Below are 53,842 nucleotides of genomic sequence, written 5' to 3'. Positions count from 1 at the left end.
TGATGCCGACGGTCGCGGCGAGCAGCGCCAGACAAACAGACAGATACCGGCTCAGATCCGTGAACTCCATCGGATCGATCCGCGGCTCCGTCGCCAATAGCGGCCGCAGCGACACGTTGTGCGCGTAGAACAGTGAGGCGACCGCGAGGATGAAGATGATGAACGGCCCATGGATCATGATCCGCAGCATCGTGACGTTTTGATCGTCGATCTCGCGACCGCGATTTGCATTGAACAGGAAATGCGAGGCAGCACCGAGATAGCCGAAGAAGGTCGGCAGCACGATATCGATCAGCTGCAGGTTCTCCTGCTTGCCGTAGTCGAAGCGCATCCCCAAGGGCTGGGCGAGGATCAGGAAGACGATCAGGAAACCTGAAATACCCAGGCTGTAAAGAATGATCGCGGCGCGGGCCGACTGGGACGGCGTCGACATGATGGCCCCCAGCGCAAAATAATCGCTGGGTTCATGAAACCAGAGAATCGGAGTGCGTGCAATACCTTAGATTGTATTAAAATTCGGTGCATCATTTTACGGGTAGAGAGCGGAGCATCGCGATATCCGTGTTTCCCGTACCCAGGCGCCTATCGGACGCGCAAGAGGCCGCCTCGTCAGGCGGCCTCTGGTTTAGTTGGCCCCAGCAACTCTGGAAGGGGGGCTGTGTGGGGTGGTTGCTGGGACCATCTACCGGCCCGTTGGAAGCGTCCGGGCCGAGGTCCTGGAAATTGACTGGCAGGCGCGCGTTCACATGAACGTCGCTACTGCTGCAATGCTATTGGGCAAATTCCGAAGCCTAAGCGGACAGGGATTTCAGCCATGATGCCAACCCTCCCGGAACCAACATATGTTAAGCTTGGAACCTCGCTCGCGCCTAGGGCAGTTTGTGCCAGCCGTGCATATTTTTTGCACCGGCCGGTGCGTCGAATTCTTCGACGGCTGTCTTGGGATCGGTTGCGATCTGCAATATCCCTGCCGGGATACCGGAAGCGGACCGGTCGCATGGACTGGCTGACGCGATTGGGCTAATCCGGCGACGAAACATTGTGGCTCCGGGCAAACTCCTCGACATGGCAAAAGACACCACCGGGCGGCTTCACGTCACGGTCAAGAGCGGCGGCAAGCGCAAGCTGTCGTCAAAACTCTGGCTGGAGCGTCAGCTCAACGATCCCTATGTCGCCAAGGCCAAGGCGATGGGCTACCGCTCGCGCGCCGCTTTCAAGCTTCTCGAGATCGACGACAAATATCGCATGCTCAAGCCCGGCATGACGGTGGTTGATCTCGGTGCCGCGCCCGGCGGCTGGAGCCAGATCGCGGCCAAGCGCACCGGCGCCGCCGACGGCAAGGGCAAGGTGGTCGCGATCGATCTGCTGGAGATGGGCGAGATCCCCGGCGTCACCTTCGCGCAGTTCGATTTCCTCGATGCTGACGCGCCTGCGAGGCTGATCGCGATGATGGGCGGCGGCGCCGACATCGTGATGTCCGACATGGCCGCCAACACCACCGGCCACCGCAAGACCGACCAGCTCCGCATCATCGGCCTCGTCGAAACCGCCGCCCATTTCGCCTGCGAGGTGCTGAACCCGGGAGGGGCGTTTCTGGCCAAGGTATTCCAGAGCGGCGCGGATGCCGACCTGCTGGCGCAGCTGAAGCGCGATTTCGCCACCGTCCGCCATGTCAAGCCGGCCGCGAGCCGCCAGGATTCGTCCGAGCGCTACGTGCTGGCGACGGGGTTTCGCGGGATTCGCGCGCAATGACGGGAAGAGGATCTTTCACCCCAATCTCTGATCCCGCGCGTCCTGGGTATCCTCCACCGCGACCTTGACGGCGGCGGTGGCGGCGCCCCTCGCGGCGCCCTTGCGGCTGGATATCTCGATCGCCTTGCGGCCGGAGATTTCGTGACCGGCGTCGCTGGGCATCTGCCGGAAGAACCAGGCCGAGGCCGCCGAGATCAGCGAGACCACGACGAAGGCCGGAGCGAATACGCCGGCGGCCAGTTCGGTCTGGTGTTGCAGCGCCAGCGTGGTTTCGACCGAGAAGGCGCCGACCGCAACGCCGGCGGAGACCGCGAGCTGCTGGTTGACGCTGACCAGCGTGGTGGCGCGGCTCATCTGCTCGGCCTCGATCTCGGCATAGGCCACGGTGTTGATCGCGGTGAATTGCAGTGAGCGGAAGAAACCGCCGACCACCAGGATGATGAAGATCAAAAGCAGCGGCGTCGTCACCGTGAACAGGGCGCAAGCGGCCAGGAATGCCGAGGAGACCACCGCGTTGACGGTCATCATGTTGCGGAAGCCGAAGGTGCGGATGATGCGCGCGGCCAGCGTCTTCATGCCCATGGCGCCAACCGCGGAGGCGAAGGTCACGAGACCGGACTGGAATGGCGACAGGCCAAAGCCGACCTGCATCAACAGCGGGAGCAGGAATGGCAACGCGCCGATGCCGAGCCGGAACATGAAGCCGCCGATGATGGACGCGCGCATCGTCGGTAGCCGCAACAGCGAGAAATCCAGCACCGGCGAGCCGGTTCGCCGCGCATGGATGACGTAGAGCGTCATCGAGACGGTGCCGATCCCGACCAGTGCGGCGACGATCGGCCATGGCAGCAGATTGAGGCCTGCGACCGAAAGGCCGAAGGCGATGCCGGCAAGGCCGATGCCGGCCAGCACGAGGCCGTAAAGATCGAAGCGCTCCGGATCGACGCTCTTGATCGGGTCGATGTATTTCAGCGCCATGAAGATGCCGAGCAGCCCGATCGGGATGTTGATCAGGAAGATCCAGTGCCAGGAGAAATAGGTGGTGATGAAGCCACCGAGCGGCGGCCCGATCACCGGGCCCACCAGCGCGGGCACCGTCACCCAGGCCATCGCGTTGACCAGCGCGCTCTTGTCGACCGATCGCAACAGCACCAGCCGCCCGACCGGTGTCATCATCGCCCCGCCGAGGCCCTGCAGGATGCGGGCGAACACGAAATCGGTCACCGAGCCCGACAGCGCGCAACCGATCGAGCCCAGAATGAAGACGCCGACGGCGCCGGCAAACACGATGCGCGGGCCAAAGCGATCGGCGGTCCAGCCGCTCGCCGGGATGAACACGGCGAGCGACAGCAGGTACGAAGTGATCGCCAGCTTCAGGGTCAGGGGGCTGGTCCCGATGTCGGCGGCAATCGCCGGCAGCGACGTCGCGATCACCGTGGAGTCCATGTTCTCCATGAAGAGGGCGGTGGCCACGATGAGCGGGATCAGGCGTTCTTTGTTCATCAAAATGAGACGGCCGGGAGAGCTGAAAACGGCGGGCGAGGGCGCTGTATCATCCTGCGGCAGGGGGCGCTATTGCGGAACCGGCCAAACCACCTAAATCCAGCGTGACGCTGGTATGCATCCGCCATCGTCTGGAAGGTCCACCGTGATCTACGTCCTTGCCGCGCTGTTGCCGCCGGTCGGGCTGCTCCTGAACGGACAGCCCTTTTCGGCCATCTTCAATCTGGTCCTGATCGTGTTTTGCGCGGTTTTCGGGCTTTTTTTCCACATGTTGCTGCTGGTGCCTTCGGCCCATGCCGTGATCGCCGTACACATGAAGCGGGAAGACCGGCGCCACCGGGAAATGGTCGAGGCGATCCGGTGGCACGGGCCGCCGCAGGGTTACCGGGCGCCGTAAGCGGGCTCTCCGGCGCCGTAAAATCCCTGTGCATGGCTGGCAACCACTTTGATTCGTCATCCCGCCATGCTATCGACCGCCGTCAACCCCATCGATGGGCGCCGATTCGACGGTGACGCAGCCAGCGTCGCCGCAGGCGGCGTTCATCCGTAAGACCGCAGCGGCGGATGCCGCCGAAAGGAGTTGGCAATGGCCACGGGACGTCCGTCTATCCGCGAAGCCTTCACGTTCGACGATGTGCTGCTGAGGCCGGGCCTGTCGGACGTGCTTCCCTCGGAAGTCGATATCCGCTCGCGCGTCACCCGCGCGATCCCGCTCAACATCCCGATCATCGCCTCCGCAATGGACACCGTCACCGAGGCGCGGATGGCGATCGCGATGGCGCAGGCCGGGGGCCTTGGCGTCATCCACCGCAATTTCGATCCCGACGGCCAGGCCGCCCAGGTGCGGCAGGTCAAGAAGTTCGAATCCGGCATGGTGGTCAATCCGCTGACCATCGGCCCCGACGCCACGCTGTCGGACGCGCTGGCGCTGATGAAGGACCACGGCATCTCGGGCATCCCGGTCGTCACCGGCGGCGGCAAGAACGTCCCGGGCAAGCTGGTCGGCATCCTGACCAACCGCGACGTGCGCTTTGCCAGCGATCCCAGGCAGAAGGTCTCGGAGCTCATGACCCACGAGAACCTGGTCACGGTGCGCGAGGGCGTCGGCCAGGACGAGGCCAAGCGGATGCTCCACAAGCACCGCATCGAGAAGCTGCTCGTCGTCGACGAGCAGTATCGCTGCGTCGGCCTGATCACCGTCAAGGACATCGAGAAAGCGGTGGCACATCCGCTGGCCTGCAAGGATGAGCACGGCCGCCTGCGCGTTGCCGCCGCCACCACCGTCGGCGAGACCGGCTATGAGCGCACCGAGCGGCTGATCGATGCCGGCGTCGACGTCGTCGTGGTCGATACCGCTCACGGCCATTCCCGGCACGTGCTCAACGCCGTCAACCGGATCAAGCGGCTGTCGAACGCCGTGCAGGTCGTGGCCGGCAACGTCGCGACCGAAGGCGGCGCCCAGGCGTTGATCGACGCCGGCGCCGATTGCATCAAGGTCGGCATCGGCCCGGGCTCGATCTGTACCACCCGCATCGTCGCCGGCGTCGGCGTGCCGCAGCTCACCGCGATCATGGAAGCGGTGGAGGCGGCGAAGAAGGCCGACGTGCCCGTGATCGCCGACGGCGGCATCAAATATTCCGGCGATCTCGCCAAGGCGCTCGCCGCCGGCGCCGACATCGCGATGGTCGGCTCGCTGCTTGCCGGCACCGACGAGACGCCGGGCGAAGTCTTCCTGTGGCAGGGCCGCTCCTACAAGGCCTATCGCGGCATGGGCTCGGTCGGCGCGATGGCGCGCGGCTCGGCCGACCGCTACTTCCAGCAGGACATCAAGGACACGCTGAAGCTGGTGCCCGAAGGCATCGAGGGCCAGGTGCCCTACAAGGGGCCGGTCGGCAATGTCATGCACCAGCTCGCCGGCGGCCTGCGTGCCGCGATGGGGTACGTCGGGGCGCGCAACATCGCCGATTTCCACGACAAGGCCGAGTTCGTCCGCATCACCGGCGCGGGCCTGCGCGAGAGCCATGTCCACGACGTGACGATCACGCGCGAAGCCCCGAACTATCCGGGCGGGGTTTAGGGTTCCTTGCACGTCATTCCGGGTTCGATGCTGTCGCATCGCCCCGGAATGATGGTGCGGGATGTGACGCTGCCACCGCGCTCGCGGAATGACGGCCGTCATTTCAAACAACATTTCAAACAACTCGCGTGCGAAACAGCAAATCCGCCTCCTTGCGGGGAGGTGGATTGCGTGACTACGTGTCCGCCACGAAACCAACCAGTCGAGGAAGCAACATGTCCCAAGGAAAGCGCGTCGTACTCGCCTCCCGTCCTCACGGCGAGCCCAAGCCCTCCGACTTCCGGATCGAAGACTACACGCCGCCGGCACCAGGCGCGGGCGAGGTGCTGCTCCGCACCATCTGGCTGTCGCTCGATCCCTATATGCGCGGCCGTATGGCCGACGGTCCGTCCTATGCCGCACCGGTGCCGGTCGGCGGCGTCATGGAGGGGGGCACCGTCAGCGAGGTGATCGCCTCGAACAATCCCGCTTTTGCCAAGGGCGACATCGTGCTGTCGCGCGCGGGCTGGCAGACGCATGCGCTGTCCAATGGCCAGGGCCTCGCCAAGATCGATCCGAAGATCGCGCCGATCTCCACGGCCGTTGGCGTGCTCGGCATGCCCGGCATGACCGCCTATACCGGCCTGCTCGACATCGGCAAGCCGCAAGCGGGCGAGACCGTGGTGGTGGCCGCGGCATCAGGTGCGGTCGGCTCGGCGGTCGGGCAGATCGCGAAGATCAAGGGCGCGCGTGCGGTCGGCATCGCCGGCGGCAAGGACAAATGCGACTTCGTCAGGAACGAACTCGGCTTCGACGAGTGTCTCGACCATCGCGATCCCAACCTTGCGGCGAAGCTCAAGGACGCCTGCCCGAAGGGCATCGACGTTTATTTCGAGAATGTCGGCGGCGCGGTGTTCGAGGCCGTGTTCCCGCTGCTGAATGCGTTTGCGCGCATCCCGGTCTGCGGCCTGATCGCGCACTACAACGACACCGAAGCCCACGCGCCGAAATGGGCCGCCGCCATGATGCGCAACGTCCTGACCAAGCGGCTGACCATCCGCGGCTTCATCGTCAGCGATTTCGCCGCCCGCCAAGGCGACTTCCTCCGCGACATGTCGCAGTGGGTGCGCGAGGGCAAGGTCAAGTACAAGGAGTTCGTGACCGAGGGGCTGGACAGCGCCCCCGAGGCCTTCATGGGCCTGCTCAAGGGCGCCAATTTCGGCAAGCAGCTGGTCCGGGTCGGGCCCGACCGGGCCTGAGAGGACACGTATACGCGCCACCGCGCGCAGAAACGGCGTCAAAAGCGTCACCACGTCAGACTTTCGGGGGCTTTTTGCCCCCGTTTGCCTGACCGGGCATGGCTTCAGGCCGGCTCCTTGCCGAACAGCATGTCGAGGTCGACGTTGACCTGGTCAGGCGCGCGGACGTGACGCACCTCGAAACTGTCGGGCTGGAAGCGATATTCGACCAGGCCGGTCTCCTTGATGCCGATCAACTCCTGTTTGGCGTCGTCGATGATGAAGCCGGTGGACGGTGCCCAGACATGGCGGACACGCGCGAACGTGTAGTCGCGGCGCTGGTGGACATGGCCGCTGGCGACGAGGCGCCAGTCGACCTTGCCGAACATCTCGATCAGGCGCCGCCGCGCCGGCTGCGGCACGTAGCGGAACGAGGTCGCCTCCTGCTCGGGATCGTAGGGCACGTCGAGGAAGAGTGGCTTGTGCAGGAACAGGGCGACCGGCCTGCCGTCCGCCCTGCCGAGCTGCGAGGCGAGCCAGTCGAGCTGCTCGGCTTCGCTGTCGAGACCGGTGTTCATGATCAGCGAATTCAGCCCGATGAAGCACCAGCCGGCGGCGTCGAAATGCCAGCGATCCTCGCCGAGTTCGGCGACAAACGCGGCGCGGGTCTCCTCGGTGGGCAGCTGCTTCGGCGGCGCAGCGACGGCGGTCGGATTGTCGCCGATATCGTGATTGCCGGGCAGATAGAGGCAGTCGACCGGCAGCGCGCCGTGCAGCTCCTTGGCGAAGAGGAGATCGTCGCGGCTGGTCGGCCCGTCGAACGAGACGTCGCCGGTGTTGATCACGAGATCCGGCCGCGTCGCGTCAATGTGCTCGCTCACGCGGTTAAAGTTCTCGGTGAGCAGCTTGAGGCGACGGGCGAGATGGGTGTCGGAGATCTGCGTCAGTCGGAATTGGGCCATACGGCGGTCCTTTCGCGGACATCATAGGCTACCGCGAAGTCGGAACGATGACGAAGCCGGTTCCGATATGGCGGGGAACGGCATCAGGCCACGGGAAACCGCCATGGTTCCTGCGAGTTGGTCATCAGTGCCGGGTGATGCTTTAGCCGGCTCCCGGGCGCCTTCATTGTCAGGGGCGGGGGCGCGCGGCAAAGAGCGGCGGCACCGTCAGCGGCTGAGGGAGATTCTCGTGTCTATTCAAATGGTTTTGCTACCGGTCTTCATCCAGATTGCTCTCACCTTCGCGCTTCTGTTCGCGATGGCCACGGCGCGCACGACCACGCTTGCGAGCGGGGAGACGAAGATGAAGGACATCGCGCTGCGCCAGCCGAACTGGCCGGTCCGCGCCACCCAGTTCGCCAACTGCTTCGCCAACCAGTTCGAGCTGCCGGTGCTGTTCTACGTGCTGATTGCGCTGGCGCTTCCGTTGCGCCATGCCGATCTGTTCATCGTGCTGCTGTCCTGGGTGTTCGTGGTGACGCGTTTTGCCCATGCCGGCGTCTTCGTCACCTCCAACGACGTGCGGACGCGCTCGCTGGCCTGGTTTGCCGGCGTGCTGGTGTTGGCGGCGATGTGGCTGTATTTCGCGCTCAAGATCCTGCTCTTGATCTGAGCGTTCAACGAAAGAGTTCCATGACCCCCGCTGCCCGGCTTTCCGCCGCCATCGACCTGATCGACATCATCGACGCACAACGCATTCCGGCTGCCAAGGCGCTGAAGGAGTGGGGCACCGCGCACCGCTATGCCGGCTCCGGCGACCGTGCCGCGATCTCCGGCCTGATCTGGGACGTGCTGCGTCGGCAATCCTCCGCGGCCTGGCTGATGGAGGACGACAGCGCGCGGGCGCGCCTGCTCGGCATGCTCAGGCTCGAGCGCGACATGGATGTCGCGACCATCGCCGCCCTGTGCGACGGCGGCCGTTTTGCGCCTGACACCCTGACCGACGGCGAGCGCGCGGCGCTGACCTCGCGCACGCTCGACGCCGCGCCCGCCCATGTCGCCGGCGACTATCCCGAATGGCTCGACCCGTATCTGGCAAAAGCGTTCGGCGATGACCGCGCGGCGGAGGCGACCGCGATGGCGAGCCGCGCCCCGCTCGACCTGCGGGTCAACACGCTGAAGGGCAAGCGCGAGAAGATCCTGCCGCGGCTTTCGCATCTCGGTGCTGTGGAGACGCCATGGTCGCCGCTCGGCCTGCGCATCGCGCTTGGTGCCGATGCCCGCAATCCCGGCGTCCATTCCGAGGAGGATTTCATCAAGGGCGCGATCGAGGTGCAGGACGAGGGCTCGCAGCTAGCGGCGCTGTTCTCCGCCGCCAAGCCCGGCGAGCAGGTGATCGATCTCTGCGCCGGGGCCGGCGGCAAGACGCTGGCGCTGGCGGCGATGATGGGCGGCAAGGGCCGGCTGATCGCCACCGATCACGACAAGCGCCAGCTGGCGCCGATCCATGAGCGGCTGTCGCGCGCCGGCGTGCACAATTGCGAGGTCCGCACCCCGCGCGGCGAGGCGGACGCGTTGTCAGACATCAAGGCCTCCGCCGACCTCGTGCTGATCGACGCGCCCTGCACGGGCACCGGCACCTGGCGCCGCAATCCCGACGCCAAATGGCGCATGCGCCCCGGTGCGCTCGAGGTGCGGCTGAAGGACCAGGCCGAGGTGCTTGACCGCGCCGCGCCGCTGGTGAAGCCGGGTGGGCGGATCGCCTACATCACCTGCTCGGTGCTGCCGGACGAGAATGGCGACCAGGTGCGCGCCTTCGTCGCGCGCCATCCGGAGTTTTCCGTGCAGCCGCCGGAGCAGACGGCATCGGTGCTGTGGGACAAGGCCGAGGATTTTGCCAAGGCCGCGCTGCAATCCGACGAAGGCTGGCTGATGACGCCGCGCCGCACGGGCACGGACGGGTTTTTCGTATCGGTGTTGAGGAAGCTGTAAGAGGACGTCGTCATTCCGGGGCGTCCGAACGACGAACCCGGAATCTCGAGATTCCGGGGTCGATGCTTACGCATCGCCCCGGAATCGACGTCGCTATCTCAATCCACAATGAAAAGCGTCGCACCGACAGCCGTCGACGAACGATGCGCAGCATCGCCGAAGTCCGAGACCTGGTAGCTCATGCCCGGCTTGAGCGTGAATTTGCGGCCGTCGCGCAGCTCGGTATCGAGCTCGCCCGCGACGACGAACAGCACATGGCCGCGATCGCACCAGTGATCGGCGAGATAGCCGGGCGAATACTCGACCATCCGCACCCTGACATCACCAATATTGAACGTGCGCCACAGCGCTTGGCCGGTCTCGCCGGGATGAACGGTCGGCTCGACCTTGCTCCAGTCGGTGACGGTGAAGGGCAATGCGGGAATCTTCATTTCACGGTCCTGGCCAAATTAGGTCAATGATACTGACGCATATCCGTTTGTCCATGCCCAAAGAAGAATGTGGGCGCGGCGCGGCTCGCGGTTGCGGGGGCGGGCGGTGTCGCGTATCTGCTTGCCATGACAGCCCAGCAAACAGCCCGCGAAACGTCGACGCCCTCGGTGGCCTCGGCGCATGACAAGATTCTGATTGTCGATTTCGGCAGTCAGGTGACGCAACTGATCGCCCGCCGCGTCCGCGAGATGGGCGTCTATTCCGAGATCGTCCCGTTCCAGAAGGCGGAAGCCGCCTTCAACGAGATGAAGCCGAAGGCGGTGATCCTCTCCGGCGGCCCGGAATCGGTGCACGAAGCGGGCTCGCCGCGCGCGCCGCAGCTGATCTTCGAATCCGGCGTGCCCGTGCTCGGCATCTGCTACGGCCAGATGACCCTGGCCGCCCAGCTCGGCGGCGAGGTCGAGGGCGGGCATCATCGCGAATTCGGCCGCGCCGACGTCGAGGTGAAGACCGAGAGCGGCCTGTTCGACGGCATCTGGGGCCTCGGCGAAAAGCACCAGGTGTGGATGAGCCATGGCGACCGTATCACCAGGATGCCGCCGGGCTTCACGGTGGCCGGCACCTCGCCGAATGCTCCGTTCGCGATCATCCAGGACGAGAAACGCAAATATTACGGGTTGATGTTCCACCCCGAGGTCGTGCACACGCCGGATGGTGCAAAACTGATCCGCAATTTCGTCCGCAAGGTCGCAGGCCTCACTGGCGACTGGACCATGCGCGCCTTCCGCGAGGAGGCGATCGAGAAGATCCGCGCCCAGGTGGGCAAGGGCAAGGTGATCTGCGGCCTCTCCGGCGGCGTCGATTCCGCCGTCGCCGCGGTGCTGATCCACGAGGCGATCGGCGACCAGCTCACCTGCGTGTTCGTCGATCACGGCCTGCTCAGGCTTGACGAGGCCAAGACCGTCGTCGACCTGTTCCGCCACCACTACAACATCCCGCTGGTGCATGTGGATGCGTCGAAGCAGTTCCTCGGCGAGCTCGCCGGCGTCACCGACCCCGAGCAAAAGCGCAAGACCATCGGACGGCTCTTCATCGACGTGTTCGACGCGGAGGCCAGGAAGATCGGCGGCGCCGAATTTCTGGCTCAGGGCACGCTCTATCCCGACGTGATCGAGAGTGTCTCCTTCACCGGTGGTCCCTCGGTCACCATCAAGTCGCACCACAATGTCGGCGGGCTGCCTGCGCGGATGAACATGAAGCTCGTCGAGCCCCTGCGCGAATTGTTCAAGGACGAGGTGCGCGTGCTCGGCCGCGAGCTCGGCCTGCCCGAGATATTCGTCGGCCGCCACCCGTTCCCGGGCCCCGGCCTCGCCATCCGCTGCCCCGGCGACATCACCAAGGAAAAGCTCGACATCCTCCGCAACGCCGATGCCGTCTACATCGACCAGATCCGCAAGCACGGCCTCTACGATGCGATCTGGCAGGCGTTTGCAGTGCTGCTGCCGGTGAAGACCGTCGGTGTGATGGGCGACGGCCGCACGTATGATTACGTCGTGGGCCTGCGCGCAGTGACCTCGACCGACGGCATGACTGCGGACTTCTATCCGTTCGAGATGAAGTTCCTGGGCGAGACCGCGACGCGCATCATCAACGAGGTGAAGGGCGTGAACAGGGTGGTGTACGACGTGACGAGCAAGCCGCCTGGGACGATCGAGTGGGAGTAGGCGGCCGGCAGTAGTTGGAGCGACGCGGACATCCGGGCCAAACGTCAGCCACGGCCAGAAGCAGACGTTTGCTTCAGCAACCATCATGCGAGTCTGTGCAGATCCAGATAGCTCTGCTCTCCGTAATGAATGGTGTTCCGGGAAAAGTACGGCGGCACGACCATCTCGAACTGTTCATGGCCATGAGCCGGATCGCTGCGCAGCAGATCAGTACGGCTGGCAACGTCGAGCCGCAATTTTTCACCCTTCTTCAAACGCACTGGCCGCGGCGTCAAACTAAAGAGCAAGGTGATTGGCTCTCCGGGTGTCAGCGGCTCGGGCTTGTCCATGTTGATCGCGATTTCAACCGATGTACTGCGCTCGCGATCGATCCGCCGAAGTGCCGGCCGGATGGACCCCAGCGACAGAGAATGAAGATTGCCCGCAACGTCGATGCGGCTGAGCCGCGCGATCACATGGGAATCGATGTCCGAACAACTGAATTGCAAGGAAACGGTGATCGCGCCCGCGTACTCCACATCTTCTTCGCCCTGCGCTTCGAACGTCAGGATCGGGTTCGCGGCTTCATCGAGACCAGGCGGCACAATGGCGCCAAATGGAACAGCTGCCCAGGAATTCTTGCCCTGGCCTGGATCGGCCGAGAAGCCATGGCGCTGCCGATCGTCGCCGTTTGACGTGAGATAATAGCGGACCCTGCTGCCTTCCGGCGCGGGGAACGCGGCGACGCCCCGATACTCCTCCTCCTTCATTCCGTCCGCGTGATAACGAACCGGAGACTGCTGGGCGTAGCCGTTGTCAGCGCCATGCACGATGTGATCGAAGAAGGCAAGCGCCTCGGTCTGCCATCGGTACACCGGGAGAGCGTACTCGGGCGGCGCCATGATCAACCACCTGCGATTTGCGGGCGTGCCAGCGTTCTCGACCAGGTCATAGGCGCCGAACTGGTGCAGATTGAACGCGCTCATGTCCTCGACGACCACGAAGGGCACCTGGATTTTTTCGAGCTCCTGATGCGGTCCCGGCGGGATCGAATGGGCCGCTCGCGTTTTCCCATCGAACACCCAGTCGGCAAACAGCTTGCGGTATTTGAGGTCCGGCGTCTTCCTCTTGAAGCTCTCCTGAATTTCGGTCATGCGCTTCTGGATCGCGGGGGCCCACAGATGCTTGAGGGGGGAATTGACCACGTGGCTGATCGCGGCCCGCACGATCGGCGGCACGTGGAGCTTTTCCTGCGCGAGCGTGAAGTTCGCGCCCATCCACAGCGTCAGGAAATCGACCTGGGGCGCGCCTCCGAACATGGCGATATGGCGAAAATAGTCCGTATCGAGCCCGTTTCCGAAAAATCCGCGAAGCGCGGGCGGCTGGCGTACCGCGACCAGCGGCTGCACCACCGCATAATAGGAGGTGCCGAACAACACGACATTGCCGTCGCACCAGGGCTGGCGGGCGCACCACTCGATGACGGCGACATGGTCGTCGACATCGGTGTCGTTGAAGAAGATGACGCTGTCGCCCTGCGAACGGCCCATGCCGCGACGGGAGACCATGACGTGGTTATAGCCGCGGTCGGTGAAGACAGTCGGTTCGCCGGTCTCGTTGGTGCCGGTCGGAAGACCGCTCGCCTGTAACTGATGGCTATAGGCAGAGAAGACGACGACCGCGGGATAGCGGCCCGCGACCTTGGGGGTGCAGATATCGGCGGCCAGCGAAATCCCGTCGGTAACGGGGATCATCTGCTCGGCATGAACTGTGCAACCGAGACTCGAGTGCACGGGAGCGCCCGGGGTCCAGCCGGCGGTCTGCACCTGATCGAGCTTGCCCCTGAGCGGAATGAGATTGTCGAGAAAGGATGGATGATCGAATTCGTCGGTCATGATGGCCTCGATGAGACTTGGCAAATGAAATGGTGAATATTCGTCCGCAAACGTCGTTCAGACCGGGGTCGGATCCTGCCGGAAATAGGGCTTCGATTTGATCAGCAGCATTCCGATCGGAAATGCGAGGATGAGAGCGCCAAGAACAAGTCCGGTAACCACCGTCCAGGCATCGGCGAGCCCGCTCTCGATGGCAAACCGATACGTAGCAATGCCGAGTGGCAGGAAGAACACGACGGCCGTAATCACACCCGGCGAAAATCGCCCCCGCGTCCGGATGACCGGCATCACGTGCATGAAGAAGCCGTTGATCAGCATGAGGCCGGTGTAGGCCAGCACCGCGATCGGCAAGGTGCGGGCGAGCATGGCCTGGGCTATGCCGAGCACGACGACCACCGCGTTGGTGACGTAGAAATCGCTCCATTCCACGGGCAGGCCCAGAATGGCGCGTGACCAGTTGCGCCAGTCGAGCGTGTATTCTTCCAGGGCGTGAGCGGCGTAGGCCGCCATGCCGAGCCATGCAAACGCTTCGAGGGTCATGATTGCCTTCTCCCTAGGTTGGTAGACCTACCAATAATTCGCTTTCCGGAAGTGAGTCAAGCCTTGACCGGGCTGGACGGTCGGCGTTATTGGTTGGTGAACATACCAAATACGCATGGAACGAAGAATCCGATGGAAGACAGACGCCAGCAAATCCTCGATGCAGGGCTCGCGATCCTGCGTGAGGAAGGGCTCCCCGGCTTTACCCAGCCGCGCATCGCCGCTCGTAGCGGCCTGCGGCAGAGCCATCTCACCTACTATTTCCCGACAAGAACGGCGCTACTGGCGGCGGTCGCCCGTCAGGCCGTCGATGTCCAGCTCGCCGCCGCAGGGAACATGATTGGAAGGATCGCATCTCCGCGGTCGGCGCCCGCGACCATCGCTTCTGTCGTGATCCGGCACGAGAACACGCGTGTGCTGGTGGCGCTTAACCAGGCCGCCGATCAGGAGCCCGCACTGCGGGAACTCTTCAACGAACTCACCGACCGCTTCATCGAACAATTGAGAGCGATGCTGGAGAAGTTCAGCATGAAGCCCGATCAAGCGACGGTCGATCTGGTTCACGCGCTGTTTGTGGGGCTCTCGGTCATCGACCTCGCCACCAGCCGTGATCGCGGCGAGGCGCGGGCCAAGGCTGTCATGAAGAAGGCGTTTGATCTGCTTGCCACCGACTGAGGCTAGAAGCCCCAAGAATGTCCGGCTCGGGTCAAACGCTTCAGTTTGGCCCGGTGTCAGTCAGGTGCGGTCTACACCTCACAGCCGGACAGGTGGGTGGGTGCATTGGTCGCGACGCAAACGTAGCCTGGAGCCATGGGCGCAATCCACCAAGTTCGCTCACCGAGCCATGGAAGGCTTGCTCAGCCACGCCACGTTGACATCGGCGGGGGTCCGGACCTGCCGTCTCACCGCGTCCGGAAGGTCGTCATAGATCGGGCGAGCGTGGTGCTGCGTAGACGGCGCTCAGGGGCGCTTGACCGGAACGATCACGAGCTGGACGATCGCATCACCCGCGAGCGTGAAATAGAAGCGGAGCTCCAGCGGATCGGGCAGACCGGTCTTGTCGTAGTCACCGGTCACCTTGGCGAGAACGGCGACGCCGCCCTGGTGATGCAGGATTTCCGTAACGAACATCGTCACTCGGTCACCGGCGATCTCCTTCGCCAGCCACGTGCGGATTGCATCGCGGCTCTCGTAGTGACGCATCTGATCATTTGCGATAGCGTCCGGAGCGAAGCGCGAGACCATGCCGTCGAGATCGTACATGTTCATGGCCTGCACGAAGCCGAGGACGGGCGCCGGCAGGTTCGGTTTTTTTTCGACCATGCGAAGGCGAGCGATACGGTCGCCGGCAAGATCGATGTGCCAGTCGAGTTGGAACGGCTCTGTCACGCCGAGCGCTGCGTAGTCGCCATCGACGGCAACGGTCAGAACCGTATGCCCGTCACGCTGTTCGGTGTGCAGCGGATGCACACGGACGTTCGAGCCGAGATAGAGGTTGTCGGCCCAGTGAGCGATTTCATCGCCGCGATGCTCCTTGCCGAAGTCGATAAGCACGGCGTCGTCCGCGAAGGACGAGAGCACACCGGCGCGGTCGCGGTTGGCTGTTGCCTGCAGGAAGGCTTTGATCGGTTGCGGAAGCGTGGAAAGCGACATGGCATCACCTCATCTGTTGTCGGTGATGCAGATCTATCAATTCCCTCCTGAGGGGCATTAGCCATCGAATTCGGATAGTTTCGATCCCTAAGGGGAATAGATCACCCGTGCTCGGCCAGCAATTCAGCGAGAAAATCAACGAACACGGCGACTTTGCTGGGCTGGCGGCGCGCTGCCGGGCGAACAGCGCTGATCGTGAGTTTTCCCGGCTCATGGTCGCGCAGAATGCGCCGCACGGTTCCAGAGCGTATGTCGGCAGCGAAAAGCCAGTGGGGCGCCTGCGTGACCCCAAGGCCGGCAAGCACAGCCGCGCGCAATTGTTCGCCGTCATTGCTGCGGAAAGACGCTTTGGCCTGATAAGAAACCTGGCCGGCACGGCTGCCAAAGGTCCACGGTCGTGGACCATCCTGTGAGACGAAGATCACCCCGTCATGGTCGTCGAGATCGCTCGGCCGCCTCGGCTCGCCTTTGCGTTCCAGGTACTCCGTCGATGCCACGGCGACGATCGCGGAAACACCGATCTTTCGCGCGATCAGGCTCGAATCCGAGAGCGAGCCATTGCGGATGGCAAGATCGATGCCTTCTTCGACGAGATTGCTGGTGCGCTCCGACACCAGCATCTCGACTACAACCTTCGGATAGCGCTCGCGGAAGAGAGGAAGTTTCGGCACGACGAAGAGGCGAGAAAATGCGTGCGCCGAAGTGACCCGTACCACGCCGGACGGTGAAGCCTGGCCGGAGCCTATTCGGGATTCGGCTGCCTCTAGATCGCTGAGTAGCCGCACGGCGGATTCGTAGAAGTCGCGCCCGCCTTCGGTCAGGCTCAAGCTGCGCGAGGTGCGCATGAGAAGTTGTGCGCCGAGATGTTCTTCGAGCGCCGCCACCTGTTTGCTGATCGCTGGCTGGCCTGTTCCGAGCTCGCGCGCCACAGCGGAAAAGCTCCCGCTTTCGACGACGCGCACGAATATCTTAATCCCTTCAAGCCGATCCATTTGACCCTTCCGAGGCCGGGAGGCTAGCATATTAATGGAATGGATCGCGCATGAATCAGGGCTGGTCTATTCCAGAACCTTGATAGCCGCCGCCAGTCTGGTGGCCGGCGGCGCGCTTCGGTTCACATGCCCACAGACATCCATTTGGGGTCGCGGACCACAGATCGTGGCGCTGCCTACGCCGGCAACAAACCCGCCGTGCGATAGCCTTCGATCAACGAATCATACAACCCAACATCGGAGCGGCTTCTTGCCATCAGCTGCGCGCCGGCGACGGCGGCGAAGATGGCGCGGGCGCGCTGCTCGGTCTTCCTCGCATTGGCACGCGTCCCTGCCGACAGCAGCTTGCTCAGCCACGCCACGTTGACGTCGGCAAAGGTCTGCACCTCCCGTTTCACTGCGTCCGGCAGGTCGTCATATTCGGCGGCCATGAAGCTGCACATGCACATGCGATTGCCGTTGGTGAGCGCCTTGCGGAACACTTCGGGATAGCGGCGCAGGCAGCGGACTGGATCGTGGGTCTCCGTCAACATCGCCTCGAGTTGCGCCGCGGTGTCCTCCCAATAGCGCCGCGCGACCGCGGCTCCGAGATCGGCCTTGCTCGGAAAATGGTGGTAGATGCTGGCGGCCTTGATGCCGACTTCGTCGGCGAGATCGCGGAAATTCAGGCCGTTGTAGCCGCGCGCCTGCGCGGTCCGCCTGGCGGCCGCCAGGATCGCTTCCCTGGAGCTGGAACTCATTTCACCGCCTCACTGCCTCGTTACCTACCAACTGATAGATAGGCGTTGACGGAGACAATTTGAAGCTCTTTATTCATCCTACCAAGTGTTAGGTAGAGAAGGGATCAGCCATGATGAAGATCTACGATTGGCCAACCGGCCCATATCCGGCTCGCGTCCGCATCGCGCTGGCAGAGAAGAACCTGCGGTCGCGCGTCGAGTTCGTCACGGTCGATCTCTACAAGGGCGAGCACAAGGAGCCCGAGTTTCTCGCAAAGAACTATTCGGGCACGTTGCCGGTGCTGGAGCTCGACGACGGCACCTTGATCGGCGAATGCACGGCGATTACCGAATATCTCGACGCGCTCGATGGCGCGCCTGTCCTCACCGGCAGGACGCCGCGCGAAAAGGGCGTGATCCACATGATGAGCAAGCGCGCCGAGCTGGAACTGCTCGACGCCATCAGCGTCTATTTCCATCACGCCACGCCGGGGCTCGGGCCCCATGTCGAGATCTACCAGAACGCCGAGTGGGGCTTCCGCCAGCGCGACAAGGCGCTCAGGGGGATGCAGTATTTCGACCGCGTCCTGAAGGCACAGCCTTTCGTCGCCGGCGAATTCTTCTCGATGGCCGACATCACGGTCATCGGCGGCCTGATTTTTGCGGGGCTGCTGAAGGTGGCGGTGCCGGCGGAGTGCGATTCTCTGCTCGCCTGGTACGCGAGGATGCAGCAGCGTCCCAGCGTCAGGAACAGGATCGCGATGTCAGAGCCCACCGCGGCGTCTGCCTGAAATCGTTGTCGGTGAACGAGGGATCAGGCCGTCGGAGCCTTGCCGGTGTTGACCGCAAGTTGAGCCTCGAAAGCCCGCCTGTAGGCGGGCCGGGCCTCGCCGCGTGCGACATAGGCGGCGAGGTCGGGGAATTCGTCCAGAATACCCGACGCTCTCAGCCTCAGCAGCACCGACACCATCATGAGGTCGCCCGCGCTGAACGCGCCGTCGAGCCAGTCGGCATCACCGAGGCGCGCGGAGAGTTGCCCCAGGCGGTCGCGGATGCGATCGATGACCAGGGGCAGACGCTGCCTGGCCCAGGGCTTGTCTGCTTCCAGAATTCGCGCGGTCACGAGGTCGAGGATCGGCGGCTCCACGGTGTTGAGTGCGGCAAACATCCATGTGATCGCGCGGGCGCGGGCACTGGCATCGTCGGGCAGCAGGCCCGCATGGCGTGCAGCGATGTGTAAAACGATCGCTCCCGTCTCGAACAGCGCCAGATCGCCTTCCTCGTAGGTCGGGATCTGGCCGAACGGATGCAGCGCCAGATGCGTCGGCTGTTTCATTGCCGCAAATGAAACCAGCCGGACCTCGTAAGGCTGGCCGGCTTCCTCGAGTGCCCAGCGAACGCGCGTATCGCGCGCCAGCCCCTTGCCGCCATCGGGTGACCGTTCGAAGGCGGTAATGGTGATAGTCATTGTTTCGCTCCACATCCTTGGCCGGGACATCTCGAGGACGAACGATCGGCGTGCGTTCCGACAACCTGGATTGGATAACCGCGGCCCTTCGCATGGCCCAAGGAGCGGCACGGCGACCAGAGCCGTTGACCGAAAGAAGCTATCGGCCTGCCTCCTTGTCCGGCATGATCTGCAGCAACGGTGTCGGCGCAATCGAGATCTGGCCGGTGAATGGCCGATCATGCGCGGCAATCAGCAAGGCCGAGGTTGCCACGCTGCTCGCGAACAGTCCCATCGCGATGGCTGAACCCAGCCGATTCTCGCAGTGTATGAGCGCGATCGCCAGCAGCTCGCAAACGGCCTGCAGGTAAATGCACCACCATTTGACCGCACCGACTTCCGACTGGCTGATGATGATCCGCTGCCGTCGCGCATCCAGTGCCGCATCCAGCGCCGTGATGATCTCGCGCTGCGCGATCTGCTGGCCGGGGTTTTGCGTCGACATCGAAACGACAAGCTCGAGCGCTTCGACGAGCGTGGGAGGGGCCGACCGGAGCGAGGCGGCTTGCTTCGCCATCATCGGCCATTCGACCCCGACCGCTTGCTCGACATAGTCGTGAACCAGGCTGCGAAGGCGGCCCTGCTGCTCGGGCGGCAACCCGACCGCGAGCAGGATAACGGTCCGCAGCGAACTGGCCTCGCGGCTCACCGCCGCGGTCGCATGTTCATTGTCGCTCCAGACCTGGGCCGCAGTGAAAGCAACGAACAGGCCGAAGATGGTCCCGAGCACCGGTAGCATGCCCGCAGAGACCGACTTGAATGATGCCGTTCGCTGCTTGCTGGATATGATTGCAACGCCAGCGAAAACCAGGACGGCGAGAAGATAGGTGAAACCGAAGATGATCAATGCCATCCAATGGACGGGCAAATCGTGCAACCAGTCGCTCATGGGCGTCTCCCCTGCCGATTGTCCTCAGCCTGTCTTTGTCGCGCCTGCTCGCTTGTTCGCACCCGGACCTTTCGATTTGCCGCCCGCAGCCGCGCGGCTCTTGATGTGATCGATGAAGGCCCGCAGCTTCGGCATGATCTGATGCCGGCTCGGATAGTAGAGGAACATGCCGGGCACCGTCGGCGCGAAGGCGTCGAGAACGCGTACGAGCCTGCCTGCCTTCACCAGCTCAGCCGTGATCGGCCCGGGCACTTGCGCCAGCCCCATATGGTCGGTGGCGGCCTCCAGCATCGTCGGATAGTCGTGGGCGATCAGCGGTCCCGCAACGATCGCCTCGACCTGCTTGTTGCCGCTGACGAAAGACCAGGGTGCGATCGATCCATCAGAGCGGCGCATGCGCAGGCAGGCGTGCTGGCGCAGATCGTCGATCCGCTCGGGCTTTCCCCGCCGGTGCAGATAGTCGGGGCTGCCGACGACGACGAAAGGGAAGGGCGGCGAGAGCCGGAGCGCGATCATGTCGGCGGCGATGAACTGGCCCATCCGGATGCCGGCATCGAATCCTCCGGCCGCGACGTCGACCAGCTCCTTGCTCGCGGCGATCTCGACCTCGACCTCGGGATAGGCCTGGCAGAACGATGCGATCAAGGGCTCCAGCAGGATCGGCACCACCGCGCGCGGCACCGTGAGCCTGAGCAGGCCGGCGGGCCGTTGGCCAAGGTCGCGTGCGACGTCGCTTGCCGCGACCAGCTCCTCGAAGGCAGGCTTGGCACGGGCGAGAAACCGTTCGCCGGCTTCGCTCAGCCCGACGCTCCGCGTGGTGCGGATGAAGAGCGCGGCGCCGACGCGCGCCTCGAGGGCGCGGACCGCCTGGCTGATCGCTGACGGCGTGACGCCGAGCTCGGCGGCGGCTTTTCGAAAGCTGCGGTGCGCGGCAACGCTCAGGAACGCCTCGACGCCATCGAGCGCGCCCTGCCGGACTGTGAAGTTCTGCTTCATAACCCATCGACATTATCGCAAATAGCCGATCGCGGGAAGCGGCCCTAAATCGGGTGGACCATCAAGAGCATTGCCCATGTCGAGACAAGACAGTCGCGACATTCCGGCTCGCTCGCAGAACAGGGGTGACCGCGGTGATTGGCGAAACGAGACACCTGCGAACAATCCGCGTCGTCATGCTGGCTTTCACCCTTACCCTCACAGGAGCAATATCCATGACCCAATCATCCCTTGCCCAAGCCCAAGCCCAAGCCCAAGCCCAAGCCCAAGCAATGTCGCCCATGACCACCGCTGTCATGGTCATTCTGACCGTGAAGGCGGGCGTCACGCGCGAACAGGTGATGAGCGTGATGCCGGCGGAAATCCGGCAGACGGCAGCGCTCTATCTCAACGGCAAGATCCGCGAGTGGTATTCGCGCAGCGATGGTCGCGGAGTGGTTTTCCTGCTCGACACCAGGGACGTTGCGGAGGCGCACACGATCATGGAAGGCCTTCCATTGGCCAAGCAGGATCTGATGGACCACGACTACATTCCGGTTGGTCCGCTGTTGCCGCTCCGCTTGCTGATGGGCAATCCGTGAACGCCGGCGATCCCGTCTCCGGGGCGCAGCCTCAAGTCAACCCAGCATCAATCAACGTCCGAAAGGACCGCAAATGCCGACGACAATCATCTTCCCGCTCCAGCTCGTGCTCGGTTACGTCCCGTGGTTGCTCTGCCTGAGTGCCTATGTCTGGCCGAGGCTGAGGTCCATGGATCCGATCGAGGCGCAGCGCGCCATCGCGACGCTGCACAGCTTCCGCATCTTCGGGCTCGTATTCCTGGTCCCCGGCGTGGTCGGCTCCCATCTGCCCGCCGATTTCGCGAACTTCGCGGCCTATGGCGACTTCGCGACCGGACTGCTGGCCATCCTCGCGCTTCTCACCGTCAGGACGCCTCCGTTGTTCCGGCTGTTCGTCGTCGCCTTCAATCTCGCGGGAGCGATCGACATCCTCGTCGACTACTATCACGGCATCCAGGTCAACCTCGGGGCGATAGCAGGGGAGCTGGGCGCGACCTATGCGATCCCGATCATCTACGTGCCGATCCTGATGATCACGCACGTCGTCGCATTCTATCTGCTGCTGCGTCCGCAGTTCCAGACGGGCGGAGCGACGGTTGCCGCATCGTAGCGGAGGCCATGCGTTCAGAGTGCGGTGCGAGAGCGGTCATTCCGCTCTCGCGCCACGCGATGGTCACCCCGGCGCAAATGCGGGATGTCCGGCATGCGCTCACGTGATACCACGGCTGCATCGTCTTCATCGGAGCCAGCCTTGATGTCTGTTGCGACCTCGTCCAGCCAAACGTCCCCGACCGCCGCCGAGTCCGATCCGAATACGCTTGGCTGGATGCAGGGCCTGCCGCCGCCGCAGGACAGGACCGTCGCATTCGCGGACTCATCCTTCCGCAACTTCCCCGAGCTGCGCTGGGCATGGAGCAATATCCGCCAACTGGTGCCGACCGTGAACGTCTGGCGCGGCGCAGGGCCGGCGTCGGTGCTGCCGCGCGAGGATCATGATATCGGCGCGTCCGCGTCGGTCACGATGGACGGCCGTCCGATGACCTTCGCGCGCATGCTCGAGGAGACTTATTCCGACGGCATCGCCGTGCTGCACCGGGGCAGACTGATCTTTGAGCGCTATTTCGGCGCGCTGAAGCCGCACAAGCCGCATATCGCGATGTCCGTGACGAAATCGTTCACCGGCACGCTGGCCGGCATCCTGATCTCGGAGGGCAGGATCGATCCGCAGGCTCCGGTCACCGACTATCTGCCGGAAATGAAGAGCAGTGCATTCGGCGATGCGCGCGTGCGCGAGGTCATGGATATGACCACGGGCCTCGAATATACCGAGGTCTACACCGACAGGAACTCGCATGTCTGGGCACTGCGGCGCGCCAACGGCATGGCGCCGCTCGAGCCGGGCTATGACGGCCCGACCACCAATTTCGACTTCCTCTGCGTGCAGAAGAAGCAGGGCGAGCACGGCAGGGCCTTCGCCTACAAGACCGTCAATACCGACGTGCTGGCCTGGATCTGCCGCCGCGCCAGCGGCCTGACGCTGGCCGAACTCTTGTCGGAGCGCATCTGGCAGCCGATCGGTGCGGAGGAGGACGCGCACTATCACGTCGACCGAGTCGGGACCGAAAGTGGCGGCGGCGGCTTGTCGACGACGCTGCGCGATCTCGCCCGCTTCGGCGAGACCATGCGCAATCACGGCCGCTTCAACGGCCGCCAGATCGTGCCGGGCTCGGTGGTCGAGGACATCGCGCGCGGCGGCGATCCCGAGAAGTTCAAACCCGCCGGCTACACGACCTTGCCCGGTGCCTCCTATCGCAACCAGTGGTGGGTGACGCACAATGCGCATGGCGCCTACATGGCGCGCGGCATTCACGGCCAGGGCATCTATGTCGACCCGAAGGCCGAGATGGTGATCGCGCGCTATGCCTCGCATCCGGCCGCAGGCAACGTCGCCAACGATCCCGTGACCTTGCCGGCCTACATGGCGCTGGCGAAGGATCTGATGGCGGGTGGCTGAAGTCCGGTCATGCCCGCGACAACTTCTCGAACCGCTTGACCAGGCGCTCCCGCTTCAGGCGGGACAGCCGCCTGATCCAGAACACGCCGTTCAGCTGATCGATCTCGTGCTGATGGCAGACCGCGCGCAGGCCGTCGGACTCCTCGGTCTGCGCGTTGCCGTCGAGGTCCTGATAGCGGATCCGGATGCGGGCGTGACGTTCGACATCGTCATTGACCCCGGGCATCGAGACGCTGCCTTCCTTGTGCAGGATCATCTCGGGCGAGGTCCAGACGATCTCCGGATTTACATAGCTGCGCGCGCCGTCGCCGAGATCGAGCACGATGACGCGCTGGGAGATGCCGACATGTGGTGCGGTGATTCCGATGCCCGGCGCCGCGTGCATGGTCTCCAGCAGGTCCTGCGCAAGCTCGCGCAGCACGTCGTCGAACAAGAGGACGGGCTGCGCCGGCAGCGCAAGCCGGGGATCGGGATAGCGGACGAGGGGGCGGACGGTCATGCGATGGTCTTAGGCCGGCGCATCGCACCGGGCAACACGTTCGCGTGGCGCCGCTCAGAGACGCTTTTCGAAAAACAGATCGGGGTAGGGGTCGTCGTTGAAGCGCGGGATTTCGCTCCAGCCGGTCCTGCGGTAGAGCTGGCCGGCTTCCGCCAGCGCGCTGTTGGTGTCGAGCCGCAACACTTTGATGCCGAGTTCGCGCGCGGCGCTCTCGGCCGCGTCCATCAGGCGCCGGCCGAGGCCGAGCCCGCGCGCGGCCGGTGCGACCCAGAGCCGCTTGATCTCCGCCTGCTCGCCGCCGCTGCCTTTCAGGCCGACACAGCCGAGCGGCAGGCCGTCCGACATCGCCACGATGAACGTGCCGCGCGGGCGGATCATGTCCCTGGCTTCGGGGTCGCGCGACAGCTTGACGTCGAAGCCCTGCTTGAAGCGTTGCGCGAGTTCGGCGTAATACGCGCCCAGGCAGTAGCGCGCCGCGTCGCTGCGCGGGTCGGTGTCATGCAAGACCGTACCGTCGCGCCCGAGCGCCGAGGCGATCAGGTCCATCGCCGCCAGCAGCGCATCGCGCTGCGCGTGGCGGGCGAGGAAGTCTTCGGCCTGGCGATTGGAGATCGCTTCATAGGCGTTAAATTCGCGCCGGCCGGCCGGCGTCAACCGTGCGATGCGACGGCGCGCGTCGTTCGCATGCACCGTCGTCTCGATCACCCCTTCGTCTTCGAGGCTGCGCAACAGACGGCTCATCAGGCCGGAATCGAGGCCGAGATAGTCCCTGATGTCGCCGACTTCAGAGCGGCCATGCCCGACCGCGTTCAGCACGCGCGCCGCCCCAAGCGGCCGCCCGCGCCCGAGAAACGACGTGTCCAGCGCGCCGACGGCAGAGGTGACGGCACGGTTGAAGCGGCGAACGCGGGAAACGGGATCGAGCATATATCTGACTTTAGTCAGATAATGCGCCATCGTCAATGGCCGCGGGTGATTGGAGTTCGTCGCGCAGGCGATCGATCACGCTGTCCCAATCGCCGAAGGCAGGCTGCCGCAGCAGTCTTGCCGTCGGATACCAGGGGGTATCCGCGCGATCGCGCATCCAGCGGAAATCCGCGGCGTAGGGCAGCAGGATCATCACCGGCTTGCCGAGCGCGCCCGCCAGATGCACCACCGCGGTGTCGACGGAGATCACGACATCGAGCAGCGAGATGATGGCGGCCGTGTCGGCGAAATCGCCGATCTCGTCGCCGAGGTGAACGAGGCTCGGCAGATCGCCCAACACGTCGCGATCAGGACCGCGCAACTCGGTCTGAAGGCTGACGCAGTGCAGCGCCGGAGTCTCGAACAACCGTGCCAGACGCGCCAGTGGAATCGAGCGGTTGGCGTCGTTCTTGTGGGTCGACGAGCCGGACCAGACGAAGCCGGCGCGCCGCCCCTACGGCAAGCGCGTTTGCCAGTGATCGCGGCGCGCCGCGGGTGCGGCGAGATACGGGATCGACGCCGGAATGCTCCCGACCTCGGTCTTGAAGGCCAGCGGGAGGCTGAGCAACGGGCAGTGCAGGTCGAACACGGGCAACGTCTCGCCGGCCGCGATCACGCTGATGCCGTCGAGATGCGACAGCAGTGGCTGCAGCTCGGCCTGCACCTCGCAGATGACGCTGGCGCCGAGGTTCGCGAGCAGCGGCGCATAGCGGATGAACTGGATGGTGTCGCCAAATCCCTGTTCGGCGTGGAGCAGCATGGTCTTGCCGGCGACAGGCGCGTCGCCCAGCCACAGGGGGGCCGGAAATGACCGGCGCTGCCGGGCGAATGTCCGCGTTTTCCAGCGCCATTCATAGGCCTTCCAGCCCGCGTCGAAATCGCCGAGCGTCAGATGCGCCATCGCAGCTTCGAAATGGGCTTCGGCGAAGTCGGGCGCAGCCGCCAGCGCTGCCTCGAGATCCGCGAGCGCCTTCGCGGGCTGATCGAGGCGGCGAAGGGTGTGACCGCGATTGGTCAGGATCTGCGGATGGCGAGGCATCACGGCCTGCGCGGCATCGTAGCTTGACAGCGCCTCGAGCGGCTCGTTCAGCCGCAGCAGCGCGTTGCCGCGGTTGACCAGCGCGCCGGCGTGATCCGGCTTGCGCGCGAGTGCGGCCTGATAGCTCGACACCGCGTCGGTGAAGCGACCGAGCTCGAGATAGGTGTTGCCGAGATTGTAGAGAAACTCCGGATGGTCGGGCGCCAGTTGCAGCGCGTTGCGATAGCTTGCGATCGCCTGGTCGTAGTGCCCTGCGGTGTGCAGCGCGAGCCCCAGATTCGACATCGCATCGGGCGAGCCGGGATTGGCCTTCAGCGCGGCAGCGAGGCAGCGCAGCGCCTCCGCCAGGCGATGCCGCTGGAAATGCAGCATTCCAAGCATATGCAGCGCATCGAAATTGTCGGGCCAGTGCTCGAGGATCCCGGCGCAAAGCCGTTCAGCCTTGTCGAGTTCGCCTTTGTAGAAGGAGGCGTAGGCCTTCCGCTGCATGCGCGACAGGTTCAGCATCGGCTTCGGGGTGTTTTGCAATGGGCCGGCAAGCAGGCGCCTTCGAATCGACTCGCGCCTCGAGGGTAGCATTTTCGCCGGCGACGGGTCTGTTTCGCCAGATGTCGGCGCGGCAGCAGAGGTATCGCGCGCCGGCGAGGGCGCCCCCCGGCAGCGCCCATGCGCTGAAATCCCGACACACTTGTCACTCCCGCCATGACTGCCGCCGCGCCAGATTGCGGCATGACCAATGACGCGCGACGGAACGGCAGTTCGTTCCGGGCGTTCGTCTGATCAGGAGGTACCCGTCATGACTGCAAACCCCGGAAAAGACAGTAGCGGAAGGAGCACGATGCAGACGCCGCCCGTCGTGTCGAGCGAGGCGTGGGACGCCGCACGCCTGGAACTGCTGGTGAAGGAGAAGGAACTGATGCGCGCCCGCGATGCGCTTTCCGCCGCGCGCCGGCGCATGCCCTGGATGGCGGTCGAGAAGGCCTATGCCTTCGAGGGGCCGAAGGGCAAGGTCAGCCTGCACGACCTGTTCGAGGGCCGTCGACAACTCATCGTCTATCGCGCCTTCTTCGAGCCCGGCGTGTTCGGCTGGCCGGACCATGCCTGCCGCGGTTGCTCGCTCGGCGCCGACCAGGTCAGCCATCTCTCCCACCTGAACCAGCGCGACACCACGCTGGTCTACGCCTCGCGTGCGCCGCAGGCGGACATTGCGCGGCTGAAGGCGCGGATGGGCTGGGAGATGCCCTGGTACACCATCACGGACAGCTTCGACGCGGATTTCGGCGTCGGCGAATGGCACGGCCACAACGTGTTCTTCCGCGACGGCGAGAAGATCTTCCGCACCTACCTCGTCAACAGCCGCGGCGACGAGGCGATGGGCACGGTCTGGAGCTATCTCGACATCACGCCGCTCGGTCGCCAGGAGGTCTGGGAGGATTCGCCCAAGGGCTATCCGCAGACCCCGCCCTACAAATGGTGGAACTGGCACGACAATTACGAGGCCGAGGCCGCGACGAACACGAAGTGGGACGCGGTCACCGACGCCGGCGTGAAGGCGTTCCGCAAGATCGCCGAGGACGAGCGCAAGGCCGTGACATAGGGGTGGAACCGGGAGGACGCTCAGCGTCCTCCCTTCTTCCCGTTCTGCTCGGTCGCGATCGCCTTCAGCGCGGCCAGGGTTTTCCGCAAACCAAGATCGAGCCGCTTGTCGCGGCGGATCACGACTGCGAGCCTGCGATAAAGCCTCGGCGACAGCGAGCGCACCACGAGGTCGCGCTGCTTCGGCCTCGCGGAGACGGCCATACCCGGCAGGATGGCGCAGCCGAGCCCGGCGCGCACCATCTCCTTGATGGCCTCGACGCTGCCAAGCGACATCAGGGGCTTCGGCGAGACGCCGCCCCGGGCCAGCCATTCGTCCGCGGTGCGCCGCGTATTGCCGCCGGGCTCGAACAGCACCATCGGCCTGGTCGACAGCACGGCAGGCGTGATCCGCGCCGGAAGCGCCATGTCGCGCGGCGCGATCAGGACAAACTCGTCGTCCAGCACCGGCGTAACCTCGAAGCTTCGCCCCGACACCGGAAGGGTGACGAGGCCGATGTCGATCGTGTTGTCCTCGACCGCCCTGGCGATCTCGGCGGTATTGCCGGTCGTGACGGTTATCTCGAGCGAGGGAAGCGCGGCGCGCAGCTCCTTCAGGATCGGCGGCAACAGGAAGATGCAGGCGGTGGCGCCGGTGCCGAGCCGGACGCGGCCGGCGGTTCCCGTCGTGTGGTGCGCGACAGCCTCCATGGCGGAGGCAACGGCGCCGTTGATCTGCCGAGCATGCCCGAGCAGCGCGACCCCTGCGGCCGTTGGCCTCGCCCTGCGTCCGACCCGCTCGATCAGTGTGGCATTGAGACTGCGTTCGAGCTGGCGCACCTGCAAGCTCACCGCCGGCTGCGACAGTTGCAGTCGCTCGGCCGCAGCCGAGAAGCTGCCGCGCTCGATCACGACCATGAAGGTCTGGAGATAATCCAGGTTGGGATTCTTCATCGAAGCATCTCTTATGCTACGCATAAGCAGTCAAAGCTTCCCTTATATAACGCCAGGCGGCATGATCGGGCAACGCCGACGGATGAGGCCGGAGCGGGAGAGCCGCACGAGGATGAAGAATGACTGGTGACATGACGAACGTCGTGATCCGCGACGCCACCGAATCAGACATGGCAGAAGTTCAGCGCATCTACGAACACCATGTGCTGAACGGACTGGCGACCTTCGAGGAGGTACCGCCGTCGCTCGAGGAGATGCTGCGCCGCCGTGCCGCGGTGCTGGCTGCCGGTTTGCCGTATCTCGTCGCCGACGTCGACGGACGCGTCGCCGGCTACTCCTATGCCACGTCGTATCGGCCGCGGCCGGCCTACCGCCACACGATCGAGGATTCGGTCTACGTGTCGGAGGGCCTGCGCGGCCGACGGATCGGCGCGGCCTTGCTTGGCGCGCTGATCGCGCGCGCCGAGGCGGGGCCATGGCGGCAGATGCTCGCGGTCATCGGCAACAGCGGCAATGCCGGGTCGATCGCGCTGCATCGTCGCATGGGCTTTGAACCGGTCGGCACGCTCAGATCCGTCGGCTTCAAGCTCGGGCAGTGGGTCGATACCGTGCTGATGCAGCGTGCGCTCGGTCCGGGTGATACCGCCGCACCGTCGGATGCCGGCGAGGCCGCGCGGTGATCGCACGCCGGGTCGTCGTCGCGCTCGGCCTTGGCCAGTTGATCTCCTGGGGCGTCACCTACTACCTGATCGGCGGCTTCGGCGAAATGATATCGGCGGACCTCGGCTGGAGCCGCGACCTCGTCTACGGCGGCTTTGCCGTTGCGCTGCTGGTGATGGGCGTGACCTCGCCGCTGGCGGGGCGGTGGGTCGATCGTCGCGGCGGCAGGGACGTGATGGTCGCCGGTGCGATCGTCAATGCCGCGGGCTGCGCTGGCCTCGCGCTCGCGTACCAGCCCGCGACCTATTTCGCGTCCTGGATCGGGCTCGGTTTCGGGATGCGGCTGACATTGTACGACGCGGCCTTCGCGGCATTGGCCAGGATCGGCGGGCCGGACGCGCGGCGCGCGATGTCCGAGATCACGCTGCTCGGTGGCCTCGCAGCCACCGTGTTCTGGCCGTTCGGACATATACTCGCGGAACATTTCGGCTGGCGCGTCGCGCTGCTGGGCAATGCAGGTTTCTCACTGCTGACGATCCCGCTCGCTCTGGTGATTCCGGACCGGCGATATGCGGGCCCGTCGAGCCCGGGTGCGGCAGCGCCGGCGCAACCGCTCGCGGCGAGCCCGCGGCAGGTGGTCGCCGCCGGCGGGCTCTATGCGGTGATCACGGCAGGCGCAAATTTTCTCAACGCCGGCATGTCCGCCCACATGATCGCGGTCCTCACCGGCCTCGGACTGACCGCGTCGGTTGCGGTCTGGATCGCGACGCTGCGCGGCATCGGGCAATCGGCGGCGCGGCTCTGCGAAATATTGTTCGGCCGTCGCATCGATCCGTTCGTCCTCAACCTGATGGCCTGCCTGATCATGCCGCTGTCCTTCGTGGCCGGGCTGTTCAGCGGATCGTCGAAGGGGATGGCGATCGCCTTCGCGCTGCTCTACGGCGCCTGCAACGGGATCCTGACGATCACCCGCGGAACGCTGCCGCTGATCCTGTTCGACCATCGCAGCTATGGGACGATCGTGGGCCGCCTGATCGTGCCGAGCTTCATCCTGCCGGCGGCGGCGCCGCTGATCTATGCGGTCGTGATCGATCGGTCCGGCAATGCAGGCGCGCTCTATCTGTCGATCGCCATTGCCATGGTCACGCTGCTTGCAGCGTGTATGCTCAAGGTGTTGTTTCCGCGAGCTCCCTGAGGTGCCGCCGGACAGCGCGAAGGCAACGGGGTAACAACAAGATGATATCGCAGAAAAGACAGCCGCTGGCCGCACTGCTGCTCCTGGCCGCCGGACTGCTTTGCGGCGGGACGAGGATGACTGTCGCCGAAACGGCCAGGCCGCCGCAATCCGACACGGCGGCGCAATCGGAGGGCGACAAGACCGTCGCCCTGCTTCAGAAGCTGATCAGCTTCGACACGTCAAACGCGCCGGGCGACACGAGGGCGCTCGCCGAGTATCTGAAGTCGCTGTTCGCGCCGCTCGGCGCCGAGGTCGATATCTTCGTCGCGCCCAACGGCAAGGCCGCGCATTTCGTCGCGCGTCTGCGCGGCGACGGCTCGAAGAAGCCGGTGCTGCTCGCGGCGCATGCCGACGTGGTTCCGGTCGAGCGCGAGAAGTGGACCGTCGAGCCGTTCGCCGGCGTCGAGAAGGATGGTTTCATCTATGGCCGCGGTGCGATGGACTTCAAGGGCGGGCTCGCCGTCTTCGCGCGCGCGGTGATGCGGCTTGCCGAGGAGAAGACGCCGCTGGCGCGCGACGTGATCTTCCTCGCCGAGGCGGATGAGGAGCAGGGGCAGTACAACACCGGGTGGCTGGCCAAAGATCACTGGGACAAGATCGACGCGGAATTCGCGCTGAACGAGGGCGGCTATGTCGTTCAAGGGCGCGACGGCTCGGTGCGGCAGATCAACGTCACGACGGCGGACAAGCTCTCCGCCACCTTCACGCTCAAGGCGACCGGGCGTTCGGGCCATTCCTCGCGCCCGTTCCCGCCTGACGAGATGGCCAACAGCCGTTTGATCGCAGCGCTGGCCAGGCTCGCCGGGCACGATCCCAAGGTCAAGATCGTGCCGGCGTCCGCGGCCTATTTCAGGGCCCTGCTCCCGATCAGCTCGGTGCAGGTAGCCGCCGACATCACCGCGCTTCTCAACGCGAGAAGCGACGACGATCTGCAAGCCGCCGGCAACCGCCTGGTCTCGGACAGTTCCGGCGACGGGCTGCTGCTGCACGCGCTGCTGCGCGACACCATGGTGATCACGATGATCGACGCCGGCATCAAGCCGAACGTGATACCGGGCGAAGCAAGGGCGGTGGTGAACACGCGCCTGTTGCCTGGAACGACCACCGACCAGATGATCGCCGAGATCAAGCAGGTCATTGCCGATCCCGATATCGACGTCAGCATCATGACGCAGATGAGCCAGAAGGAGGCGCGCGACGCCTATCTGAAACGGACCAACGCCCCGGCATCGCCGGTCAACACCGCGCTCTATGCCGCGCTGGAGCGCAACGCCAAGCAGATCTGGAAGCGCGCCGTGCTGGTGCCGACCCTGTTCGAGGCCGGCACCGACGCCATGGCGTGGCGCGAGCGCAACGTCCCGGTCTACGGCATCTATCCCTATCCGCTCGACGACGACATCCTCAGTCGCATGCACGGCAATGACGAGCGGATCGGTGTCGAGCAGCTCCGGCAGGGATCGGAGTGGATCTACAACACGCTGCGCGAGGTCGCGAAGAAGTAGGCGAAAGGGGGCGGCGCTCAGGCCTGCTCGCGCGGCAGCCACAGCGACAGCCAGGCGCCCAGCGCCAGCAGTGCGACATTGCAGCCGAGCGCGATCGTGAAGGCGCGGGCATAGTCTTCAGCGTCCGGCCGCGGTCCGAGCAGGCTGTAGAACACGCCGCCGATGATCGCGACGCCGAGCGCCGCGCCGATCTGGAAGGTCGAGATCATGATCCCCGACGCCAGCCCGGCATGCCGCGGATGGATGCTGCCGACGACGGCCCTGATGATCGACGGCATCACGGTGCCGAAACCGAGGCCACCGCAGACGAGGCCGGCCGTCAGGCCGCCGGGAATGACACCGCTGACCGCGAGCATCACGACGCCGAAGCCTGCGACCTGCAGCGCAAAGCCGAGGGTGAGCGTGCGCACGCCGAGCCGCTGCATGACCTGGGAGGAGGCGAGTGAGGCCGCGAAGAAGCCGGTCGCGAAGGGTAACGTGGCGAGCCCGGCGTCCAGCGGCGTCTCGTGCAGCCCGTTCTGCAGGTAGACGGCAAAGGTCAGGTAGAACGAGGACAACATGTAGAAGGCCAGCGCCATCACCAGCCCGATCACGAAATCGCTGTTGCGCAGCAGATGCAGCGCCACCAGTGGATCGCCGCCGCGCAGCGTGAGGCGGGTCTCGAAGCGCACGAAGGCCAGAAGTGCGGCCGGCGACGCGACCAGCATGGCGAGGATCCAGACCGGCCACCCGGCCTCGCGGCCTTCGACCAGTGGGTAGACAAGCAGCCCGAGGGTCAGGGACAGCAGGATGACGCCGCCGACGTCGAGCTTCTGGGCGCGCTGCGCGCGGGAGTCGGACAGGAACAGCAGCCCGCCGATCAGTGCGACGAGGCCGATCGGCACGTTGATCAGGAAGATCGCCTGCCAGGCCCATCCGAAGGGATGCGACGACACCAGAACGCCGCCAAGCACCTGGCCACAGATATTGGCGAGGCCGAAGGTCGCGCCGTAGAACGCCAGAGCACGACCCTGTTCGGCCGCGGGAAACAGCACGCGGATCGAGGCGAGCACTTGAGGCGCCATCACGGTTGCGGTGAAGCCCTGCAGGATCCGGCCGGCCACCAGCACGGCGGCCGACCACGCGATGCCGCACAGCATGGAAGCGATGGTGAAGCCGGCGACGCCGAGCAGGAACATCTGCCGTCGTCCGAAGAGGTCGCCGAGCCGGCCGCCCGAGATCAGAAACACCGCATAGGTCGCAGCATAGGCCGAGATGACGAACTGGACCTCGCTGGAGGTCGCGCCCAGATCGTTGCGAATGGCCGGCAATGCCAGGTTGACGACGTTGAAGTCGAGGATCGGCAGGAACGCGCCGGTGAGCAGCACGGGGAGGGCAAGCCAGCGCCGCGGGTCGGCCGTCGCATGGCCGTCGCGCTGGAATTCCGATGGATCGGCCGTCTCGGTCGTCATGCGTCACCTCGCTGCATGGTCGGCGTTTCGAGGTGTGATGTGGCCTGTCCGTTCGTGATAAGGTATTCGTCAGCCGCGCGAACAGGGTTTGCAAAAATGCACAAGCAACTGGCCTGGGACGATCTCCGTGTCGTTCTTGCGGTGTCTCGGGAGGGCTCGCTGTCCGGCGCCGCGCGGCGGTTGGGGGTAACGCATTCGACGGTGTTTCGCCGGCTCGGCGCCATCGAGCAGAATGTCGGCGTTCGGCTGTTCGAGCGTTTTCGCGACGGCTATGCGCCGACGGCGGCCGGCGAGACCGCGGCCGCATGCGCGGTCCGGCTCGAGGACGAGGTACTGACGCTCGAGCGCAAGCTCTCCGGCCAGGATTTGCGGCCCTCAGGAACGGTGCGGATCACGACCACCGATACGCTCGGCGCTGTCCTGATGCGGCACGTCGCGGCGATGCGCGTCGCCCATCCGGACATCCAGCTCGAGATCGCGATATCGAATGCGATGGCCAATCTCACCCGCCGCGAAGCCGACATCGCGATCCGGCCGACGCCCGCGCCGTCCGAATTGCTGGTGGGGCGGCGCGTCGCCGACATCGCGCACGCGATCTATGGATCGCACGCCTATCTGTTGCGGCGCGACAGCAAGGATCTCGCCGCGCTCGACTGGATCGGGCTCGACGATGCGCTGGGGTCCACCGTCATCGCGCGCTGGATGCATGACAACGTCCGCGCGCCGCAGATCGCCTGCCGGGTCGATGCGCTTCCGGCGCTGAGAGAGGCCGCAGAGGCCGGATTGGGTGTTGCCGTGCTGCCCTGTTACGTCGGCGACGTTGCGGCGGGCCTGCGCCGGGTCACGCCGAAGACGCTCGCCGAGCCGCGCTCGGCGCTGTGGCTGCTCACCCATCACGATCTCAGGCGTACCGCGCGGATTCGTGCCACGCTCGACGTCCTGGCCGAGGCGTTCATGTCCGAGCGCAAGCTGTTTGAAGGCAGGCGCGCCAATTCCTCAGCGGCGCGTCATCGATGATGCGACGCAGGCGGGTGGTCGCGAAACGCCGCGGCCAGGATCCTGAGCGCGGCACGCGACCGTGCATCCGACAGTGTCGACAGCAGCACGATCTCGGATGCCGGCAGTTCGGGGAGGCCGAGCCGTCGGCTCACATCGATCGTGCCAGGCGGGGCCATCCGGCAGGAAAACACCGAGACGGCGAGGCCCGCCGAGACCGCTTCGGCGACCGCAAAGGCTCCGCAGCCGAGAAACACCTCGTTCCACGGCAGGCCCGCCGCGTCGAGCGCGCGCGTCGCGATGTTGAGGATGCCGCAGGCCGGCGAGGACGCCGCCAGCCGCAACGGCTCGCCGGGACGGTGGACGAAATCCGGAGTGGCAAACCAGCCGAACTGGTCGGGACCCAGGACCTCGCCGTCGCGGCGGTCGTCCTCGCGGAAGATGATCACCGCATCGATGATCCCGCGGTCGAAGGCATCGAGGAGGTCGCGTGCATCGTCGAGCCGGACCTCGATCGTGAGCGCCGGATCGTGGGCATTCAGCCGTGCCAGCAATGTCGGAAGCTCGGGCGCTCCGACATGGGTGGCGATCCCCAATGAGAAGCGCCGGCGTTCGGCCGACAGTCCGGCGATGGCGCGGTCATGCGCCGCGAGAAAGGCGCGTGCGGAATCGAGGAACACCGCGCCTTGCGCCGACAGGCGAACCAGCCGCGGCGTCCGCTCGACCAGCTTCTGCCCGACCTTCTGCTCCAGCCGCTTCAGCTTGACGCTGATCGCGCCCTGCGTGGTGCCAAGCGCGTCGGCTGCGCGGGTAAAACTCTTCAGATCGGCAATCGTCACGAATGCCTTGACGGCATCGACATCGAGTGTGGTCACGTCAGTCATCCGGATTTGTTGTCTCTGAAATATCTAGTGATCCAGTTCCAACATGTTCAAGCGCCGCCTAGCTTCGCCTTGAGACGAACGCGGCGCGAATTGCCGTCGCGGTTTCAACTGATCGTGTGCCAGCCGGCGCGCCGCTGCTGCAAATACCCTGGCAACAGCGTGGGCTATGCCGTTGGCGCCTGCAACGTCGAAAGGCTGAACCATGCCGCATGAACTTGGCCGCCGGGGCATCATCGTTCTCTCCGCCGTATGTCTGTCGTGCCTGATGTTCGGATTGGAGATATCAAGCATTCCCTCGATCCTGCCGACGCTCGAACAGCTGTTGCACGCCGACTTCAAGCAGCTGCAATGGATCATGAATGCCTACACGATCGCCGTTACATCGGTGCTGATGGCGGTCGGGACCCTGGCCGACCGCTACGGACGCAAGCGCATCTTCCTCATCGCGATCGCTGCATTCGGGCTGACGTCGCTGATGTGTGGCGTCGCCGACAATGTCGTGTTGCTGATCGCCGCCCGTTTCCTGCAGGGCCTGAGCGGCGGCGCCCTGTTGATCTGCCAGATCGCGGTGCTCTCGCATGAATTCCAGGGTGGTCGTCAGCGCGCAATCGCCTGGGGATGGTGGGGTGTGATCTTCGGCGTCGGCCTCGGCTTCGGCCCGATCATCGGCGGAGCGGTTGCGGCCGTGCTGAGCTGGGAGTGGGTGTTCCTGGTTCATGTGCTGTTCGCGGCGGCGGCGCTCGTGCTCACCATCGGCGGCGTGCATGAATCCAGGGATCCGAAGGCGAGCAGCCTCGATCTTGCCGGCATCGTGACGCTGTCGGTGTCGGTGTTCTGTCTGGCGTTCTACATCACGCAGGGCGCGGACCTCGGTTTTGCGAGCCCGGCGGCGCTTGCGATCCTCGGCGTCTCGGCAGTCAGCCTGGTCGCATTCCTGATCGCCGAACGGATCAGCCGGCGTCCGATGTTCGACTTCTCGGTGTTCCGAATTCCTGCCTTTTCCGGCGCGATCATCGGCTCGTCTGCGATGAACCTCAGCTATTGGCCGTTCATGATCTATCTGCCGATCTGGTTTCACGCCGGGCTCGGCTATGACAGCGTGTCCGCGGGTCTTGCGCTGCTCGCCTATACGCTGCCGACCTTGCTGATGCCGCCGCTCGCGGAGCGCCTGTCGCTGCGCTACCAGCCCGGCGCCATCATTCCCGCCGGGCTGTTCACGATCGGGGCGGGCTTCATGCTGATGAAGTTCGGTAGCGCCGCTGCCAGGCCGGACTGGCTGACCATGCTGCCGGGCTGCCTGATCGCCGGGATCGGGCTCGGGATCACCAACACGCCGGTGACCAACACGACGACGGGCTCGGTGTCGAGCGATCGCGCCGGCATGGCCTCGGGCATCGACATGAGCGCCCGCATGGTTTCGCTCGCGGTCAACATCGCGGTGATGGGCTTCATCCTCGCGAGCGGCGTGCTGGCGCATCTCAAGTCGACATTGCCCGGCCTGGAGGCCACGCAGCTCCGCCGGATTGCGGAGAGGATCGCCGCCGGCAATGCGGCGTCAGCGCCTGATCTCACCGGCACGGTGGTGCATGAGGCGCTGGCAAGCGGCTTTGGCTGGGTGATGCTCTACGGTGGCGTCGGCGTCTGGATCATGGCCGCCATCAGCTTCCTGATCTTCAATGCGCGGCCGCTTCGTCAGCCAGGCATGCAGTGCCCGGAATGAACCGGGCTCGACATCCGCTCGGGTCTTTGGTCTCGGTGGCGGGTCAGTTCACCAATGTGAGGATCGGCTTGCCTTTTTCAACGATGTAGGTCGCAAGCTCGCTGGCGGTGACGTCGCCGACATTCTTCGCCGCATGCACGGTTCCTGCAGGGATGAACAGCACGTCGCCGGCTTTCAGCGTCGCCGGCGGCTTGCCTTCGACGTCGTATTCGAGCGTGCCCGCGAGCACGTAGATGATCTCTTCGCCCGGATGGGTGTGGCTGCCGAACGCCACGCCGGGCGCGAGGTCGACGCGGACCTGGACCGCTTCACGGCCTGAAACGCTGAGGTCGTGGCGTTGCAGGTCAGTGCGCTTGACCCCGGCCGGCTGCGCCGCCTGGGCGGTGGTTACGGTGAGGATGCTTGCGGCGATCAGCGCCGCCCTTGCGAGCACGCGCATCGTCTTCATCGGTCTGCTGGTCATCTGGATCTCCTGGTTTTTGAAGACTGCGGACCGGGTCGGCGTGCGCCCGGTCCGCAGTCAGCGTCGGGCTCTCCGTATTAGACCTGCGCCAGGCCTCCATCGACGGCGAGATCCACTCCGGTAATGTAAGAACTTTCGTCGGAGGCGAGGAATACGACGGCAGCCGCGATTTCCTCGGGCCTGCCTCTGCGACCGACGGGAATCTGTGAGACCCACGCGGCGGCCGCTTGCTCGACTTGTTCAGCAGTGAGTCCGGTGTTCTCGAGGGCTGAAGTCTCGATTGGTCCGGGGCTCATCGAATTCACACGAATCTTGCGGTCCTTCAACTCCATAGTCCAGCCGCGCGCGAAGTTGCGTACAGCTGCCTTACTCGCGCTGTAGACGGTAAACCCTGGCAGTCCCATCACGTTCGAGACCGAAGAGTTCAGGATGATCGAGCCGCCATCCTTGAAGAGGGGAAGTGCCTTCTGCACCGTAAAGAAAAGCCCCTTCACATTCACATTGAAGGTCTGGTCAAAAACAGCCTCGGTAGTCACCTCGAGCGGCGCGATTTTACCCACGCCCGCGTTCGCGAACAGTACGTCGATGTGACCATGTTTCTCATTCACGACGGTATAGAGCCGATCCAGATCTTCCAAGCGCGATACGTCGCCCGCGACTGTCGTGACGTTTCTCCCGATAAAAGCTGCGGCCTCTTTCAGCTCTTTCTCACGCCGGCCAACGATCACGACGTGCGCACCTTCTTCCACGAAGCGCTTGGCTGTGGCCAAGCCGATCCCGGTGTTGCCGCCAGTTATGACCACGACTTTTCCTGTGAGTTTACCCATGGCTTTGACACTCTGTCTGTTAGGGGCACCCGGAAGCGGGTGCCCTTGTTTTGCCTGCGCTTTCGTACCAGTCGTTGCGCCGGGGCACGCTCGTCAGACGAGCGTGGTCGCGACGTCGATATTGCCGTGGACCGCCTTGGAGTAGGGGCAGATGCCGTGCGCCGCCTCGATCAGTTCCTGCGCCACCGCACGGTCGACGCCGGGGACGCGGACGTTGAGGCGTGCGCTCAGGAAGAAGGCGCCATTGGCCTGATTGAGATCGATCTCGGCGTCGACCTCGGGCTCGCTCGACAGCTTCACCTTGCGCTGCCCAGCGGCGAGCTGGATCGCGCCGATGTAGCAGGCAGACCAGGCGGCGGCGAACAGGTTTTCCGCGGCCGGGTGCGGTTGCGGCAGTTTGATGTCGAGGAAACCGTCGCGTGAGCGGGCGGCGCCGTCATGGCCGGCGGTGACGTGGGTCTTTCCGGTAGCGAGAACCTTGGCTGCTGTGGTCATGGCAAACTCCCTTTGGAGGAATTATTAAATCGGGTCCGATTTAATCGGATGCGATCTGAATTATTCAGCTGCCTTGACCATGTCAAGCGCATCCGATTTAATCACATACGATTTAATTGGTTCCCGACATCACAAACTCCGGAGGCGTCCGTGACCCGCTCCCCGAAAGCTGACGGCAAAGGCCGAAAACTCTCGAATTTCCTGTGCTTTGCGGTCTATTCGGCCAACCTGGCCTTTGGCCGCGCATACAAGCCGATCCTGGATGCGGTCGGCCTGACCTATACCCAGTACATCGCGATGGTGGCGCTGGCGGAAGCGGATGACCTCACAGTCAGCGCGCTCGGCGAGAAGCTGTTTCTGGAATCCAACACGCTGACGCCGATCCTCAAGAAGCTGGAGCAGTCAGGCTATATCAGCCGCGCCCGCGATCCCGCCGACGAGCGGCAGGTGAGGGTCAGCCTGACCAAGCCCGGCCGGCGCCTGCTCGAGAAGGATCTCGGCGGCTTGCTGGTCGAGGCCTGCGGCCTCGGCGACGAATTCCCCGTCGTGCAGAAGAGCGTGGTCAGGCTGCGCGACAATCTGTTGCGCAACACCAAGGACAAGCAGGACGGGACGTGATGGCTCCAACATGCCGGCGTTAGCTGTTGGTTGTTTTGAATCATTCGCGCCGTTCGACTAGCTCGCCGAGACGACAAGCTGCCGGTTGACGAGGCGGAGACCCGATTCCGGATCATGCGTCGGCAGATAGATTGTCGGACGGCTTTGCGCAAAAGCCTTGATGGCAGCAAGTGTGGCTTTTGCCACATCGGCGCCGGCGCTCACCCCGTCGACCGTGCCCGAAAGCATCAGCGCCTGATTGTAGGAGGTGTCGCCGGCGAGGAAAATTGCGGTGTCGCCATCCTGAACAACGACAGACATATGGTTTGCTGTGTGTCCGGGTGTTGCCACCGCAACAATGTCGCCGGCCTTTGTCAGCCGCTGGCTGCGCTTGAACGAGCCAAATTGTTCCGCCGGCAGGTCGACCGGCGTTGGGTCGAACCAGGTGGGCCAACGATGGGGCAGATACCCCCGCACCCGCCCGAGCCATCCGCGGGCCTGCGCGAGTTCACCGGCTGGGACCATGATCTCGGTATTGGGGAAGTGCGCAAGGCCTCCGTCGTGGTCCATGTGAAGATGAGTGAGCACGACCTTTTTTACATCGCGCGGACCAATCCCCAAGGCCCGGAGCTGTGGCCCGATCTCTTGCTCGCGTTCGATCTGGAAGCCGACTTCCCATCTCACAAAGGGGTTGAGCTCGCGCGAATGCTCCAACAGATGTGTCCCTTGGCCGCTGTCGACGACAATGACGCCGTCGGGATGCTCGATCGCCCATGCGAATGTCGGCACCCAGTCGGTCCAATTCGGATCGAGGAATACGTCAATGAAGCCGTGGCCTCGGCCTTCGACCTGGGCGGTTTTGATTTTGACTGTTCCGGTCTGGATAGCATGGATGCGCATCTGGGTGCCTCATGGAAGGGTTGCTGGACCCGAAATACGCGCGCCTCCCGATGAACGGAATTGCCGAAGGTTCTTGAGTTGGTATACAAAAATGCATGGACAAGAATCCAGGCTGGGAACTGTACAGGTCATTTCTGGCGGTCCTGCGCGAGGGGAGCCTCTCGGGTGCGGCGCGCTCCCTCAACCTCACCCAGCCAACCGTCGGCCGGCACATCCGTGAGCTGGAGGCCACTCTCGGTGTGCCGCTTTTCACGCGCGCCCCGGATGGCCTGAGACCGACCGCGGCGTCCGTCGTTGCGCAGCAGCACGCCTTGGCCATGGCCGCCGCTGCCGAAACATTGCTGCGAGCGATTTCGAGCAAAGCGGGCCAGCCCCGCACGGTCGTCCGCCTCGCGGCCTCCGAGATCGTTGCTATAGAGATTCTTCCGTCTATTCTCACTGAATTGGAGCGGAGCCAGCCGGGATTGGTTGTCGAAATCTCCGTTTCGGACCGGTTGGAAGACCTGTTGCGGCGGGATTGCGATATCGCCATCCGCATGGTGAGGCCGACACAGGCCGATCTCGTCGCACGCAAGGTGGGCCAGGCCCGGCTGGGATTCCATGCTCACAAGAACTACCTGGAAAAGAACGGCGAACCCGCCAATTTGCGCGACCTGAACCGGCATTGCCTGGTGGGCTTTGACCACGAGACCTCTGCTGTCCGAGCCTTGCGGCGGCTCGGCCTGCAATTGAAGCGGGGCGACTTTACGTTGCGGTCCGACAACACGCTGCTTCAGTTGGCGGCCATTCGGGCGGGATTCGGAATTGGAATCTGCCAACGCGCGGTCGTGCGCGAGGACGCCCAACTTATGCATCTCCTGCCCAAGGAATTTTCACCGAGCCTCGACGTCTGGGTCACGATGCATCGGGACTTGCGCAACAGTCCGCCCATGAGATCAATGTTCGAACATTTGGTCGAAGCGCTGAAACGGGTCTACGGGTCGCGGTGAGCTCGATCCCTGAGAAATCTTGAGGTACGAACGGGAGGCTTGCGCCTCCCGTTCTCTTTTCTAGTCCTTGAAGGGATCGAACTCGCCTTCACCCGCCATCGCGACGGCAAAGGGCCGCAGCGTATGCAGCACTTTCACCGTTCCGGCGTGCTGGGCGAGCACGTCGGGCAGACGCCGATAGGCCATCGGGCTTTCGTCGAGATCGGCGCCGATCAGGGTGACGCCGCGCTCGCTCAGCCATCGGTCCATCTCCTCGCGCGTGAACCGGCGCTTCGCCTCGTTGCGGCCGAACAGCCGGCCGGCTCCGTGCACGGTCGAGTAGAGCGAGGCCTTGGCCTCCGGACCGTCGACGCCCTCCAGGATGACGGCGTCGTCGCCCATCGATCCGCCGACAAATCCCTTCTGGCCGGGGAACGCCGGCGTCGCGCCCTTGCGCACCACCCACAGGTCCCTGCCGCCGTGCGTCTCGCGCCAGGCGTAGTTGTGGTGGTTGTGCACGGCCTCGGTCACCTGTCCGCCGATGATCCGGCGAACGCGCTCCACGACCCATTCACGCCCGGCATAGGCGTAGCGCCCGGCGAGCTGCATCGCCGCGATGTAGCGGCGCCCGAGCTCGGAATCCTCGTCGACGATCGCGGGCGGGACATTCATCCCGTCCTTGCCGCCGGCAGCCTTGAGGTAGCGGGTCGCGCTGGTATGCCCGAGCCCGCGGCTTCCGAAGTGCACGCCGATCCAGACGAAGCCGGCTTCGTCGCGCATCAGGTCGACATAGTGGTTGCCCGAGCCGACCGTGCCGAGCTGGACGACGGCCTTCTGCCGATACGCCTCCATGTCGCTCTCGCGCCAGGCGTCGCCATCATCGAAGAGCGTGTGCTCGACTTTCTCGATATTCTTTCGGCCGATGCCGAAGGAGATCACCTTCGCAACGTCGCGAATGATGGTCGGGATCGTCGCCGCGATGTCGTCGAAACGCACGTCGAGCCGCGCGGCCATGTTGCCGCAACCGATGTCGAACCCGACGCCGGAGATGCTGATCTGCTTCTCATAGGCGATCACGCCGCCGACGGGCTGGGCGTAGCCCAGATGGCCGTCGGCGCAGATCACGCCGGATACCACGTTGCCGACCGCCATGCAGTTGCGCATCTGCGCGATGGTCGCCGCGTCGTGCTCGCCGAACACCGTCATCGGCGCGTTCCTGAAGCGCTCCTGCTGCGGGCGCAGCATCGCGATCTCGATCGAGGCCGCTTCGGCCTCGCGCGTCATCCGCTCCTTGCGCGCAGCGTCGCGGTACAGGCACCAGGCCGGCTGACCGCGACCCTCGCCGACACGGGAATCCGGATCGATGCCCGCGGCGAGGCAGAGCTCGCGGGCGCGCTCCTGGTAGGGATCAGGTCGTCGCATGGTCGTGTTTCCTGCTGAGCCTGCATGAACCGTCGGGCGGTCCACGCAGGTGGTTCAAGATCATCTTGCCGGAGGGGACCAGACCGCGCGGGCAACAAAAAACCCTCCGAAGCGGCTGGCTCGGGAGGGTCCGTAGATACGGATTGTCGATCGCGCCTATGCGAGACCGCTCCCTTGAACCGGGCGTGCATGGATGTTCGGCCGAAGACCATAGGATGGTCCGCGGACGCATTCGCTCGGATGCAGTGGTTTGCGTATCATCGGTTTGCTCGCATTCTCCGCGAACATGACGCCCGCGAGGGCGCGGGGAATACGCCTGCAACCTCTGAATGTCAAGCGCGGGTCGATGGCGGTGGTGCGGACGGCGCGCTCGAACAGCGAATGGCGAGTAGCGTACAGCAACCGGATCTACTGAACTACGCGCGAAACGGATTGATGATCCGAAGGCCACCGTCGAGCACCAGTCCGTGCTGCATGTCTTCCGACCACAATGTGTCACAGCCGGCTTCGAGCGCGGATGCAGCGATCATCGCGTCGAAGGTCGACAACCCATAGCGTTCGGCCAATGCGAGGCCGGTGTCGTGCGCGTCCAGCGTGAGAGGATGAACAGTCAGCAGGCTGCGCAGTGTGGTCAGGAATGAATGCGTCTCCGGCCATGACATCTGCATCTTGCGGCGCGCGACCTTGGTGACTTCATTCAGGACCTGCACGCTGATCGCGCCGCCACGCGCAACGAGCGCTTCGGCACGATCCGCCTTCGCAGCATCGCTGGATGCCAGGTAAACCAGCACGTTGGTGTCGATGAAGTCACCGGGCATTGGCCTCGTCCCGGTCGAACTTGAAGTCCGCCGGCAGGCGCCCACGCAAGGCGCGCAACCGCGTCAGCAATTGCTCGCGTCCGGGTTTGCGCGCGACGCCGAAATTGCGCTCATCGGCGACGTGGATTTCAATTTCGTCGCCTTCCCTGAGCTCGAGCGCCTCCACCACGGCGGCGGGAAGCCGGATCGCGAGACTGTTGCCCCATTTGGCGACTTGCATTTAAACGTTCCTTGTGAGGATATACATTTCTTAAATTGTATATCCGGTGACGGTCAACCGCAAGCAGATTAGCCAGGACGGAAGCTGATCGACGGAAAGTGATCTGCCGCGCGTCGCCGGCTGTCGGTTCCACTCCACCCCGTTCGTCTTGCATGCAGGACGAGCCAGTCGGGAGATCGGGAATGAGCAATTCGCACTATCGCTGGGTGATCGTCGCGGCCGGCGGGCTGCTGGGCTGCGTGGCGATCGGCGGGATGTTCTCGCTGCCGGTGTTCCTGAAGCCGATGGCGCAGGAGACCGGCTGGTCGGTGACAGGCATCTCCAGCGCGATGACGATCGGCTTCCTTGCGATGGCCTTCACCAGCATGGCCTGGGGCACGCTGTCGGACCGGCTGGGGCCGCTTCCGGTGGTGCTGACCGGATCGACCGTGCTGGCGGCGAGTCTTGCGCTGGCGAGCCGGGCGCCGTCGTTGCTCGCGTTTCAGGTGGTCTTCGGCGCGATGGTCGGCGCGTCCTGCGCGGCGATCTTCGCCCCGATGATGGCCTGCGTCACCGGCTGGTTCGACACCCATCGCAGTCTTGCGGTCTCGCTGGTCTCGGCAGGCATGGGCATGGCGCCGATGACGATGTCGCCGTTCGCCGCCTGGCTCGTCTCGAGCCATGACTGGCGGACCTCGATGCTGACGGTGGCGGGCGTGGTCGCCGCCATCATGATCCCGGTGTCGCTCCTGGTGCGGCGGCCGCCGGCGCTTCAGGGCGCGCAGAGCGTTCAGGCCAGCAGCGGAGGGCCGCAAGCGGAGATGACGCGCGCGCAGGCGCTGCGCTCGCCGCAATTCCTGATCCTGGTCGCGACGAATTTCTTCTGCTGCGCCACCCATTCCGGTCCGATCATCCACACGGTCAGCTACGCGATCACCTGCGGCATCCCGATGATCGCGGCGGTGACGATCTACAGCGTGGAGGGGCTGGCCGGCATGGGCGGCCGCATCGTCTTCGGCCTGCTCGGCGACCGCTTCGGCGCCAAGCGCGTGCTGGTTCTCGGCCTGCTGGCGCAGGCCTTCGGCGCGCTCGGCTATGTCTTCGCGCGCGAGCTGGCGGCATTCTATGCGGTGGCCGCGGTGTTCGGCTTCATCTATGCCGGGACCATGCCGCTCTATTCCGTGCTGGTGCGCGAGAACTTTCCGCTACGCATGATGGGCACCGTGATCGGCGGCACCGCGATGGCCGGTAGCCTCGGCATGGCGACCGGGCCGCTCGCCGGCGGCCTGATCTACGACACCTTCGCCAGCTACACGTGGCTCTATGTCGGCTCCTGGGCGCTCGGCCTCGGTGCATTCCTGATCATCATGAACTTCAGGCCGTTCCCGGCCGTGGCGCGGACCGCGCCCGTTCCGGCGTGAGGCGAGAGCCGTGACGTGATCTGCCTAGGCGCGGCTCCGCTTCGGCCGCGCCACCGCGCGCACCTTGTTCTTGGTCGACCCGGCGCCGCAGAAGAAGCGGTCGCCGCCGTCGGCTTCGAGGCCAGAGACGTTGACGCCCGGCGGCATCTCGAGCCGCTCCAGCACCTCGCCGGTCTGCGGATCGATGTGTCGCAGGTCGCTCTCGTCGTTTTCCCAGGTGCCGTGCCAGAGCTCGCCGTCGACCCAGGTGACGCCGGTGACGAAGCGGTTGGATTCGATGGTGCGGAGAATCGCGCCGGTGTCCGGATCGATCTGGACGATCTTGCGGTCGCGATACTGTCCGACCCACAGCGCGCCTTCGGCCCAGGCCAGGCCGGAATCGCGGCCGCCGCCGGGCGAGGGGATCGTGGATACGATGCGGCCGGTCTTCGGATCGACCTTCTGGATGCGGTCCTCGGCGATCTGGTAGAGGTGCTTGCCATCGAAGGCGGTGCCGGCATGGGCCGCGACGGCGAGTGTGCGTTCGATCGTGCCGCTGTCGGGATCGAAGGCGATCATGCGGTCGCCGGCGCCGAACCAGACCTGCGCGCCGTCATAGCTGACGCCGTGCACGCTCTCGACCTCATCGAAGGTATATTCCCTGACAATGTGGGCCGCCGACGTCTTCATGATCTGCTCCTGTCCGTGGATCGCGCAGGATGCTAGCCGCTCGGCATCGGCGCGGGGAGTAACAAGGCCGTCGTGAATCCCGGCACCGTCGGCATCATCCAGCGGCGCGCGCGGGCGCGGCCATAGGATTGCACCTTGCCGGCCGTGGCCAGCGTGTCGAGCGCACGCTGCACGGTGCGCTGGCTGGCGCCGAGCGCGAGCGACAGCGCCGAGCTCGACCATGCCTCGCCGTCCGCGAGGCAGGCCAGCACCTCGGCATGGTCTTCCTCGACCGGGCGCGCCAGCACGACGACATCGCGCCGGCCGCGCGGCTCCAGCACGAAACCATCCGCCGTCGCGCTGAGATCGGCGAGCGGCCTGAGCGCCCGGCGCAGCCGCCCGATCTCGACCCGCAGCCGCGCGCGATGGGACTCGTCGGCATGCTTGCCGCGAAACGCCCGCGAGATCAGCGCGCTGCGCGGCACGTCGTTCGGCCACGCCTCGCCGAGTGCACGGGCCAGCGCGAACAGCACGGGCCGCCGTGTCAGCGAGATCTCCGTGCGTGCGTCGCGCACGACATATCTGATGGCGTCGACGACGAGCGCCTTCGAGGCCATCACCGCCTCGACCTCGTCGAGCTGCAGCGGTCGCTGGCCGCCTTTCGCGATCAGCCGCGCCGCGGGCACGGTCAGCAGGCGTGCGGCGCCTTCGACTTCGGCCGCCAGTGCGCCGATGCCGGCGCGGCGCGCGGCGGCATCGGCGCGTTCGAGCGCATCGCGGGCCGGCCTGGTCCGCAGCCGTCGTATCGCGATCCCCGCGGTGACGAGTTCGTGGCCGACCCGCAAGGCGGGGGGCAGGGGTGCCGGGTCGATGTCGGCGAGCATGCGCTCGGCTTCGTCGAGCCGTCCGATCAGGAGCAGGCGGCGGATCTCGAGACAGGCGGCATGCACGGCGTTGAGCCGGTCGCCATGCGCATCGAGCGTCGCGCGGGCCGCCGCCAGCGTCCTGGCGGGAAAGCCGAGGTCGCGCAGGACCAGCGCGATCTCGGCCTCGGCAACGATGCAGCGCGCCCGGGCGACAGCCTCGCGCGGCCCGAAGGCGCGCCCGGCGCGCTTCAACAGATTCTTGGCACGGACGAAATCGCCGAGCCGGGCCATCGCAATGCCGCGCAGCGCCAGCGCGGGCGCGTCGTCGCGCAAGGCCACCCGTTTCAGTGCGCCGAGGAGATCACCCGCCGCGAGCGCGCGTGCCGCAGCCGTGATCAGCGAGTCCATCCGAATCCCGACACACTTGTCACTCTCGCCCTCCGCGGTCCGGCCCTAACCTAGCACATGATTGGGAAACGCCATGTCGACGGAGATCGAATGATGACCGGGGTCAGGATCGGAACAGGCGAGGCATGGCTCGTGACGCGACTCGCCGGATACGGCAATGCCGCGGCGCGCTTCCTGTCGCTGGCGGCGGCGCCGACCTTTGCGATCATGGCGCTGATGGCGGCAATCGGGCCCGCCGACATGCTCTGCATGAGCGGGCAGGGGTTGTTCTCGATCCAGGGCATGGTGCCGATGTACATGCTGATGAGCGCGTTCCACCTCGCGCCATGGCTGCGGTTGCTGCGATGACCGGCTCAACCATCCGGCAGCGCGAATACCGCGCAGGGCCTGATGATGCCGCGCAGCTCGTGGGTGCCGAGCGAGACCAGCGGCATATCGGTCTCGGCGGCCAGCGCGCCCGAAATCAGCACCGTCTTCTCCAGCGGTTTGCACAGCCCTTCGAGCCGGCTGACCAGGTTGACCGCAGAGCCGATCGCGGTGAAGTCGAGTCGGTCGGCGGCGCCGATATTGCCCCAATGCACCTCGCCGAGATGCAGCGCTGCGCCGAACGAGAGCGACGGCAGGCCCATCTTGCGCCGCTCGATGTCGAGATGCGCCATGCCGACGCGGGCTGCGGACACCGCGCGCAGCGCCGCCTCGCATGCGCCGCGCGCACCTGCCGTGACCGGGAAGATCGCAAGCAGGCCGTCGCCGATGAATTTCAGCACCTCGCCGCCGAAGGCGTGGATCGCGCCCGCAATGCGGTCGAACCAGGCGTCGAGCGCGGCGATCACCTCGGCCGGCGGATGGCTTTCCGACAGCGCGGTGAAGCCGCGCAGGTCGGCGAACACCAGCGCCGCCTCGATGGTCTCGCCGGTGTTGCGTCGCAACGGGGATGCCAGCACGCGTGCCGCGCTGCGACGGCCGAGATAGGCCTCAAGCGCCGCCGTCAGGGTCGCGCGTGCGGCAATTGCGGCGAGCGGTGCTGCGCAAAAGCGCGCGGCCCGGTGCAATTGATCCGCCTCGCCGCGGGTCAGCGGACGCGTTCCGATCCAGCCGACCGATGGCCCGTCCGGACGTGTGCCAATCGTGTCCTCATGCACGGGACCGGGCGCAAGTCCCTGGAGCCACCGTCGGCCGGCGTCGCCGGTTTCCGCCTTGTCCAGCACGGCGAACGGCAGTTGCGGCGCGAAACCGAGGGCCTCGATGACTTCACCACGATCCGCGCGCCACAGCCAGGTACGCCTGGCGATCAGCGGATGTGGAACCTCCAGCGTCAGGGCGCCGCCGGCAAGCGGCAGGCCGTCCGCGAGCAAATGGGAGCCGAGTTCCGCGAGCAGGCGGTTGGCGCTGGCGGTTCCGGCGGCGTCGTCGATCAGCCAGCTCAAGGTCGAAGTCAGGTGCATCGGCCCATCATGGAGTTGACGCATCACCCTTGTCACGCGCTATCCCTGCAACCAAATCTCCACCGGAGGATGAACCGATGACCGACCCCTTCGTCGTTCAACGCGAGATGCAGATCGCAGCTCCGCCGTCAACCGTCTTCGCCTTCCTGACCGATCCGCAGAAGATCGTGAGCTGGATGGGTCTCGAGGCCGAGAGCGAACCGCATCCCGGCGGGCTCTATCTGCTCAAGGGTTTCGGCAGTGATGGCACGCGCGCAGCACGCGGCGCGTTCCGCGAGGTCGTGCCGGTGCATCGGCTGGCCTACAGCTTCGGCTGGGAAGGCGGCGAAGAGGTGCCGCCGGGCTCGAGCCTGATCGAGATCGACCTGCTCGACAAGGACAATGGCACGCTGTTGCGCATGACCCATAGCGGCCTGCCGAACGCGGCGCAGTGCGCGAGCCATGCAGCAGGCTGGGCGCATTATCTCGGCCGGCTCGCGCTCGCCGCCGCGGGCCGCGACCCGGGCCCCGACCGCGGGCCGCCCAATCGCAGCTGAGCGCGTTGTGGCTGCTTCCGGAGCGCTTTCGAGAATCATCGGTTCGGAGCTCTCGGGGCGTCATCCCGGCCATTTCGAGCCGAGGATGATCGAGCAGAAATTCATCCTCTGGTAGGTCGGATCCTTCAGCGCCAGCACGTCGGCCTTGACGTTGCCGAACGTCGTCAGCGGCTTCTTGATGGTGCCGCCGGCGAAGTGGTCGATGATGCCCTGCTTGAAGTTGGTCCCGCGCGGATGATGGGCGCAGACATGGTCGCGGTGCTCGTGCGTAAAATCGTCATAGGCGATGCCGAGCACGTCCATCTCGACGCCCGCCGTCACCAGCGCAATGGTCGGACGCATGTGCTCGGGAACGCCGGGTGTGGTGTGCAGGGCAATCGAGGTCCAGACGTCCTCGACATCGCGTTCCGGCAGGCCATAGCCCGTCAGGAAATCGCGCGCGGCATTGGCGCCGTCGACCTCGAAGCGCAGGTCGGGACTCGCGTGCGCGTCTGTCAGGCCCATGTCGTGGAACATCGCGCCGATATAGAGCAGTTCGGGATCGAACTCGAGCTTGCGGCGGTTGCCGGTCAGCGCCCCCCAGAAGAACACGCGGCGGCTGTGATTGTAGAGCAGATCGTCCTCGGTATCGCGGACCAGCTGGGTGGCGGCGCGGGCCATGGCACTGTCGGGGACGCGGATGCCGGCGATGATCTCGGTCATTTCAAGATGCTCCTTGATGTGGCAAGACGGCGCCGTGGCGTGAGAACACGCGCGAGGCGATCATCCTGTTGAATGTCCGGATCGCTCGACGGCGCGATCCGTGCTGTCGTTGTCGCCTGTTTCGGCGGCGGCTCGCAATGATCGCGCGCCGCCGGATCGGGCCAACGACACGTCGTTTCGCGCCAGTGCGACGAGGAGATGACGACGAGGAGAAGACATGGCCGTGCAGAGGGTGGCGATCGCGATCCACGACGGGGTACAGGCGCTGGATGTCGCAGGTCCCGTGGACGTGTTTGCCGAAGCCAACGGCTTCATCGCCGGTGGCGACGGCTACGAGACGGTTCTGGTCGCGGGCTCTTGTGTGCCGCTGCGTGCCTCGAACGGCATGAAGATTTCAGCCGACCTCAGCTTCGACGACGCGCAGGAGGCGTTCGACATCGTGCTGGTTGCGGGCGGTCCGGCAATGCCGGACGCGACGCCTGATCCCGGCATGATGCACTGGCTGCGGTCGGCATCAGGGCGCGCCGGGCTCTACGGCTCGATCTGCACCGGCGCGTTCGCGCTGGGCCATGCAGGCTTGCTCGACGGCCGCAAGGTGACGACCCATTGGCAGAACGCGCAGCGGCTGGCGTCGCGCTTTCCGGCCGCCGAGGTGATGTTTGACCGCATCTATATCAGGGACGGGCGTCTGATGACGTCGGCGGGCGTGACCGCCGGCATCGATCTCGGCCTTGCGCTGGTCGGCGAACGGCACGGACCGCAGGTCGCCGTCGCGGTGGCAAAGCGGCTGGTCGTGGTGGCGCAGCGCCAGGGTGGGCAATCCCAGTTCAGCCCCTATCTCACCGCGCCGGTCGACGAGGATTCGCCGATCGCCCGCGCCCAGGCTCATGTCATGGCGCAGGTCGGCGAGCGCCACACGCTGCAATCGCTGGCGGACGCCGTCGGCATGAGCGTACGCAATTTCGGCCGCGCGTTCGCGCAGGCGACCGGGATCACGCCGCACGAATTCGTCGAGCGCGCGCGGGTCGATGCCGCGCGACGGCTGCTCGAGGGCTCCGATCGACCGTTGAAGGCGGTCGCCTTCGATTGCGGCTTCGGCTCGGCCGACCGCATGCGCATCGTGTTCAGCGAGCGTCTCGGCGTGTCGCCCGCGCAGTACCGTGCCAGTTTCCGGGCAATTTGAACGCCTGCTCTCGGACGACTCCGACAAGCCGCAGGATCGCGGCAAATAGAGCGGATCAGCCGAGCCCGAGCGACTTGCGCGACTTGCGCGTCAGCTTGGCTGCGATGAGCGCATGCGCCTGCTCGAGATAGGCCTTGAGCTCGGGATCGGAGAGGGCGCTGTTGCCGACGAGCTGCACCCATTTGGCGCGCGCCAGATAGGGCGCCGGTCGCGCCAGCCCCTGCTCGATCAGCATTTGATAGGCCATGGTCGAGGTCTTGAACATGAAGCCGCCGGACCGCTCGATGAAGCCGCCGGACAGCGCGAACATCTTGCCGCCCACCTTGAACACGGACGTTCCCTCCCACTGCACCACCTTGGTCACAGCATGAAGGCGCAGGCACGTGGTTTCGAAGACTTTTGGGCTCATGCGGCGCTGCGTTCGGACGGGAAGGGGCCAAGCCATAGGCTGCCCCGGCGCGCGCCGACAAGCCGAATGTCGCGCGGCCTGACCGGGTGCCCGAGAACGTTGGGACAGCTTTGCCCTGTCCATCCTCACGAAATCGTGGTTTGCCGAACGATACATCTGAAAATATATCGTACGATATGTTTTGAGAAAGGAAAAACAATGAGAAAATCCCACTTCCACGACCGCGACGACGACGGCCTCCGGTTCGGCTTCTTCAGCATCGGCCACCGGGGCGGGCGGCATCGCTTCGGCCGCGGCGGGCACGGCTTTTTCGGACGCGGCGCCGGCGGCGACTTTCCGGGGTCTCGACGGCTGTCCTCGCAGGACCTGCAACTGGTGATCCTGGCACTGCTCGGCGAGCGGCCGGCCCATGGCTATGAGTTGATCAAACTGGTCGAGGAGCGTTCGGACGGCTTCTACAGCCCGAGCCCGGGCGTGATCTATCCGGCGCTGACCTTCCTCGAGGAAGTCGGCCACGCCAGCGTGACGCAGGATGCGGCGCGCAAGCTCTACAGCATCACCGAGCAGGGCAAGGCATATCTCGCCGAGAACCGCGCGACGGCGGACGCCATCCTCGCCGCGCTCTCGCGGATCGGCCGCCGCATGGAGGACGTACGCGAGGCCTTCGCCGGCGTCAGCGATCTCGACAACGGCGCGTCCGATGAATTGCACCGCGCCCGCCACGGGCTGAAGCGAGCGCTGCGCGCCAAGCACGGCTGCGACGCCGCCGAGGCGCGGCGGATCGCGAAGATCCTGGACCGCGCTACGGCCGAGATCCTGCAGCAGTGAGGTCGGGAGCGTTGAAGGAGAGGCATCATGTCCAGTGATCAACCGCACAGCGCCATCGCCGATCCGCGTGTCGCCGCCGTCATCGAACGCCTGCAGGCCACGCGCCGCAGGCCGGTCGAAGGAGGACCGCGCTGGAATCAGGCGAGCAGTCGCGATCCGCACGCCTATGCCGAGCAGGGTTTCTCGATCAATCCCGAGCAGGGCGAACTGATCTATCTGTTGTGCCGTGGCCTGCGCGCCAGGCGCGTCGCCGAATTCGCGACCTCGGTCGGGATGTCGACGCTGTATTTCGCCGCTGCGATCCGCGACAATGGCGGCGGCACGGTGATCGGGTCGGAGATCGTGCCGGCCAAGGTCGAGACCGCGCGGCGCAATCTCGCCGATGCCGGCCTGGCCGATTATGCCGAGATCCGCGAGGGCGATGCGCGCAAGACGCTGCGCGATCTCGGCGGTGCCGTCGACTTCATCCTGATCGACGGCTGGCCCGGCGATACCGGGCCGTCGCTGGCGCGGCAGGTGATCGAGATGACCGCCCCGCAACTTCGGATCGGCGGTTATCTGATGAACGACAATGCCGAGCCGGACTTCCTGGAGTTCGTGCGCGATCCCAGGAACGGCTTCGTGTCGATCACGCTGCCGCTCAAGGGCGGCACCGAACTGAGCCTGAAGGTGGCGTGAATTCAATGCGGCGCGAGGGCTGGATTTCACAGACGGTTGCTGCTCTGCTCCAGGCAAAACAGGAGCTCAGAGCCGCATGTCAGCAATCCCATCCACTCATCCGCTGGATCGTCCGATCTGGAGCGCGCTGACCACACGGCAGCGCGATCTCGCGGAAGGCGGCCCTGATGCGCGGCGCTTTCCGGTCGCAATCGCGCCGTTCGCCGACATGGTCGACATGTCCTCGAAGAGTTTTGCCGCGCTCGGCGCGATGCTGTCGGGACCCGAGATCGCGGTGCTGTTCACGCCCGATCCGGTGACCGTGCCGCCGCAGTTCAAGCTGCTGCTGGCCGAGACCGGCGAGCAGATGGTCGGCGCGGCGGCCGAGAGTTCACCGCCCGGCGTCGAGATCGTCAGGCTTGGAGCAGCAGACGTTCCGGCGATGATGGCGCTGGTCGAGCTGACCAAGCCCGGTCCGTTCGGCGCGCGGACGCTTGAGCTCGGCACTTTCCTCGGCATCCGGGTCGGCGGCGAGCTGGTTGCGATGACCGGCGAGCGGATGAAGCCCGGCAATTACACCGAGATGACCGCGGTCTGCGTGCATCCGGATCATCGTGGCCGAGGCTACGCGCAGGCGCTGCTGTCCGCCGTCTCGCGCCAGATCGTGGCACGCGGTGAGATTCCCTTCCTGCACGTCTTCACCAACAATCATTCGGCGATCGCGCTCTACCGGCGGCAGGGCATGGACATCCGCCGCAGCCTGCACATCACGGTGTTGCAGAAGCAGGGGTAGGGCGGGCATGGCGGCCACGCCGACCCGACGGGCAAATCAGTAAAAACCTGTCAATGTCTCGTTGCAAAAATAATTCGGTTTATCGGAACGATGATTCGGTGTATAGAGTTTCCCGTCTCACCCGCTCGAGGGGCGCTCGCGATCGTCACGAACGTTGTGGTGGGATGCGGTGGACGCTGATGTCGCGATTGACGGTCGCGGCAGATGGCGGACGGCGAAATCGTGCAGGCCTGACGCCCTGGTGGCAGGTGTCTCCCGCGAGATGCGAAAGCATCTTCGCGAGACGGTGACAAAAGAGCCCAGTCTCGCCGGGGCGAGCACGTATAAGCCGTAACCCATCGCGCAGGGAAAGCCGGGTTGTTCCCGGTTACACCTGTGGTCCTACCCCCGTG

At 65.1% G+C, this 53,842-nt stretch carries 58 protein-coding genes and 1 pseudogene (1 of these 59 cut by a window edge); 28 read left to right on the top strand and 31 right to left on the bottom strand.

Going from position 1 to position 53,842, the window contains the following annotated elements; all coding sequences use genetic code 11:
- Positions 1-433, bottom strand: the 5' portion of a protein-coding gene (locus tag JQ586_RS26305; RefSeq protein ID WP_212397523.1) for a hypothetical protein. The gene continues 44 nt to the left of window position 1, outside the view; only the first 433 of its 477 coding nucleotides appear in the window; its start codon is at positions 431-433; its stop codon lies off the left edge, out of view.
- Between the two features lie 632 nt (positions 434-1,065).
- Between JQ586_RS26305 and JQ586_RS26300 the strand changes: the two genes are divergently transcribed.
- Entirely contained in the window at positions 1,066-1,752 is a 687-nt protein-coding gene (locus tag JQ586_RS26300; RefSeq protein ID WP_212397522.1) for an RlmE family RNA methyltransferase, read from the top strand.
- A 15-nt stretch (positions 1,753-1,767) separates the two neighbouring features.
- Here JQ586_RS26300 and JQ586_RS26295 read toward each other — a convergent pair whose 3' ends face one another.
- On the bottom strand, positions 1,768-3,255 hold the full coding sequence (locus tag JQ586_RS26295; RefSeq protein ID WP_212397521.1) for an MFS transporter: 1,488 nt from the start codon (positions 3,253-3,255) through the stop codon (positions 1,768-1,770).
- Positions 3,256-3,400: 145 nt separating this feature from the next.
- Between JQ586_RS26295 and JQ586_RS26290 the strand changes: the two genes are divergently transcribed.
- The 3 genes from JQ586_RS26290 to JQ586_RS26280 all read left to right on the top strand — a co-directional run bounded on the left by JQ586_RS26290 (position 3,401) and on the right by JQ586_RS26280 (position 6,570).
- Positions 3,401-3,652 carry a hypothetical protein gene (locus JQ586_RS26290; RefSeq protein ID WP_212397520.1) on the top strand — a complete coding sequence of 84 codons (252 nt, stop codon included), beginning with the start codon at positions 3,401-3,403 and terminating at the stop codon, positions 3,650-3,652.
- Positions 3,653-3,841: 189 nt separating this feature from the next.
- On the top strand, positions 3,842-5,332 hold the full coding sequence (gene guaB / locus JQ586_RS26285) for an IMP dehydrogenase (protein WP_212397519.1): 1,491 nt from the start codon (positions 3,842-3,844) through the stop codon (positions 5,330-5,332).
- Positions 5,333-5,547: 215 nt separating this feature from the next.
- Complete coding sequence (locus JQ586_RS26280; RefSeq protein ID WP_212397518.1) at positions 5,548-6,570, top strand: NADP-dependent oxidoreductase; 1,023 nt, start codon at positions 5,548-5,550, stop codon at positions 6,568-6,570.
- Between the two features lie 104 nt (positions 6,571-6,674).
- On the opposite strand, the gene JQ586_RS26275 is transcribed toward JQ586_RS26280, so the two are convergent.
- Entirely contained in the window at positions 6,675-7,511 is an 837-nt protein-coding gene (locus JQ586_RS26275; RefSeq protein ID WP_212397517.1) for a metallophosphoesterase, read from the bottom strand.
- Between the two features lie 229 nt (positions 7,512-7,740).
- Between JQ586_RS26275 and JQ586_RS26270 the strand changes: the two genes are divergently transcribed.
- Both JQ586_RS26270 and JQ586_RS26265 read left to right on the top strand, forming a co-directional pair.
- Entirely contained in the window at positions 7,741-8,163 is a 423-nt protein-coding gene (locus JQ586_RS26270) for an MAPEG family protein (protein WP_312017027.1), read from the top strand.
- 20 nt (positions 8,164-8,183) lie between these two features.
- Complete coding sequence (locus JQ586_RS26265; RefSeq protein WP_212397516.1) at positions 8,184-9,482, top strand: RsmB/NOP family class I SAM-dependent RNA methyltransferase; 1,299 nt, start codon at positions 8,184-8,186, stop codon at positions 9,480-9,482.
- Between the two features lie 98 nt (positions 9,483-9,580).
- Here JQ586_RS26265 and JQ586_RS26260 read toward each other — a convergent pair whose 3' ends face one another.
- Complete coding sequence (locus tag JQ586_RS26260; RefSeq protein WP_212397515.1) at positions 9,581-9,913, bottom strand: DHCW motif cupin fold protein; 333 nt, start codon at positions 9,911-9,913, stop codon at positions 9,581-9,583.
- A 126-nt stretch (positions 9,914-10,039) separates the two neighbouring features.
- On the opposite strand from JQ586_RS26260, the gene guaA reads away from it, so the two are divergent.
- A complete protein-coding gene (gene guaA, locus JQ586_RS26255) occupies positions 10,040-11,638 on the top strand; it encodes a glutamine-hydrolyzing GMP synthase (RefSeq protein WP_249148161.1) in 1,599 nt (532 codons plus the stop codon).
- A gap of 83 nt (positions 11,639-11,721) precedes the next feature.
- Here the strand turns inward: guaA and JQ586_RS26250 are convergent, their stop codons facing one another.
- Complete coding sequence (locus tag JQ586_RS26250; RefSeq protein WP_212397514.1) at positions 11,722-13,512, bottom strand: CocE/NonD family hydrolase; 1,791 nt, start codon at positions 13,510-13,512, stop codon at positions 11,722-11,724.
- Positions 13,513-13,569: 57 nt separating this feature from the next.
- Positions 13,570-14,052, bottom strand: a complete 483-nt coding sequence (locus JQ586_RS26245) for an HXXEE domain-containing protein (protein ID WP_212397513.1) — start codon at positions 14,050-14,052, stop codon at positions 13,570-13,572.
- A 132-nt stretch (positions 14,053-14,184) separates the two neighbouring features.
- Here JQ586_RS26245 and JQ586_RS41610 point away from each other — a divergent pair.
- Positions 14,185-14,286, top strand: a pseudogene (locus tag JQ586_RS41610) (hypothetical protein); the annotation flags it as partial.
- A 102-nt stretch (positions 14,287-14,388) separates the two neighbouring features.
- Entirely contained in the window at positions 14,389-14,727 is a 339-nt protein-coding gene (locus JQ586_RS41605) for a hypothetical protein (protein ID WP_409334539.1), read from the top strand.
- A gap of 285 nt (positions 14,728-15,012) precedes the next feature.
- Here JQ586_RS41605 and JQ586_RS26235 read toward each other — a convergent pair whose 3' ends face one another.
- The 3 genes from JQ586_RS26235 to JQ586_RS26225 all read right to left on the bottom strand — a co-directional run bounded on the left by JQ586_RS26235 (position 15,013) and on the right by JQ586_RS26225 (position 17,437).
- Positions 15,013-15,705 carry a nuclear transport factor 2 family protein gene (locus JQ586_RS26235; RefSeq protein WP_212397511.1) on the bottom strand — a complete coding sequence of 231 codons (693 nt, stop codon included), beginning with the start codon at positions 15,703-15,705 and terminating at the stop codon, positions 15,013-15,015.
- A gap of 101 nt (positions 15,706-15,806) precedes the next feature.
- Positions 15,807-16,697 carry a LysR family transcriptional regulator gene (locus tag JQ586_RS26230; protein ID WP_212397510.1) on the bottom strand — a complete coding sequence of 297 codons (891 nt, stop codon included), beginning with the start codon at positions 16,695-16,697 and terminating at the stop codon, positions 15,807-15,809.
- Positions 16,698-16,873: 176 nt separating this feature from the next.
- Positions 16,874-17,437, bottom strand: a complete 564-nt coding sequence (locus JQ586_RS26225) for a TetR/AcrR family transcriptional regulator (RefSeq protein WP_212397509.1) — start codon at positions 17,435-17,437, stop codon at positions 16,874-16,876.
- A gap of 113 nt (positions 17,438-17,550) precedes the next feature.
- Here JQ586_RS26225 and JQ586_RS26220 point away from each other — a divergent pair, with 113 nt between their 5' ends.
- Positions 17,551-18,207 carry a glutathione S-transferase gene (locus JQ586_RS26220; RefSeq protein WP_212397559.1) on the top strand — a complete coding sequence of 219 codons (657 nt, stop codon included), beginning with the start codon at positions 17,551-17,553 and terminating at the stop codon, positions 18,205-18,207.
- A 23-nt stretch (positions 18,208-18,230) separates the two neighbouring features.
- On the opposite strand, the gene JQ586_RS26215 is transcribed toward JQ586_RS26220, so the two are convergent.
- From JQ586_RS26215 to JQ586_RS26205, 3 genes are all read right to left on the bottom strand, one after another.
- Positions 18,231-18,884, bottom strand: a complete 654-nt coding sequence (locus JQ586_RS26215; RefSeq protein ID WP_212397508.1) for a glutathione S-transferase family protein — start codon at positions 18,882-18,884, stop codon at positions 18,231-18,233.
- Positions 18,885-19,023: 139 nt separating this feature from the next.
- Positions 19,024-19,812: a DUF4239 domain-containing protein gene (locus JQ586_RS26210; RefSeq protein ID WP_212397507.1), complete on the bottom strand. Its 789-nt coding sequence runs from the start codon at positions 19,810-19,812 to the stop codon at positions 19,024-19,026.
- A 24-nt stretch (positions 19,813-19,836) separates the two neighbouring features.
- Positions 19,837-20,808 carry a LysR family transcriptional regulator gene (locus tag JQ586_RS26205; protein WP_212397506.1) on the bottom strand — a complete coding sequence of 324 codons (972 nt, stop codon included), beginning with the start codon at positions 20,806-20,808 and terminating at the stop codon, positions 19,837-19,839.
- A gap of 125 nt (positions 20,809-20,933) precedes the next feature.
- Here JQ586_RS26205 and JQ586_RS26200 point away from each other — a divergent pair, with 125 nt between their 5' ends.
- From JQ586_RS26200 to JQ586_RS26190, 3 genes are all read left to right on the top strand, one after another.
- Positions 20,934-21,389 (top strand): hypothetical protein, encoded by a 456-nt coding sequence (locus JQ586_RS26200; RefSeq protein ID WP_312017026.1) that lies wholly within the window; start codon positions 20,934-20,936, stop codon positions 21,387-21,389.
- A 73-nt stretch (positions 21,390-21,462) separates the two neighbouring features.
- Entirely contained in the window at positions 21,463-21,978 is a 516-nt protein-coding gene (locus JQ586_RS26195) for a hypothetical protein (RefSeq protein WP_212397505.1), read from the top strand.
- Between the two features lie 144 nt (positions 21,979-22,122).
- Complete coding sequence (locus JQ586_RS26190; RefSeq protein WP_212397504.1) at positions 22,123-23,382, top strand: serine hydrolase; 1,260 nt, start codon at positions 22,123-22,125, stop codon at positions 23,380-23,382.
- A 7-nt stretch (positions 23,383-23,389) separates the two neighbouring features.
- Here the strand turns inward: JQ586_RS26190 and JQ586_RS26185 are convergent, their stop codons facing one another.
- The 4 genes from JQ586_RS26185 to JQ586_RS26170 form a co-directional block, all read right to left on the bottom strand.
- Entirely contained in the window at positions 23,390-23,881 is a 492-nt protein-coding gene (locus JQ586_RS26185; protein WP_212397503.1) for a peptide deformylase, read from the bottom strand.
- A gap of 54 nt (positions 23,882-23,935) precedes the next feature.
- Positions 23,936-24,808 (bottom strand): helix-turn-helix domain-containing GNAT family N-acetyltransferase, encoded by an 873-nt coding sequence (locus JQ586_RS26180; RefSeq protein ID WP_212397502.1) that lies wholly within the window; start codon positions 24,806-24,808, stop codon positions 23,936-23,938.
- 10 nt (positions 24,809-24,818) lie between these two features.
- Positions 24,819-25,214, bottom strand: coding sequence for a glycosyltransferase family 9 protein (locus JQ586_RS26175; protein ID WP_212397501.1), 396 nt, complete (start codon positions 25,212-25,214; stop codon positions 24,819-24,821).
- 87 nt (positions 25,215-25,301) lie between these two features.
- Positions 25,302-26,414: a tetratricopeptide repeat protein gene (locus JQ586_RS26170; RefSeq protein WP_212397500.1), complete on the bottom strand. Its 1,113-nt coding sequence runs from the start codon at positions 26,412-26,414 to the stop codon at positions 25,302-25,304.
- A 310-nt stretch (positions 26,415-26,724) separates the two neighbouring features.
- Between JQ586_RS26170 and JQ586_RS26165 the strand changes: the two genes are divergently transcribed.
- Positions 26,725-27,483 carry a DUF899 domain-containing protein gene (locus JQ586_RS26165; protein WP_249148160.1) on the top strand — a complete coding sequence of 253 codons (759 nt, stop codon included), beginning with the start codon at positions 26,725-26,727 and terminating at the stop codon, positions 27,481-27,483.
- A 20-nt stretch (positions 27,484-27,503) separates the two neighbouring features.
- On the opposite strand, the gene JQ586_RS26160 is transcribed toward JQ586_RS26165, so the two are convergent.
- On the bottom strand, positions 27,504-28,415 hold the full coding sequence (locus JQ586_RS26160) for a LysR family transcriptional regulator (protein WP_212397498.1): 912 nt from the start codon (positions 28,413-28,415) through the stop codon (positions 27,504-27,506).
- 119 nt (positions 28,416-28,534) lie between these two features.
- Between JQ586_RS26160 and JQ586_RS26155 the strand changes: the two genes are divergently transcribed.
- From JQ586_RS26155 to JQ586_RS26145, 3 genes are all read left to right on the top strand, one after another.
- Positions 28,535-29,095 (top strand): GNAT family N-acetyltransferase, encoded by a 561-nt coding sequence (locus JQ586_RS26155; RefSeq protein WP_249148159.1) that lies wholly within the window; start codon positions 28,535-28,537, stop codon positions 29,093-29,095.
- Positions 29,092-30,270 carry an MFS transporter gene (locus JQ586_RS26150; RefSeq protein WP_212397497.1) on the top strand — a complete coding sequence of 393 codons (1,179 nt, stop codon included), beginning with the start codon at positions 29,092-29,094 and terminating at the stop codon, positions 30,268-30,270. The genes JQ586_RS26155 and JQ586_RS26150 overlap by 4 nt, the downstream gene beginning before the upstream one ends.
- A gap of 116 nt (positions 30,271-30,386) precedes the next feature.
- Positions 30,387-31,814 (top strand): M20/M25/M40 family metallo-hydrolase, encoded by a 1,428-nt coding sequence (locus JQ586_RS26145; protein WP_212397496.1) that lies wholly within the window; start codon positions 30,387-30,389, stop codon positions 31,812-31,814.
- 17 nt (positions 31,815-31,831) lie between these two features.
- On the opposite strand, the gene JQ586_RS26140 is transcribed toward JQ586_RS26145, so the two are convergent.
- Positions 31,832-33,265 (bottom strand): MFS transporter, encoded by a 1,434-nt coding sequence (locus tag JQ586_RS26140; RefSeq protein WP_212397495.1) that lies wholly within the window; start codon positions 33,263-33,265, stop codon positions 31,832-31,834.
- A 96-nt stretch (positions 33,266-33,361) separates the two neighbouring features.
- Here JQ586_RS26140 and JQ586_RS26135 point away from each other — a divergent pair, with 96 nt between their 5' ends.
- Positions 33,362-34,282, top strand: a complete 921-nt coding sequence (locus JQ586_RS26135) for a LysR family transcriptional regulator (protein WP_212397494.1) — start codon at positions 33,362-33,364, stop codon at positions 34,280-34,282.
- On the opposite strand, the gene JQ586_RS26130 is transcribed toward JQ586_RS26135, so the two are convergent.
- Positions 34,273-35,145: a LysR family transcriptional regulator gene (locus tag JQ586_RS26130; RefSeq protein ID WP_212397493.1), complete on the bottom strand. Its 873-nt coding sequence runs from the start codon at positions 35,143-35,145 to the stop codon at positions 34,273-34,275. The two genes, JQ586_RS26135 and JQ586_RS26130, sit on opposite strands and share 10 nt — an antisense overlap.
- A 202-nt stretch (positions 35,146-35,347) precedes the next feature.
- On the opposite strand from JQ586_RS26130, the gene JQ586_RS26125 reads away from it, so the two are divergent.
- The gene (locus tag JQ586_RS26125) at positions 35,348-36,865 is read left to right on the top strand and encodes an MFS transporter (RefSeq protein ID WP_212397492.1); all 1,518 of its coding nucleotides are present in this window, start codon (positions 35,348-35,350) and stop codon (positions 36,863-36,865) included.
- Positions 36,866-36,908: 43 nt separating this feature from the next.
- On the opposite strand, the gene JQ586_RS26120 is transcribed toward JQ586_RS26125, so the two are convergent.
- The 3 genes from JQ586_RS26120 to JQ586_RS26110 form a co-directional block, all read right to left on the bottom strand.
- Positions 36,909-37,313, bottom strand: a complete 405-nt coding sequence (locus JQ586_RS26120; protein WP_212397556.1) for a cupin domain-containing protein — start codon at positions 37,311-37,313, stop codon at positions 36,909-36,911.
- 92 nt (positions 37,314-37,405) lie between these two features.
- Positions 37,406-38,155, bottom strand: coding sequence for an SDR family NAD(P)-dependent oxidoreductase (locus JQ586_RS26115; RefSeq protein ID WP_212397491.1), 750 nt, complete (start codon positions 38,153-38,155; stop codon positions 37,406-37,408).
- 93 nt (positions 38,156-38,248) lie between these two features.
- Positions 38,249-38,650, bottom strand: a complete 402-nt coding sequence (locus JQ586_RS26110; protein WP_212397490.1) for an Ohr family peroxiredoxin — start codon at positions 38,648-38,650, stop codon at positions 38,249-38,251.
- A gap of 150 nt (positions 38,651-38,800) precedes the next feature.
- Here JQ586_RS26110 and JQ586_RS26105 point away from each other — a divergent pair, with 150 nt between their 5' ends.
- Entirely contained in the window at positions 38,801-39,268 is a 468-nt protein-coding gene (locus JQ586_RS26105) for a MarR family transcriptional regulator (protein WP_312017025.1), read from the top strand.
- 57 nt (positions 39,269-39,325) lie between these two features.
- Here JQ586_RS26105 and JQ586_RS26100 read toward each other — a convergent pair whose 3' ends face one another.
- Complete coding sequence (locus JQ586_RS26100; protein ID WP_212397488.1) at positions 39,326-40,147, bottom strand: N-acyl homoserine lactonase family protein; 822 nt, start codon at positions 40,145-40,147, stop codon at positions 39,326-39,328.
- Between the two features lie 95 nt (positions 40,148-40,242).
- On the opposite strand from JQ586_RS26100, the gene JQ586_RS26095 reads away from it, so the two are divergent.
- On the top strand, positions 40,243-41,136 hold the full coding sequence (locus JQ586_RS26095; protein WP_212397487.1) for a LysR family transcriptional regulator: 894 nt from the start codon (positions 40,243-40,245) through the stop codon (positions 41,134-41,136).
- 60 nt (positions 41,137-41,196) lie between these two features.
- Here JQ586_RS26095 and JQ586_RS26090 read toward each other — a convergent pair whose 3' ends face one another.
- From JQ586_RS26090 to JQ586_RS26080, 3 genes are all read right to left on the bottom strand, one after another.
- Positions 41,197-42,537: an RtcB family protein gene (locus tag JQ586_RS26090; protein ID WP_212397486.1), complete on the bottom strand. Its 1,341-nt coding sequence runs from the start codon at positions 42,535-42,537 to the stop codon at positions 41,197-41,199.
- Between the two features lie 416 nt (positions 42,538-42,953).
- Positions 42,954-43,355 (bottom strand): PIN domain-containing protein, encoded by a 402-nt coding sequence (locus JQ586_RS26085; protein WP_212397485.1) that lies wholly within the window; start codon positions 43,353-43,355, stop codon positions 42,954-42,956.
- A complete protein-coding gene (locus JQ586_RS26080) occupies positions 43,345-43,575 on the bottom strand; it encodes an AbrB/MazE/SpoVT family DNA-binding domain-containing protein (RefSeq protein ID WP_212397484.1) in 231 nt (76 codons plus the stop codon). Before JQ586_RS26080 ends, JQ586_RS26085 begins: the two co-directional genes overlap by 11 nt.
- A gap of 182 nt (positions 43,576-43,757) precedes the next feature.
- Here JQ586_RS26080 and JQ586_RS26075 point away from each other — a divergent pair, with 182 nt between their 5' ends.
- Positions 43,758-44,975: an MFS transporter gene (locus JQ586_RS26075; RefSeq protein WP_212397483.1), complete on the top strand. Its 1,218-nt coding sequence runs from the start codon at positions 43,758-43,760 to the stop codon at positions 44,973-44,975.
- 24 nt (positions 44,976-44,999) lie between these two features.
- On the opposite strand, the gene JQ586_RS26070 is transcribed toward JQ586_RS26075, so the two are convergent.
- The gene (locus JQ586_RS26070) at positions 45,000-45,644 is read right to left on the bottom strand and encodes a glutaminyl-peptide cyclotransferase (protein ID WP_212397482.1); all 645 of its coding nucleotides are present in this window, start codon (positions 45,642-45,644) and stop codon (positions 45,000-45,002) included.
- A 32-nt stretch (positions 45,645-45,676) separates the two neighbouring features.
- Complete coding sequence (locus JQ586_RS26065; protein WP_212397481.1) at positions 45,677-46,897, bottom strand: helix-turn-helix domain-containing protein; 1,221 nt, start codon at positions 46,895-46,897, stop codon at positions 45,677-45,679.
- A gap of 90 nt (positions 46,898-46,987) precedes the next feature.
- Between JQ586_RS26065 and JQ586_RS26060 the strand changes: the two genes are divergently transcribed.
- Positions 46,988-47,245: a hypothetical protein gene (locus tag JQ586_RS26060; RefSeq protein ID WP_409411014.1), complete on the top strand. Its 258-nt coding sequence runs from the start codon at positions 46,988-46,990 to the stop codon at positions 47,243-47,245.
- 5 nt (positions 47,246-47,250) lie between these two features.
- Here JQ586_RS26060 and JQ586_RS26055 read toward each other — a convergent pair whose 3' ends face one another.
- Entirely contained in the window at positions 47,251-48,342 is a 1,092-nt protein-coding gene (locus tag JQ586_RS26055; RefSeq protein ID WP_212397480.1) for an adenylate/guanylate cyclase domain-containing protein, read from the bottom strand.
- Positions 48,343-48,419: 77 nt separating this feature from the next.
- On the opposite strand from JQ586_RS26055, the gene JQ586_RS26050 reads away from it, so the two are divergent.
- On the top strand, positions 48,420-48,878 hold the full coding sequence (locus JQ586_RS26050; protein ID WP_212397479.1) for an SRPBCC domain-containing protein: 459 nt from the start codon (positions 48,420-48,422) through the stop codon (positions 48,876-48,878).
- Positions 48,879-48,938: 60 nt separating this feature from the next.
- Here the strand turns inward: JQ586_RS26050 and JQ586_RS26045 are convergent, their stop codons facing one another.
- Positions 48,939-49,580, bottom strand: coding sequence for an HD domain-containing protein (locus tag JQ586_RS26045; RefSeq protein ID WP_212397478.1), 642 nt, complete (start codon positions 49,578-49,580; stop codon positions 48,939-48,941).
- A 217-nt stretch (positions 49,581-49,797) separates the two neighbouring features.
- On the opposite strand from JQ586_RS26045, the gene JQ586_RS26040 reads away from it, so the two are divergent.
- Complete coding sequence (locus JQ586_RS26040; protein ID WP_212397477.1) at positions 49,798-50,763, top strand: GlxA family transcriptional regulator; 966 nt, start codon at positions 49,798-49,800, stop codon at positions 50,761-50,763.
- A 55-nt stretch (positions 50,764-50,818) separates the two neighbouring features.
- Here the strand turns inward: JQ586_RS26040 and JQ586_RS26035 are convergent, their stop codons facing one another.
- A complete protein-coding gene (locus JQ586_RS26035; protein ID WP_212397476.1) occupies positions 50,819-51,172 on the bottom strand; it encodes an MmcQ/YjbR family DNA-binding protein in 354 nt (117 codons plus the stop codon).
- 198 nt (positions 51,173-51,370) lie between these two features.
- Here JQ586_RS26035 and JQ586_RS26030 point away from each other — a divergent pair, with 198 nt between their 5' ends.
- From JQ586_RS26030 to JQ586_RS26020, 3 genes are all read left to right on the top strand, one after another.
- Entirely contained in the window at positions 51,371-52,000 is a 630-nt protein-coding gene (locus tag JQ586_RS26030; RefSeq protein ID WP_212397475.1) for a PadR family transcriptional regulator, read from the top strand.
- Between the two features lie 27 nt (positions 52,001-52,027).
- The gene (locus JQ586_RS26025; protein WP_212397474.1) at positions 52,028-52,678 is read left to right on the top strand and encodes an O-methyltransferase; all 651 of its coding nucleotides are present in this window, start codon (positions 52,028-52,030) and stop codon (positions 52,676-52,678) included.
- A 76-nt stretch (positions 52,679-52,754) separates the two neighbouring features.
- Complete coding sequence (locus JQ586_RS26020) at positions 52,755-53,450, top strand: GNAT family N-acetyltransferase (RefSeq protein WP_212397473.1); 696 nt, start codon at positions 52,755-52,757, stop codon at positions 53,448-53,450.
- Positions 53,451-53,842 lie beyond the last annotated feature (392 nt).

The organism is Bradyrhizobium jicamae (assembly GCF_018130215.1).
In the GTDB taxonomy this organism is placed as follows: Bacteria; Pseudomonadota; Alphaproteobacteria; order Rhizobiales; family Xanthobacteraceae; genus Bradyrhizobium; species Bradyrhizobium jicamae_A.
Note: the sequence above shows the minus strand (reverse complement) of the source record. Positions and strands in the feature narration are given on the sequence as shown.

Excerpts from the sequence above, each read along its gene's own strand:
- JQ586_RS26220 (WP_212397559.1), top strand. The coding sequence starts at position 17,551 with ATGAAGATCTACGATTGGCCAACCGGCCCATATCCGGCTCGCGTCCGC.
- JQ586_RS26110 (WP_212397490.1), bottom strand. The coding sequence starts at position 38,650 with ATGACCACAGCAGCCAAGGTTCTCGCTACCGGAAAGACCCACGTCACC.
- JQ586_RS26165 (WP_249148160.1), top strand. The coding sequence starts at position 26,725 with ATGCAGACGCCGCCCGTCGTGTCGAGCGAGGCGTGGGACGCCGCACGC.
- JQ586_RS26145 (WP_212397496.1), top strand. The coding sequence starts at position 30,387 with ATGACTGTCGCCGAAACGGCCAGGCCGCCGCAATCCGACACGGCGGCG.
- JQ586_RS26160 (WP_212397498.1), bottom strand. The coding sequence starts at position 28,415 with ATGAAGAATCCCAACCTGGATTATCTCCAGACCTTCATGGTCGTGATC.
- JQ586_RS26135 (WP_212397494.1), top strand. The coding sequence starts at position 33,362 with ATGCACAAGCAACTGGCCTGGGACGATCTCCGTGTCGTTCTTGCGGTG.
- JQ586_RS26250 (WP_212397514.1), bottom strand. The coding sequence starts at position 13,512 with ATGACCGACGAATTCGATCATCCATCCTTTCTCGACAATCTCATTCCG.
- JQ586_RS26095 (WP_212397487.1), top strand. The coding sequence starts at position 40,243 with ATGGACAAGAATCCAGGCTGGGAACTGTACAGGTCATTTCTGGCGGTC.
- guaB (WP_212397519.1), top strand. The coding sequence starts at position 3,842 with ATGGCCACGGGACGTCCGTCTATCCGCGAAGCCTTCACGTTCGACGAT.
- JQ586_RS26205 (WP_212397506.1), bottom strand. The coding sequence starts at position 20,808 with ATGAAGCAGAACTTCACAGTCCGGCAGGGCGCGCTCGATGGCGTCGAG.
- JQ586_RS26195 (WP_212397505.1), top strand. The coding sequence starts at position 21,463 with ATGCCGACGACAATCATCTTCCCGCTCCAGCTCGTGCTCGGTTACGTC.
- JQ586_RS26125 (WP_212397492.1), top strand. The coding sequence starts at position 35,348 with ATGCCGCATGAACTTGGCCGCCGGGGCATCATCGTTCTCTCCGCCGTA.
- guaA (WP_249148161.1), top strand. The coding sequence starts at position 10,040 with ATGACAGCCCAGCAAACAGCCCGCGAAACGTCGACGCCCTCGGTGGCC.
- JQ586_RS26300 (WP_212397522.1), top strand. The coding sequence starts at position 1,066 with ATGGCAAAAGACACCACCGGGCGGCTTCACGTCACGGTCAAGAGCGGC.
- JQ586_RS41605 (WP_409334539.1), top strand. The coding sequence starts at position 14,389 with ATGATTGGAAGGATCGCATCTCCGCGGTCGGCGCCCGCGACCATCGCT.
- JQ586_RS26030 (WP_212397475.1), top strand. The coding sequence starts at position 51,371 with ATGAGAAAATCCCACTTCCACGACCGCGACGACGACGGCCTCCGGTTC.
- JQ586_RS26045 (WP_212397478.1), bottom strand. The coding sequence starts at position 49,580 with ATGACCGAGATCATCGCCGGCATCCGCGTCCCCGACAGTGCCATGGCC.
- JQ586_RS26140 (WP_212397495.1), bottom strand. The coding sequence starts at position 33,265 with ATGACGACCGAGACGGCCGATCCATCGGAATTCCAGCGCGACGGCCAT.
- JQ586_RS26025 (WP_212397474.1), top strand. The coding sequence starts at position 52,028 with ATGTCCAGTGATCAACCGCACAGCGCCATCGCCGATCCGCGTGTCGCC.
- JQ586_RS26100 (WP_212397488.1), bottom strand. The coding sequence starts at position 40,147 with ATGCGCATCCATGCTATCCAGACCGGAACAGTCAAAATCAAAACCGCC.
- JQ586_RS26075 (WP_212397483.1), top strand. The coding sequence starts at position 43,758 with ATGAGCAATTCGCACTATCGCTGGGTGATCGTCGCGGCCGGCGGGCTG.
- JQ586_RS26050 (WP_212397479.1), top strand. The coding sequence starts at position 48,420 with ATGACCGACCCCTTCGTCGTTCAACGCGAGATGCAGATCGCAGCTCCG.
- JQ586_RS26040 (WP_212397477.1), top strand. The coding sequence starts at position 49,798 with ATGGCCGTGCAGAGGGTGGCGATCGCGATCCACGACGGGGTACAGGCG.
- JQ586_RS26130 (WP_212397493.1), bottom strand. The coding sequence starts at position 35,145 with ATGACTGACGTGACCACACTCGATGTCGATGCCGTCAAGGCATTCGTG.
- JQ586_RS26090 (WP_212397486.1), bottom strand. The coding sequence starts at position 42,537 with ATGCGACGACCTGATCCCTACCAGGAGCGCGCCCGCGAGCTCTGCCTC.
- JQ586_RS26080 (WP_212397484.1), bottom strand. The coding sequence starts at position 43,575 with ATGCAAGTCGCCAAATGGGGCAACAGTCTCGCGATCCGGCTTCCCGCC.
- JQ586_RS26190 (WP_212397504.1), top strand. The coding sequence starts at position 22,123 with ATGTCTGTTGCGACCTCGTCCAGCCAAACGTCCCCGACCGCCGCCGAG.
- JQ586_RS26215 (WP_212397508.1), bottom strand. The coding sequence starts at position 18,884 with ATGACTATCACCATTACCGCCTTCGAACGGTCACCCGATGGCGGCAAG.
- JQ586_RS26115 (WP_212397491.1), bottom strand. The coding sequence starts at position 38,155 with ATGGGTAAACTCACAGGAAAAGTCGTGGTCATAACTGGCGGCAACACC.
- JQ586_RS26280 (WP_212397518.1), top strand. The coding sequence starts at position 5,548 with ATGTCCCAAGGAAAGCGCGTCGTACTCGCCTCCCGTCCTCACGGCGAG.
- JQ586_RS26055 (WP_212397480.1), bottom strand. The coding sequence starts at position 48,342 with ATGCACCTGACTTCGACCTTGAGCTGGCTGATCGACGACGCCGCCGGA.
- JQ586_RS26155 (WP_249148159.1), top strand. The coding sequence starts at position 28,535 with ATGACTGGTGACATGACGAACGTCGTGATCCGCGACGCCACCGAATCA.
- JQ586_RS26225 (WP_212397509.1), bottom strand. The coding sequence starts at position 17,437 with ATGAGTTCCAGCTCCAGGGAAGCGATCCTGGCGGCCGCCAGGCGGACC.
- JQ586_RS26065 (WP_212397481.1), bottom strand. The coding sequence starts at position 46,897 with ATGGACTCGCTGATCACGGCTGCGGCACGCGCGCTCGCGGCGGGTGAT.
- JQ586_RS26245 (WP_212397513.1), bottom strand. The coding sequence starts at position 14,052 with ATGACCCTCGAAGCGTTTGCATGGCTCGGCATGGCGGCCTACGCCGCT.
- JQ586_RS26260 (WP_212397515.1), bottom strand. The coding sequence starts at position 9,913 with ATGAAGATTCCCGCATTGCCCTTCACCGTCACCGACTGGAGCAAGGTC.
- JQ586_RS26180 (WP_212397502.1), bottom strand. The coding sequence starts at position 24,808 with ATGCTCGATCCCGTTTCCCGCGTTCGCCGCTTCAACCGTGCCGTCACC.
- JQ586_RS26230 (WP_212397510.1), bottom strand. The coding sequence starts at position 16,697 with ATGGATCGGCTTGAAGGGATTAAGATATTCGTGCGCGTCGTCGAAAGC.
- JQ586_RS26275 (WP_212397517.1), bottom strand. The coding sequence starts at position 7,511 with ATGGCCCAATTCCGACTGACGCAGATCTCCGACACCCATCTCGCCCGT.
- JQ586_RS26020 (WP_212397473.1), top strand. The coding sequence starts at position 52,755 with ATGTCAGCAATCCCATCCACTCATCCGCTGGATCGTCCGATCTGGAGC.
- JQ586_RS26210 (WP_212397507.1), bottom strand. The coding sequence starts at position 19,812 with ATGAGCGACTGGTTGCACGATTTGCCCGTCCATTGGATGGCATTGATC.
- JQ586_RS26185 (WP_212397503.1), bottom strand. The coding sequence starts at position 23,881 with ATGACCGTCCGCCCCCTCGTCCGCTATCCCGATCCCCGGCTTGCGCTG.
- JQ586_RS26035 (WP_212397476.1), bottom strand. The coding sequence starts at position 51,172 with ATGAGCCCAAAAGTCTTCGAAACCACGTGCCTGCGCCTTCATGCTGTG.
- JQ586_RS26070 (WP_212397482.1), bottom strand. The coding sequence starts at position 45,644 with ATGAAGACGTCGGCGGCCCACATTGTCAGGGAATATACCTTCGATGAG.
- JQ586_RS26060 (WP_409411014.1), top strand. The coding sequence starts at position 46,988 with ATGATGACCGGGGTCAGGATCGGAACAGGCGAGGCATGGCTCGTGACG.
- JQ586_RS26295 (WP_212397521.1), bottom strand. The coding sequence starts at position 3,255 with ATGAACAAAGAACGCCTGATCCCGCTCATCGTGGCCACCGCCCTCTTC.
- JQ586_RS26265 (WP_212397516.1), top strand. The coding sequence starts at position 8,184 with ATGACCCCCGCTGCCCGGCTTTCCGCCGCCATCGACCTGATCGACATC.
- JQ586_RS26120 (WP_212397556.1), bottom strand. The coding sequence starts at position 37,313 with ATGAAGACGATGCGCGTGCTCGCAAGGGCGGCGCTGATCGCCGCAAGC.
- JQ586_RS26085 (WP_212397485.1), bottom strand. The coding sequence starts at position 43,355 with ATGCCCGGTGACTTCATCGACACCAACGTGCTGGTTTACCTGGCATCC.
- JQ586_RS26235 (WP_212397511.1), bottom strand. The coding sequence starts at position 15,705 with ATGTCGCTTTCCACGCTTCCGCAACCGATCAAAGCCTTCCTGCAGGCA.